54 protein-coding genes (1 of these 54 running past the window's edge) are annotated in these 55,395 nt (G+C 72.3%); 37 read left to right on the top strand and 17 right to left on the bottom strand.

Annotated features, from left to right (window positions below; translation table 11 throughout):
- On the bottom strand, positions 1-868 hold the 5' portion of the coding sequence (gene dapA / locus ACZ5CW_RS25445) for a 4-hydroxy-tetrahydrodipicolinate synthase (protein WP_468605115.1). The gene continues 50 nt to the left of window position 1, outside the view; only the first 868 of its 918 coding nucleotides appear in the window; its start codon is at positions 866-868; the stop codon falls past the left edge of the window.
- A 168-nt stretch (positions 869-1,036) separates the two neighbouring features.
- Here dapA and ACZ5CW_RS25440 point away from each other — a divergent pair, with 168 nt between their 5' ends.
- The 6 genes from ACZ5CW_RS25440 to ACZ5CW_RS25415 all read left to right on the top strand — a co-directional run bounded on the left by ACZ5CW_RS25440 (position 1,037) and on the right by ACZ5CW_RS25415 (position 4,322).
- Complete coding sequence (locus ACZ5CW_RS25440) at positions 1,037-1,189, top strand: hypothetical protein (protein ID WP_468605113.1); 153 nt, start codon at positions 1,037-1,039, stop codon at positions 1,187-1,189.
- Complete coding sequence (locus tag ACZ5CW_RS25435) at positions 1,186-1,881, top strand: hypothetical protein (protein ID WP_468605111.1); 696 nt, start codon at positions 1,186-1,188, stop codon at positions 1,879-1,881. The genes ACZ5CW_RS25440 and ACZ5CW_RS25435 overlap by 4 nt, the downstream gene beginning before the upstream one ends.
- A gap of 53 nt (positions 1,882-1,934) precedes the next feature.
- Positions 1,935-2,354 (top strand): phage holin family protein, encoded by a 420-nt coding sequence (locus tag ACZ5CW_RS25430; RefSeq protein ID WP_468605109.1) that lies wholly within the window; start codon positions 1,935-1,937, stop codon positions 2,352-2,354.
- Complete coding sequence (locus ACZ5CW_RS25425; protein ID WP_468605107.1) at positions 2,351-2,875, top strand: DUF3618 domain-containing protein; 525 nt, start codon at positions 2,351-2,353, stop codon at positions 2,873-2,875. Before ACZ5CW_RS25430 ends, ACZ5CW_RS25425 begins: the two co-directional genes overlap by 4 nt.
- Positions 2,876-2,968: 93 nt before the next feature.
- A complete protein-coding gene (locus ACZ5CW_RS25420) occupies positions 2,969-3,571 on the top strand; it encodes an ArsR/SmtB family transcription factor (RefSeq protein ID WP_468605105.1) in 603 nt (200 codons plus the stop codon).
- A 13-nt stretch (positions 3,572-3,584) separates the two neighbouring features.
- The gene (locus tag ACZ5CW_RS25415) at positions 3,585-4,322 is read left to right on the top strand and encodes an SRPBCC family protein (protein WP_468605103.1); all 738 of its coding nucleotides are present in this window, start codon (positions 3,585-3,587) and stop codon (positions 4,320-4,322) included.
- Between the two features lie 19 nt (positions 4,323-4,341).
- Here the strand turns inward: ACZ5CW_RS25415 and ACZ5CW_RS25410 are convergent, their stop codons facing one another.
- Positions 4,342-6,168 (bottom strand): endonuclease/exonuclease/phosphatase family protein, encoded by a 1,827-nt coding sequence (locus ACZ5CW_RS25410; RefSeq protein WP_468605101.1) that lies wholly within the window; start codon positions 6,166-6,168, stop codon positions 4,342-4,344.
- 265 nt (positions 6,169-6,433) lie between these two features.
- Between ACZ5CW_RS25410 and ACZ5CW_RS25405 the strand changes: the two genes are divergently transcribed.
- From ACZ5CW_RS25405 to ACZ5CW_RS25385, 5 genes are all read left to right on the top strand, one after another.
- Positions 6,434-7,861 carry a hypothetical protein gene (locus ACZ5CW_RS25405; protein WP_468605099.1) on the top strand — a complete coding sequence of 476 codons (1,428 nt, stop codon included), beginning with the start codon at positions 6,434-6,436 and terminating at the stop codon, positions 7,859-7,861.
- Positions 7,862-8,425: 564 nt separating this feature from the next.
- Positions 8,426-9,877 carry an alkaline phosphatase PhoX gene (locus ACZ5CW_RS25400; protein WP_468605097.1) on the top strand — a complete coding sequence of 484 codons (1,452 nt, stop codon included), beginning with the start codon at positions 8,426-8,428 and terminating at the stop codon, positions 9,875-9,877.
- 483 nt (positions 9,878-10,360) lie between these two features.
- Positions 10,361-11,944, top strand: coding sequence for a TROVE domain-containing protein (locus ACZ5CW_RS25395; RefSeq protein WP_468605095.1), 1,584 nt, complete (start codon positions 10,361-10,363; stop codon positions 11,942-11,944).
- Positions 11,945-12,046: 102 nt separating this feature from the next.
- Positions 12,047-12,685 (top strand): 2'-5' RNA ligase family protein, encoded by a 639-nt coding sequence (locus tag ACZ5CW_RS25390; RefSeq protein WP_468605093.1) that lies wholly within the window; start codon positions 12,047-12,049, stop codon positions 12,683-12,685.
- Positions 12,686-12,769: 84 nt separating this feature from the next.
- A complete protein-coding gene (locus ACZ5CW_RS25385) occupies positions 12,770-13,348 on the top strand; it encodes a TetR/AcrR family transcriptional regulator (RefSeq protein ID WP_468605091.1) in 579 nt (192 codons plus the stop codon).
- 52 nt (positions 13,349-13,400) lie between these two features.
- Here the strand turns inward: ACZ5CW_RS25385 and ACZ5CW_RS25380 are convergent, their stop codons facing one another.
- The 7 genes from ACZ5CW_RS25380 to ACZ5CW_RS25350 all read right to left on the bottom strand — a co-directional run bounded on the left by ACZ5CW_RS25380 (position 13,401) and on the right by ACZ5CW_RS25350 (position 20,843).
- Entirely contained in the window at positions 13,401-14,600 is a 1,200-nt protein-coding gene (locus ACZ5CW_RS25380; RefSeq protein ID WP_468605089.1) for a TerD family protein, read from the bottom strand.
- Positions 14,601-14,672: 72 nt separating this feature from the next.
- Positions 14,673-15,662: a zinc-dependent alcohol dehydrogenase family protein gene (locus ACZ5CW_RS25375; protein ID WP_468605087.1), complete on the bottom strand. Its 990-nt coding sequence runs from the start codon at positions 15,660-15,662 to the stop codon at positions 14,673-14,675.
- On the bottom strand, positions 15,659-16,483 hold the full coding sequence (locus tag ACZ5CW_RS25370) for a carbohydrate ABC transporter permease (RefSeq protein WP_468605086.1): 825 nt from the start codon (positions 16,481-16,483) through the stop codon (positions 15,659-15,661). Before ACZ5CW_RS25370 ends, ACZ5CW_RS25375 begins: the two co-directional genes overlap by 4 nt.
- A complete protein-coding gene (locus ACZ5CW_RS25365; RefSeq protein ID WP_468605085.1) occupies positions 16,480-17,418 on the bottom strand; it encodes a carbohydrate ABC transporter permease in 939 nt (312 codons plus the stop codon). Before ACZ5CW_RS25365 ends, ACZ5CW_RS25370 begins: the two co-directional genes overlap by 4 nt.
- A complete protein-coding gene (locus tag ACZ5CW_RS25360; RefSeq protein WP_468605084.1) occupies positions 17,415-18,785 on the bottom strand; it encodes an ABC transporter substrate-binding protein in 1,371 nt (456 codons plus the stop codon). The genes ACZ5CW_RS25365 and ACZ5CW_RS25360 overlap by 4 nt, the downstream gene beginning before the upstream one ends.
- Positions 18,786-18,872: 87 nt before the next feature.
- Positions 18,873-19,643, bottom strand: coding sequence for a DeoR/GlpR family DNA-binding transcription regulator (locus tag ACZ5CW_RS25355; RefSeq protein WP_468605082.1), 771 nt, complete (start codon positions 19,641-19,643; stop codon positions 18,873-18,875).
- A 390-nt stretch (positions 19,644-20,033) separates the two neighbouring features.
- A complete protein-coding gene (locus ACZ5CW_RS25350) occupies positions 20,034-20,843 on the bottom strand; it encodes an NAD-dependent epimerase/dehydratase family protein (protein WP_468605080.1) in 810 nt (269 codons plus the stop codon).
- A 222-nt stretch (positions 20,844-21,065) separates the two neighbouring features.
- On the opposite strand from ACZ5CW_RS25350, the gene ACZ5CW_RS25345 reads away from it, so the two are divergent.
- Positions 21,066-22,007, top strand: coding sequence for a 5-dehydro-4-deoxyglucarate dehydratase (locus ACZ5CW_RS25345; protein ID WP_468605078.1), 942 nt, complete (start codon positions 21,066-21,068; stop codon positions 22,005-22,007).
- Entirely contained in the window at positions 22,004-23,167 is a 1,164-nt protein-coding gene (locus ACZ5CW_RS25340) for a hypothetical protein (RefSeq protein ID WP_468605076.1), read from the top strand. The genes ACZ5CW_RS25345 and ACZ5CW_RS25340 overlap by 4 nt, the downstream gene beginning before the upstream one ends.
- Here the strand turns inward: ACZ5CW_RS25340 and ACZ5CW_RS25335 are convergent.
- Entirely contained in the window at positions 23,104-24,336 is a 1,233-nt protein-coding gene (locus tag ACZ5CW_RS25335) for an MFS transporter (protein WP_468605074.1), read from the bottom strand. The two genes, ACZ5CW_RS25340 and ACZ5CW_RS25335, sit on opposite strands and share 64 nt — an antisense overlap.
- A 163-nt stretch (positions 24,337-24,499) precedes the next feature.
- Between ACZ5CW_RS25335 and ACZ5CW_RS25330 the strand changes: the two genes are divergently transcribed.
- From ACZ5CW_RS25330 to ACZ5CW_RS25245, 18 genes are all read left to right on the top strand, one after another.
- A complete protein-coding gene (locus ACZ5CW_RS25330) occupies positions 24,500-24,946 on the top strand; it encodes a DUF6010 family protein (RefSeq protein WP_468605072.1) in 447 nt (148 codons plus the stop codon).
- Positions 24,947-24,949: 3 nt separating this feature from the next.
- Positions 24,950-25,531, top strand: coding sequence for a TIGR03086 family metal-binding protein (locus ACZ5CW_RS25325; RefSeq protein WP_468605070.1), 582 nt, complete (start codon positions 24,950-24,952; stop codon positions 25,529-25,531).
- 137 nt (positions 25,532-25,668) lie between these two features.
- Complete coding sequence (locus tag ACZ5CW_RS25320; RefSeq protein ID WP_468605068.1) at positions 25,669-25,974, top strand: antibiotic biosynthesis monooxygenase; 306 nt, start codon at positions 25,669-25,671, stop codon at positions 25,972-25,974.
- A 97-nt stretch (positions 25,975-26,071) separates the two neighbouring features.
- A complete protein-coding gene (locus tag ACZ5CW_RS25315; RefSeq protein ID WP_468605066.1) occupies positions 26,072-26,353 on the top strand; it encodes a hypothetical protein in 282 nt (93 codons plus the stop codon).
- A 69-nt stretch (positions 26,354-26,422) separates the two neighbouring features.
- The gene (locus ACZ5CW_RS25310) at positions 26,423-27,184 is read left to right on the top strand and encodes an MBL fold metallo-hydrolase (RefSeq protein WP_468605064.1); all 762 of its coding nucleotides are present in this window, start codon (positions 26,423-26,425) and stop codon (positions 27,182-27,184) included.
- 132 nt (positions 27,185-27,316) lie between these two features.
- A complete protein-coding gene (locus tag ACZ5CW_RS25305; protein WP_468605062.1) occupies positions 27,317-27,982 on the top strand; it encodes a GntR family transcriptional regulator in 666 nt (221 codons plus the stop codon).
- The gene (locus tag ACZ5CW_RS25300; RefSeq protein WP_468605060.1) at positions 27,979-28,890 is read left to right on the top strand and encodes a dihydrodipicolinate synthase family protein; all 912 of its coding nucleotides are present in this window, start codon (positions 27,979-27,981) and stop codon (positions 28,888-28,890) included. The genes ACZ5CW_RS25305 and ACZ5CW_RS25300 overlap by 4 nt, the downstream gene beginning before the upstream one ends.
- Entirely contained in the window at positions 28,887-30,620 is a 1,734-nt protein-coding gene (gene araD / locus ACZ5CW_RS25295; protein WP_468605058.1) for an L-arabinonate dehydratase, read from the top strand. Before ACZ5CW_RS25300 ends, araD begins: the two co-directional genes overlap by 4 nt.
- An 82-nt stretch (positions 30,621-30,702) precedes the next feature.
- Positions 30,703-31,638, top strand: coding sequence for a carbohydrate ABC transporter permease (locus ACZ5CW_RS25290; protein WP_468605056.1), 936 nt, complete (start codon positions 30,703-30,705; stop codon positions 31,636-31,638).
- Positions 31,635-32,519: a carbohydrate ABC transporter permease gene (locus ACZ5CW_RS25285; RefSeq protein WP_468605054.1), complete on the top strand. Its 885-nt coding sequence runs from the start codon at positions 31,635-31,637 to the stop codon at positions 32,517-32,519. Before ACZ5CW_RS25290 ends, ACZ5CW_RS25285 begins: the two co-directional genes overlap by 4 nt.
- Positions 32,516-33,679, top strand: coding sequence for a Gfo/Idh/MocA family protein (locus ACZ5CW_RS25280; RefSeq protein ID WP_468605052.1), 1,164 nt, complete (start codon positions 32,516-32,518; stop codon positions 33,677-33,679). Before ACZ5CW_RS25285 ends, ACZ5CW_RS25280 begins: the two co-directional genes overlap by 4 nt.
- A complete protein-coding gene (locus tag ACZ5CW_RS25275; protein WP_468605050.1) occupies positions 33,676-34,527 on the top strand; it encodes a DUF6807 domain-containing protein in 852 nt (283 codons plus the stop codon). Before ACZ5CW_RS25280 ends, ACZ5CW_RS25275 begins: the two co-directional genes overlap by 4 nt.
- Positions 34,524-36,032 (top strand): glycoside hydrolase family 43 protein, encoded by a 1,509-nt coding sequence (locus ACZ5CW_RS25270; protein WP_468605048.1) that lies wholly within the window; start codon positions 34,524-34,526, stop codon positions 36,030-36,032. Before ACZ5CW_RS25275 ends, ACZ5CW_RS25270 begins: the two co-directional genes overlap by 4 nt.
- Before the next feature lie 45 nt (positions 36,033-36,077).
- Positions 36,078-37,415, top strand: coding sequence for an ABC transporter substrate-binding protein (locus ACZ5CW_RS25265; protein ID WP_468605046.1), 1,338 nt, complete (start codon positions 36,078-36,080; stop codon positions 37,413-37,415).
- Positions 37,416-37,516: 101 nt separating this feature from the next.
- A complete protein-coding gene (locus tag ACZ5CW_RS25260) occupies positions 37,517-38,296 on the top strand; it encodes a rhamnogalacturonan acetylesterase (RefSeq protein WP_468605044.1) in 780 nt (259 codons plus the stop codon).
- Between the two features lie 25 nt (positions 38,297-38,321).
- Positions 38,322-39,638: a pectate lyase family protein gene (locus ACZ5CW_RS25255; RefSeq protein WP_468605042.1), complete on the top strand. Its 1,317-nt coding sequence runs from the start codon at positions 38,322-38,324 to the stop codon at positions 39,636-39,638.
- Between the two features lie 98 nt (positions 39,639-39,736).
- Entirely contained in the window at positions 39,737-40,849 is a 1,113-nt protein-coding gene (locus ACZ5CW_RS25250) for a pectinesterase family protein (RefSeq protein WP_468605040.1), read from the top strand.
- 132 nt (positions 40,850-40,981) lie between these two features.
- Positions 40,982-41,779, top strand: a complete 798-nt coding sequence (locus ACZ5CW_RS25245; protein ID WP_468605038.1) for an HAD family acid phosphatase — start codon at positions 40,982-40,984, stop codon at positions 41,777-41,779.
- Between the two features lie 687 nt (positions 41,780-42,466).
- Here the strand turns inward: ACZ5CW_RS25245 and ACZ5CW_RS25240 are convergent.
- The 3 genes from ACZ5CW_RS25240 to ACZ5CW_RS25230 form a co-directional block, all read right to left on the bottom strand.
- Entirely contained in the window at positions 42,467-43,321 is an 855-nt protein-coding gene (locus tag ACZ5CW_RS25240) for a hypothetical protein (RefSeq protein WP_468605036.1), read from the bottom strand.
- Positions 43,318-43,923 carry a SigE family RNA polymerase sigma factor gene (locus tag ACZ5CW_RS25235; protein WP_468605034.1) on the bottom strand — a complete coding sequence of 202 codons (606 nt, stop codon included), beginning with the start codon at positions 43,921-43,923 and terminating at the stop codon, positions 43,318-43,320. Before ACZ5CW_RS25235 ends, ACZ5CW_RS25240 begins: the two co-directional genes overlap by 4 nt.
- A gap of 224 nt (positions 43,924-44,147) precedes the next feature.
- Positions 44,148-44,312, bottom strand: coding sequence for a hypothetical protein (locus ACZ5CW_RS25230; RefSeq protein WP_468605032.1), 165 nt, complete (start codon positions 44,310-44,312; stop codon positions 44,148-44,150).
- On the opposite strand from ACZ5CW_RS25230, the gene ACZ5CW_RS25225 reads away from it, so the two are divergent.
- On the top strand, positions 44,311-45,621 hold the full coding sequence (locus ACZ5CW_RS25225) for an NCS2 family permease (RefSeq protein ID WP_468605030.1): 1,311 nt from the start codon (positions 44,311-44,313) through the stop codon (positions 45,619-45,621). The genes ACZ5CW_RS25230 and ACZ5CW_RS25225 overlap by 2 nt on opposite strands.
- A gap of 108 nt (positions 45,622-45,729) precedes the next feature.
- On the opposite strand, the gene ACZ5CW_RS25220 is transcribed toward ACZ5CW_RS25225, so the two are convergent.
- From ACZ5CW_RS25220 to ACZ5CW_RS25210, 3 genes are all read right to left on the bottom strand, one after another.
- Complete coding sequence (locus tag ACZ5CW_RS25220; protein WP_468605028.1) at positions 45,730-47,184, bottom strand: peptidoglycan D,D-transpeptidase FtsI family protein; 1,455 nt, start codon at positions 47,182-47,184, stop codon at positions 45,730-45,732.
- Between the two features lie 86 nt (positions 47,185-47,270).
- Positions 47,271-47,741, bottom strand: coding sequence for a GNAT family N-acetyltransferase (locus tag ACZ5CW_RS25215; RefSeq protein WP_468605026.1), 471 nt, complete (start codon positions 47,739-47,741; stop codon positions 47,271-47,273).
- Between the two features lie 27 nt (positions 47,742-47,768).
- Complete coding sequence (locus tag ACZ5CW_RS25210; protein ID WP_468605024.1) at positions 47,769-48,542, bottom strand: IclR family transcriptional regulator; 774 nt, start codon at positions 48,540-48,542, stop codon at positions 47,769-47,771.
- A gap of 156 nt (positions 48,543-48,698) precedes the next feature.
- On the opposite strand from ACZ5CW_RS25210, the gene ACZ5CW_RS25205 reads away from it, so the two are divergent.
- Both ACZ5CW_RS25205 and ACZ5CW_RS25200 read left to right on the top strand, forming a co-directional pair.
- Positions 48,699-50,228 (top strand): aldehyde dehydrogenase (NADP(+)), encoded by a 1,530-nt coding sequence (locus tag ACZ5CW_RS25205; RefSeq protein WP_468605022.1) that lies wholly within the window; start codon positions 48,699-48,701, stop codon positions 50,226-50,228.
- Positions 50,229-50,304: 76 nt separating this feature from the next.
- Entirely contained in the window at positions 50,305-50,913 is a 609-nt protein-coding gene (locus ACZ5CW_RS25200; protein WP_468605020.1) for a DUF1349 domain-containing protein, read from the top strand.
- On the opposite strand, the gene ACZ5CW_RS25195 is transcribed toward ACZ5CW_RS25200, so the two are convergent.
- On the bottom strand, positions 50,873-52,258 hold the full coding sequence (locus ACZ5CW_RS25195; RefSeq protein ID WP_468605018.1) for an MFS transporter: 1,386 nt from the start codon (positions 52,256-52,258) through the stop codon (positions 50,873-50,875). The genes ACZ5CW_RS25200 and ACZ5CW_RS25195 overlap by 41 nt on opposite strands.
- A 49-nt stretch (positions 52,259-52,307) precedes the next feature.
- Between ACZ5CW_RS25195 and ACZ5CW_RS25190 the strand changes: the two genes are divergently transcribed.
- From ACZ5CW_RS25190 to ACZ5CW_RS25180, 3 genes are all read left to right on the top strand, one after another.
- A complete protein-coding gene (locus ACZ5CW_RS25190) occupies positions 52,308-53,294 on the top strand; it encodes a GlxA family transcriptional regulator (RefSeq protein WP_468605016.1) in 987 nt (328 codons plus the stop codon).
- 97 nt (positions 53,295-53,391) lie between these two features.
- Positions 53,392-54,111 carry a DsbA family oxidoreductase gene (locus ACZ5CW_RS25185; protein ID WP_468605014.1) on the top strand — a complete coding sequence of 240 codons (720 nt, stop codon included), beginning with the start codon at positions 53,392-53,394 and terminating at the stop codon, positions 54,109-54,111.
- A 96-nt stretch (positions 54,112-54,207) separates the two neighbouring features.
- Entirely contained in the window at positions 54,208-55,269 is a 1,062-nt protein-coding gene (locus tag ACZ5CW_RS25180) for an aminotransferase class V-fold PLP-dependent enzyme (RefSeq protein ID WP_468605012.1), read from the top strand.
- Positions 55,270-55,395 lie beyond the last annotated feature (126 nt).

The following is a 55,395-nucleotide window of genomic DNA, read 5'->3' as shown; positions in this document are numbered from 1 at the left end:
GTCCGTCGGCCGTATCCGGGCCGGCGGGCAGCAGGGGTGCGCGCACCGGGCCGGCGGGCAGGCCGAGGCGGGCCAGCAGGGCCTTCGCCGTGACCGTGCCCGGCAGCCCCGCGTCCATCATCGCCTCGATCAACGGCGTCATCCGCAGCTGGAGTTCCCTCGCCCGGGCGGTCTCGCCCGCGTCGAAGGCGTCCAGGATCGCCGCGACGTGGCCCGGTACGGCGTTGGCGACCGTGCTCACGCAGCCCGCCGCGCCGACCGCGTACAGCGCGAGCACATGCTCGTCACAGCCGGCGTAGTACGCCAACTCGGTGCGCTCCAGCACCTTCTGGGTGCCGAGGAAGTCGTAGGAGCAGTCCTTGACGGCCATGATCCGCGGGTGCTCCGCGAGGCGGATCATCGTGTCGGGTTCGATGCGGGTGCCGGTGCGGCCCGGGATGTCGTAGAGCATCACCGGAAGACCGCCCGCGTCGGCGACCTCCAGGAAGTGGGCGGCCACGGCCTCCTGGGGCGGCCGGCTGTAGTACGGCGTCACCACCAGGACGCCGTCGGCGCCCGCCTTCCGCGCCGCGAGGGCCAACTCGGCCGTGTGGCGGGTGTCGGACGTGCCCACGCCCGCGACCAGCGTGGCCCGGTCGCCGACGGCCTCCCTGACGGCCGCGACCAGCTCCGCCTTCTCCGTGTCCGAGGTGGTGGGCGACTCGCCCGTCGTGCCGTTGAGGACCAGGCCGTCGCAGCCCTCCGCCACCAGCCGCGCGGCCAGCCGCCCGGCACCGTCCAGGTCGAGGGTGCCCGCCTCGGTGAACGGCGTGATCATCGCGCAGAGGACGCGGCCGAAGGGCGGGGCGGGTGTGTGTGGGCTCGTCATGGGAGTAGTCTCGGCACAGCCCAGGTGAAGCTCTACTTAATTTTACTGCATGGTATTGCTAAGCATCCCTAATGCGAGAGGGGGGTGGCCGGAGTTCCTGTGTCCAATTCGGTCCCTCATGGGTCACTATGGCCGGAGGGTCACCGACGTCAGGTCATGGGAGGCGCCATGAAGCTGGGCAAGGCACTGGCCACCGGGGTCGCCGAGGAGCGGCCGCTCGTCCACGAAGAGGAGGCGCGGCTCGCCGGCCGGCTCCCCGAGGACACCGCCCGCACCGCACCGGCCGAAGGGGCCCGTGAAGAGGTCCCGGCCACCCGATGAGACTGCGGCTCCCGGCGGAACACCCGGCGGAGCCGCCGACCGGATACAAGATCGCCCACCCGCTGCTGTCCCAGGACGGCACCCGGACCGGGTTCACCGGCGTGTCGCTGGGCGGGGCACGGCCCTACGGGGTGCTGGACGACGCCTCCTGCGTCTACGGCCGAAGGCACCGCCCGCCCGCGCGGCTGTGCGACTGCGGCTTCCACTGCGTCCACGACCGCACGGCCGCCGAGGCCCTGCTGTGCGTCGCCGAGCACCGGGCCGCGGTGCTCCTCGAGGTCTCCGTGCTCGGCGCGTACATCCGCTTCGAGCGCGGTTTCCGCTACGCCCGGCAGCGGGTGCGCACGGCGACCGTGGGCGCCTGCGGCTGTGGAGCCGGTGCGGTCGGGCTGGCCGACGCCGGCTGGGGCAGACCCGCTTGGCGGGCCCTCGCGCCCGTCTGCGCGGGCTGTGTCCGCGGGCGCGTGTCCGTCTCCCTCGCGGGGTTCGCCCGGCTGGCCGGGGGAGGGCTGCGGGTGGTCGCGGGAGGCGGCGGCACGGCGGACCCGTCCGCGGAGTTGACGCCCGGCACCGATCTGGGCGTTCCCGAACTCGTCGCCGAGGCGGCCCTGTTGCAGGCACGTCTCGACTGCTTCCAGGCTCAACTCGCCCGCCTCGGCGAACGCGGGGGCGGGGGAGTGGAGCAGGGCTAAGGGTCTCCGGGCCGGGTACCCGGATGGTCCGTACAGAGAGGAGGCGGAACACCGTGACCGTGACCCCCCAGGCACGGCCCGCGGCCGACGGGCACCCCTCCACGGGCGAACTCGTCGGCCGGGCCACCGAGCAGTTCTCCCGGCTCCTGCGGCAGGAGGTCGCCCTCGCCAAGGAGGAGCTGACCGAGAAGGGGCGTCGTGCCGGACGCGGCGGCGGGCTGCTCGGTACCGCGGGCGCCGTCGGATACGTCGGGCTGATCGTCCTGGCCGGCGCCGCCACCGCTGCCCTCTCCCTGGCGCTGCCCGTGTGGGCGGCGGCACTGATCGTGGCCGCGGTCTTCTTCGCTGTGGCCGGCCTGCTGGCCGCGACCGGCCGCGCTCAGCTGCGCCGTGCCGCTCCACCCGCACCCGAGGAGGCCCTCGGCAGCGTCAGGGCGGACGTCGACGCGATCAGGGAAAGGGCACACCGATGAAGCACAGGACCCCGCACGGCTCGGGAGCCAAGGGCCCCGACGAGCTGCGGCAGCAGATCGAACACACCAGGAACCAACTCGGCGAGACCGTCGCGCAGTTGGTGGACAGGGCCGATGTGAAGGGCCGCGCCCGCGCCCGGGCCGCCGACCTGCGGGACAAGGCCGGCGCCATGACCGTCCAGCTGCGCGCGAGCGCCGCCCACGCGGGGCACACCGTGCAGGACCGGGCGGTCAAGACGGGACATGTCGTGCAGGACCGGGCGGTCAAGACGGGACATGTCGTGCAGGACCGGGCGGTCAGGACCGGACATGTCGTGCAGGACCGGGCGGCCCATGCCGGGCACGCCGTCCAGCACGGGGCCGCACGCGCGGGCCACGCCGTGGAGGGCGGCGTCCCGCAGCCGCTGCGCGGCGCGCTGCACAAGGGCATGCGCCACCCAGGGGTGATCATGGCCGTGGGTGTGCTGGGCGCGGCCGCCGTGACGGCCGGCATCGCCTGGCGCAGGCGGCGCCACCACTGACCGCGGGCACTCGGGACAAGGGCTCCGCATCACCCTCCCACCGAAAACTTCGTCCTCCTGGACAAGAAAAGTTTTCGGTGGGAGGGTGGACGCATGCTGGACGTGACCGTGATCGAGGACCCCGAGGCCGCGGCCGTATCGCTCGACCCGATACGCGCCCGGCTGCTCGCCGAGCTGGCCGCCGAACCGGCGTCGGCGGCGATGCTGGCCGGCAAGGTGGGACTGCCTCGGCAGAAGGTGAACTACCACCTGAAGGCGCTGGAGCGGCACGGCCTGGTCGAGCTGGCCGGGGAGCGCCGCAAGGGCAATGTCACCGAGCGGCTGATGCGCGCGACCGCCGCGTCGTACGTCATCTCACCGGCCGCCCTCCCCGCCGTGCAGCCGGACCCGGACCGCTTCCGCGACCAGCTCTCCGCGCGCTGGCTGCTCGCGCTCGGCGCCCGCCTGGTGCGGGACGTCGGGGCACTGATCACCGGCGCCACGAAGGCCCGGAAGCGGCTGGCGACCTACGCCCTGGACGGCGAGGTCCGCTTCGCCTCCGCCGCCGACCGCGCCGCCTTCGTGCAGGAGCTGACGGCGGGCGTGAGCGCGCTGATCCGCAAGTACGACGCACCCGGCGCCGAGGACGGCCGCGACCACCGGATCGTGGTCGCGCTGCATCCCACCGTCGAGGACCGGCCCACCATCGAGAGCTGACCAGGAGCCCGCCATGCCCGAGGAATTCGAGATCGTCCGCGAGTTCGAGGTCGACGTCCCGCCCGAGGAGGTGTGGGACGCGGTCACCACCGGCACCGGCGGCTATCTGTGGCCGATGGACCCGCCCGAGCCCCGGGAGGGCGGCAAGGGACCCTTCGGGTCGACCGTCGTCGCCTGGGACCCGCCCCACCGCTACACCAACCGCAGTGAGGACGTCGGCTTCCCGACCCAGTCGCTCAACCAGCTCGACTACACCATCGAGCCCCGCGACGAGGGCCGCCGTGCCTGGGTGCGCTACGTCCACAGCGGCATCTTCACCGACGACTGGAACAACCAGTACGACGGCGCGAGCAAGCACACCAACTTCTACCTGCACACCCTGTGCGAGTACCTCACGCACTTCGCGCCCCGCCCCGTCACCTTCGCTCAGCTGGAGGGGCCCGCGGCCTCGCGGAACACGCGGGCGCTCGCCGCCGTCGGCCGCGCGCTCGGCCTGGCCGACGACACGGCCGCGGGCACGAAGGTCAGCGCCCAGGGGCCCGGCGGGCGGACCCTGGACGCCGTACTCGACTACCGCAACCCGTACTTCATCGGGCTGCGCACCGACAGCGCCCTCATCCGGTTCTTCGGACGCGGCCACTGGGGCGCCCCGCTCGGCATCAGCGTGCACGACTTCGCGCCGGACGCCGATGCCCGGGCCGCGGAGACCGCCTGGCAGGACTGGCTGAACGGCGTGTTCGGCCAGTCCTGAGTCCGTCGGACGCCCGGACCTACGGGCGGAACCGCAGCACCTGCGGGTCGTGGTCGCTGACCTGGTCGTGGAACTCCGAGTTGATGTGCACGCTGTCGTACTCGAAGTCGCAGCCGCGCCGGATCGCCGGGCTGACCAGGATCTGGTCCAGGACCTGCTGGTTGCCCTGGTAGTCGTAGGTGTAACGCTCGCTCCTGGGCAGCGACTTGATCGCCGACCACAGCTCGCCGTCACCCTCGAGGATCTTCGCGGTCCCGGAGAACTCGAAGTCGTTCATGTCGCCGAGCGCGATGACGTCCGCGTTCTTCTGGACGTCCAGGACGTCCTCGACGAACGCGTGCACCGCGGTCGCCTGCGCGTGGCGCTGGATCTCGGAGCTGCGCACCGGCGGCTGGTACTGCGAGGTCAGGCCCTGGTCGCCGCCCTTGGAGTTGAGGTGGTTGGCGATCACGATGACCGTCTTCCCGCGGAAGACGAACTCACCGGCCAGCGGCTTGCGGCTGTTCGCCCAGGCCGCGTTCGCCGGGTCGATCCGGCCCGGGGAGGCCGTCAGCTGCGCCTTGCCGTGCACCTTGGTGACGCCGACGGCGGTGGTCGAGTCGCCGCCCGCGCGGTCCGTGAAGGACACCCGCTCCGGGTTGAACAGGAACACCTGGCGGATGTTGCCGCCCGGCTCGCCGCCGTCCTGGTCGTTGACCGGGTCGATCGACCGCCAGTCGTACTTCGGGCCGCCCGCCGCGACGATCGCGTCGATCAGCTTGGTCACGGTCCGGCTCGCGCCGACGGTGCCGTCGTCCTTGGCGCCGTTGTCGTCCTGGATCTCCTCCAGGGACACGATGTCCGGCGACTGCAGGTTGTTCACGATCGCGGCGGCGTGCCGGTCGAAGGTGGCGTCCGCCGGGTCGAGGTTCTCGACGTTGTAGGTCGCCACCGCCAGCTCGCGACTCGACTGCTTCTGCGTCGTCTCGCGCTCCAGGCCGCCGCTCTTCAGCGTGCCGAGCGTGCTCGCGACCAGCGTGTAGCCGCCGAACTGGTTGAAGTCCAGCGGGCCGGTGGTGGCTCCGGTGAGCGTGTCACCCACGTTCGCCTTCGGGAAGTCGGCGGTCGAGCCCAGCGACTGGATCTGCAGCCGGCCGGTGTTCTGGGAGTCGTAGGCGCCGTAGACCGTGCCGCCGCGGCGGTTGCGGTGCTCCCACGGCTTCACCGTGACCCACAGCTCGCTGTACGGGTCGGTCGCGGTGACCACGCGGGCGTCGGCGACCTGGACGTTCATGCCCTCCAGGGACTCGTAGCGGTCCAGGGCGTAGGCCGACGGGTCCAGGGCGAGGCCGTTGACCGAGCCGTTCGCGGCCGCGTCGCCGGCGGGGGCGTACGCGTCCGGGACCGAGTCCTCGTCGACGACGACCGGGGCCGGGACCGGGTTGCCGGCGGACACGGTGGTGACCGTCGGCTTGGTGATCTCGGTCAGCGACTGGTTGCCGGAGGACGCGCCGCCCGGCACGTACTCGGAGACCGTGCCGGTGACCGTGACCGAGTCGCCCACCGCGACCTTCGGCGTGGAGCTGGTGAAGACGAACACGCCTTCACTGGTGGCCGGGTTGTCGTCCGGGGTCGGGTCCTGCAGCCAGAACCCCTTGGAGGAGCCGTAGGTGCGCGTGGCCGTGACGATGCCCGGCACGTCCGTCACCTTCTGGCCGGCGAACGGCGATATGCGGGTGGTGCCCTGGACATCGTGGACGCGCACCGAGTCGGCGTGCGCGGGGGACGTGAGGACGACGGCGGACGCCGCGCTGCAGGCGGCGGCGACGGTGAGCGCGGCGAGGCGCGCGGAAGACCTGCTCGGCAAGGGTTCCCTCCGGGGACGTGCGTGAGCGCCGGGACGAGGGTGGAACGGGAGCGTGTGGGGCTCGTGGCCCTCTGTGACACGCGTAGAGCCGAGTGAACAGTTGTCCCCCCAACTTCTACGCGCGTCAATCTCCTGCCTGGTGCCGGGAGTTGTCAAGGTTTCGGCCATGTACGGCGGCCGGCCGGGAGATGAACCGGGCGGCATGGGTGGAAATCCGTCTAGGCTGAGCGGCTGAGTCCGTTCACGGTCCTAGGAGAACCAGCCGATGTCAGACAGCTCCCCCCTGCCGCCCGTACGGCTGCACCCCGAAGCGGAGCTGGCGCGCGCCGCGCTGTCCACGCCGTTGCTCTCCCGCGCCGCCCGCCTCGCCCGCTGGGCCGGACCCGAGACCCGCGTGGACGCCGGCGGCGGACTCGTCGAGGAACAGCTGCCGGCCGCCGCCGAACTGCTCGGCCTGAGCGGTGACGACGCGGCCGCCTACGCCGCCGAGGCCTGGCGGGTCGCCCTGGACGCCGGCCTGGTCGAGATCGTGGACGAGGAGGCCGGGACCGTCGCGGCCGGCGCGGACCTGGCGCGGCTCACCGGCGGCTCACCGCACGAGGTGCTCACCGTGTGGCTCGCCGCCCTGGAGACCGTCATCGCGGACGCGGGCGTGCCCGACCTGGACGGACTGGTCGACGCGCTGGACGAGGGCGGCGAGGTCGATTTCTCGTCACTCGACTGGGACCCGGAGGCCGAGGCGGAGTTCCTCGACGGCGTCCTCGGCAACCTCTACCTCCTCACCGTGAGTGAGGACGGCCCCGGCGCGGGCCCCGTCCCGCTGCCCGCCCTGGCCGCGTCGATGATCGTGCCCGACGACATGGGCGAACCCACCAACGACGTCCTGGAGCAGGTCTCCGACGCCATGATGCGGCTCGACGACCAGTTCCGGACGCTGGAGCCGATCGGCCTGGTGGAGTACCGGCCGGTGGACGAGGCGCTCATGGCGGACGCCGAGGAGGAGCCCGCCGCACCGGTCGACGACACCGACGTCTCGCGCTACGGCATGGTCCGGCTCACCCCGCTCGGCGCCTACGGGCTGCGGGCGCGACTGCTGGAGGCCGGCTTCGAGGCACCTGCCGTCGGCGAACTCGTCGACAAGGGCGCGGACGCGCTGCTCGACGGCACCGCCTCCTTCGGGCAGTCCGCCGCGCGTGCCGAGACCGAGCAGTGGCTCGCCCGGCGCGAACCCCTCACCTCGGCACAGGAGTTGCTCGCGGCGGCACGGGGCACGGACCCGGGGGCACCGCTGCGCAGGCTGCGCTGCCAGCAGGCGCTGTCGCTGGTGGGCCCGGAGGCCGAGCCCGCGCTGCGGGAGGTCCTCGAGGACCCTGAGCTGGGCGGCCTGGCCCGGGTGTGGCTGAGCGAGCGGGGAGCCGCCGGTGTGCCGGCGCCCTCGCAGGAGCTGGTCTTCTGGCTGACCATCGACACGGTTGCCGCGCAGCTCCAGGCCGAGGGGAACTCCGAGGAACTCCAGGCGCTGGTGGAGGGGCTGGCCGAGCAGCACAGCGGGTTCTTCTCCGCGGCCTGGCGGGTGGACCATCCCGCGACGGCCGACGTGCTGGAGGCGATGGGGCGGCTGCACCCGGACAAGAAGGTGGCGAAGGAGGCCCGGAAGGCCGCGTTCAAGGCGCGCTCCCAGCAAGGGGGTTGAGCGCCGGGTTCGGGCTGCGCCGGTACCGGGCTGTGCCGGATCGGGGCTGTGCGGGGTTTGGGCTGCGCCGGTTCCGGGCTGTGCCGGATCGGGGCTGTGCGGGGTTTGGGCTGCGCCGGTTCCGGGCTGTGCCGGATCGGGGCTGCGCCGGGTTCGGGCTGTGCCGGATCGGGGCTGTGCGGGGTTTGGGCTGCGCCGGGTTCGGGCTGCGCCGGATCGGGGCTGTGCGGGGTTTGGGCTGCGCCGGGTTCGGGCTGCGCCGGGTTCGGGCTGCGCCGGGTTTGGGCTGCGCTGCGGCTGGGGCTGCGCCGAGTTCGGCGCCGCCGGCTTCGCCGCCGTGGCCGAGTGCGCCGCGGCGGCGGAAGAGCACGCTCCACTCGGCTGGCCCGCCGGAATGATCCTGGCCGGTGCTTTTGCTGCCCGTGGGCCGGTGCATACGGGTTCATGGAAGAGGGGACCCGGCGGCCTCCAGGCGTTCAGCCCCCGTTCACGGACCGGCGGGAACGTGTGCGCCGAAACGAGGCCGCCACCCTCCACGGCACGCCCACCGTCACAGGAGACACCATGTCGCTCACCCGCAGGGACTTCGCCAGAACATCCGCGATCACCGGTGCCGGGGTCGCACTGGCGGGCAGCGTCGGCGCGCTCGCCACCGCGCCGAACGCCCTCGCGTCCACGGAGACCGACACCGAGACCACGGACGGAGCGTCGGCGCACGGCCACCACGGCGTCGGCTACGGCCCGCTGGTCCCCGACCCGGACGGCATCCTCGCCCTGCCCGCGGGCTTCACCTACCGGATCGTCACCTACAGCGGAAAGACCAAGCTGGACTCCGGCGAGTTCACCCCGTCCAACCACGACGGCACCGTCACCTTCGACGGCCCCCGCGGCACCACCCTCCTCGTCAACAACCACGAGCTGGCCGGCGCCCGCGCCCAGTGGCCGCACCCGGTACCGCTGACCGAGGGCCTCGTCTACGACCCGGCGGCGGCCGGCGGCTGCACCGTCGTCGAGGTCCGCCGCGGCGGCGAGGTCGCCGAGTGGGTGGGCATCGCGGGCACCGCCACCAACTGCGCGGGCGGCCGCACCCCGTGGGGCACCTGGCTGACCTGCGAGGAGACCGAGGACAAGGCCGGCAAGAACGGCTTCACCAAGGACCACGGCTACGTCTTCGAGGTCGACCCGGAGGACCGCCGGGCCAACCGGGACCCCAAGCCCGTCAAGGCGCTCGGCCGCTACGCCCACGAGGCCGTCGTCGTCGACCCCCGGCGCGGCCACCTCTACCTCACCGAGGACGCCTCCGGCCCCAACGGCCTGCTGTACCGCTGGACCCCGCCGGAGGACTTCCGCCACGGCCGCGGCAAGCTGCGCACCCTCGCCGACGACGCGGGCGTCCTGCAGGCCTTCAAGTGCTTCGACTCCGGCGGCAAGTTCGTCGACGACCTCTCCCGTGCCACGAAGACCGGCACCGTCTACGGCGTCGACTGGGTGGACGTCCCGGACCGCGACGCCAAGGCCGTCTCCGTGCGCAAGCAGTTCACCGCCGGCCAGGTCACCCGCGCCCGCAAGCTGGAGGGCATGTGGTGGGCCGACGGGGGCACCTACATCGTCTCCTCCTACGCCCGCGACGAAAGCCCCGTCCAGCACGACGGCCAGGTCTGGTTCTACGACCCCAAGCGCCGCACCCTGACCCTCAAGGTGCTGCTCGGCGTGAACCCCGACCCGGCCGAGGACGGGAACTTCGACGGCCCGGACAACATCACCGTCTCCCCGTACGGCGGCCTGGTCATCGCCGAGGACGGCGAGGGCGTCCAGCACCTGTTCGGCGCCACCGACAGCGGCCGCACCTACCCCATCGCCCGCAACGAGCTGAACCTCGGCACCGAAGAGGAGCCCGAGTACAGCGAGTTCACCGGCGTCACCTTCTCGCCCGACGGACGCACCCTCTTCGCCAACATCCAGGACCCCGGCATCATGCTCGCCATCACGGGGCCGTGGAAGCGGCAGAAGCGGTAGTTAATTCACTGGCCCGGCCCGCGGCCGTCCTCCTAGAGTGATGCACGTCCAGGTGCGACAGGCAGGACCTACTTCCACTCTTCATGGGGAGGCCGCGGGTTCGAGTCCCGCCACCGGCACGACAGGCCGGTGTAGCTCAGGGGACAGAGCACCATCGTCGGTTCCGCCGGCCTCGATCTCTGGACACCGAAAACTTCACGCACCTCCCGGTGCGAGGGCAACGGCTACTTCTTTCGCAAAGAGATTCCGCGCCGTTGCCGACCTGATCTCGGGAGGCGTGGCACATGGTGGGTGTCCGGTGCGCAGGCAGCGGTTACTTCCTTCGATCGGACGGTTGCGGGTTCGAGTCCCGTCATCGACTTCGGGTCGGTGTAGCTCAATCGGAAGAGCATCCGGATAAGTCCGCCGCCGACTCCCGACCTCGGGCACCCTCCATTTGCCGCGCCTCCCTCCGAGACAAAGACGAATTCGGGGGAATTCATCATGGCGCGATTCAACACACGGGCCGCGAAGGCGCAGCCGAAGTCGGCGGTGACGTCGACCGGCCGGATCCTGCGGACCTACGAGGGCGGACGGGGCCAGGAGCGCGATCCGCGCTCGGAGCTGTTCCTGCTCGCCGTGTCCCACCTCGTCTCGCAGAACACCTTCTACGAGAAGGGCGCCGACCGCGACGACCGGTTCACCCGGCTCGTACGCGATCTCGCGGTGACCGACCCGGGTTGGACGGCCGGACTGCTCCGCTGGCTGCGCGGCGAGGGCAACATGCGGACGGCGTCGATCGTGGGCGCCGCCGAGTACGTCCACGCGCGACTGGCGGCCGGCGCGACCGACGGCCCGTCGAACCGGCAGGTCGTGGCCTCCGTGCTGCAGCGCCCGGACGAGCCCGGCGAGCTGCTGGCGTACTGGACGTCGACGTACGGCCGCGCCGTGCCCAAGCCCGTCAAGCGCGGTGTCGCCGACGCCGTACGACGGCTCTACCACGCCACCTCGCTGCTCAAGTACGACACCGCGTCCAGGGGTTACCGCTTCGGCGACATCCTCAACCTGGTGCACGCGGCGCCGGACCCGGACAAGCCGTGGCAGGGCGAGCTGTTCCGGTACGCCCTCGACCGGCGGCACCACCCGGACACCGCCGTGCCGCCCGACTCGCTCCCGGTGCTCACCGCGCACCGCGAGCTGATGGCCCTGCCCGTCGCCGAGCGGCGGGCGGTCGTCACCTCGCCCGGCGGCGCCGAGCGGCTGACCGCGGCCGGGATCACCTGGGAGGCGCTGGCCGGCTGGCTGCAGGGCCCGATGGACAAAGCGGCCTGGGAGGCCGTGATCCCGTCCATGGGCGCGATGGCGCTGGTCCGCAACCTGCGCAACTTCGACGAGGCCGGGGTGTCCGACGAGGTGGCGGCCCAGGTCGCCGCGCGCATCAGCGACCCGGAGCAGGTGGTGCGCTCGCGGCAGTTCCCGTTCCGCTACCTGGCGGCCCACCAGCACGCGCCGTCGCTGCGCTGGTCCTACCCGCTGGAGCGGGCGCTCGGCCACTCGCTGGCCAACGTGCCCGCACTGCCGGGCCGGACGCTGGTGCTGGTCGACCGGTCGGGCTCGATGTTCTGGTCGCAGGTGTCGGAGCGGTCGCAGCTCAACCGGGCCGACGCCGCTGCGATCTTCGGCACGGCCCTCGCGCTGCGGGCGGCCGACGCCGATCTCGTGCAGTTCGGCTCGACCAGCGAGCGGGTGAGGTTCCGCACCGGCGAGTCGGTGCTGAGGATCCTGGAGCGCTTCGGCGACCTGGGCGGTACCGACACCACCGCGGCGGTGCGCCGGCACTACAAGAAGCACGACCGGGTGCTGATCGTCACCGACGAGCAGTACGCGCCCGACCGGCACGGCGACCCGACCTCCCAGGTCCCGGACCGGATCCCGGTCTACACCTGGAACCTGGAGGGCTACCGGGCGGGCCACGGCCCCTCGGGCACGGGCAACCGGCACACCTTCGGAGGCCTCTCCGACGCGGCCTTCCGCATGGTGCCGCTGCTCGAAGCCGCCCGGGACGCCCGCTGGCCATGGCAGTCCTGACCACGGCCGTCCCTGAGCGTGGCCCGCACTTCTACGGGGGGTGCGGGCCACACCCCTGCCCGTCCCGGGGCGGCCGGCGGCGGGCGGGGCCATGATGGCGGTGTGCCCCGCCCCTCGACGCCCGGCCCGGCCGCGGTTCCCGGCCGCATCGAGTCGGCCCCTACACCCCGGACCGCCCTGGCATGGCTTCCGCCGGCCGGACTGTGGCCCGCCATCCAGCGCATCCGCGCCGAGCACGACCCGCAGATCCGCCGCTGGCCGCCCCATGTGAACCTGCTCTTCGGCTTCGTACCGGAGGACGACTTCACGGCGGCGCTCCCACTGCTGGCCGCCGCGGCCGCCGGGTGCGATCCCTTCGACATCCGGCTCGGCCCAGTCCGCGCCTTCCGCCACCGGTCCTACGCCACCGTGTGGCTCGACCCCGCGGCGGACGGCGTCGCACCCTGGACGGAGCTGCGGCGCGCGCTGGCGGAGCCCTTCCCGTACTGCACGGACCGCTTCCCGCGCTTCACACCGCACCTCTCGCTCGGGCGCACCCGCGCCCCGCGCGTCCTCACGGCCGAATGCGCCGCCCGGCTCGGTGTGCTGCATGCGCGCGTGGCCGAGGTCGTGCTGCTCTCCCGCCGCGGGGACGGCCCCATGCGGACGCGCGCCACGATCGACCTGGGCACCGGCGCGGTACGCCGGCACCTCGGACCGGACCCGGCCGACGGCGGGTACGAGCCACCGCGGCGGCACTGACCGGGCGGAACGGGACGGTGACCGTCCTTGGCCGGTGCTCGGTAAGGTGCGAGGAGGGTCTCCGCAGTGCGAAGGAGTATCTGGATGACGCAGGTCAGGCCCATGCGCGCGGACGCCCGGCGCAACTACGAGCGGTTGCTCGAGGTGGCGGCGGAGGCCTTCGCCGCACATGGGGAGAACGCGTCGCTGGACGACATCGCCAAGCGTGCCGGCGTCGGCCCCGGCACGCTCTACCGGCACTTTCCGACCCGGCAGGATCTGCTGGAGGCCGCCTACGTGGACCGGATCGAGGCCATGGCGGCCCGGGCCGACGCGTTCGCCGCGGAACTGCCGCCCGGCGAGGCGCTGGTGGAGTGGCTCCACGAGGTGTGCGTCGGGACGATCCAGGTGCGTGGCATGAAGGCGCTGATGGGGTCGGCCGTCACGGACGGCAGCTCCGTCGCCGGCACGGCCTGCGGCACCTGTATGCAGGACGCGGCACGGCGGTTGGTGGAGGCGGCGCAGCGGGAGGGCAGTCTGCGCGGGGACGTCGAGCCGATCGAGGTCCTGCGGCTGGCGCACGGCGTGGCGTCGGCGTCGGAGCTGGCGAACGGGCAGGGCGAGCAGATCCGCCGCTATCTGTCGCTGCTGACCGAGGGACTGCGGCCGGGCCGGGAGGGCTGAGAGCGGGGCGCCCCCTGACGGACGGGGGCGCCGATGCTGTCGTCCGAAGCCCCTAGAGGGCCCGCGCCCCCGGATCCACCATGTTGCGGACCGTGCGCGCCTTCACGAAGTCGCCCATGGCCGTCATGTCCCACTCGCCGGAGAACTGGCGGATGAGCTTGGCCATCATCACGCCGGTCTGCGGCTCGGCGCCGGTGAGGTCGAAGCGGACGAGTTCCTCGCCGGTCGCCGGGTCGACGAGGCGGCAGTACGCCTTGGCGACCTCCGTGAACTTCTGGCCGGAGAAGGAGTTCACCGTGAAGACCAGGCCGGTGACCTCCTGGGGGATGCGGCCGAGGTCGACCACGATGACCTCGTCGTCGCCTCCGCCCTCTCCGGTGAGGTTGTCGCCGGAGTGCTTGATCGCGCCGTTCAGGATCGTCAGCTTGCCGAAGTAGCAGCTGTCGATGTGGTTGCGCTGCGGGCCGTAGGCGATGACCGAGGCGTCCAGGTCGATGTCCTTGCCGCGGAAGGCGGGCTCCCAGCCGAGGCCCATCTGCACCCGGGAGAGCAGCGGGCGGCCGCCCTTGACCAGGGACACGGTCTGGTTCTTCTGCAGGCTGACCCGGCCCTTGTCCAGGTTGACCTTCCCGGCACCCGGCACGGGCGGAGCGGGCGGCGCCGGGGGAGCGGAGGGCATGGGCGGAGCCGCCGGGGTGGACAGCGGCGGGGCCGGCGGGGCGGCCGGCTGCTGCGGCGGGGCCGCGGGGGCGGCGGCCGGTTCCTCCACCGTCACCCCGAAGTCCGTCGCGATACCGGCCAGCCCGTTGGCGTACCCCTGGCCGACGGCGCGGGCCTTCCACTGGCCGCCCCGGCGGTAGATCTCCACGACGACCAGCGCGGTCTCGGTGCCGAGCTGCGGCGGCGTGAACGTGGCCAGCGCCGGGCCGCCGTCCGCGTCCCGGATCGTGGCCGTCGGCTCGATGCCCTGGAAGGTCTGGCCGGCGGCGTCCGGGCTGGCCGTGACCACGATCTTGTCGATGTCCGACGGCACGGCGGCGGTGTCGATCGTGATCGCGTCGGGGGCCGTACCGCCGCCGGAGCGGTAGCTCACGCCGGGTCCGGCAGGCTGGTTGTAGAAGATGAAGTCGTCGTCCGAGCGCACCTTGCCGTCGGCGGTGAGCAGCAGGCCCGACACGTCGAGCCGCACCGGGGCGGCGACGTCCACCGTCACGCGCGCGGTCGAGAGAGGGATGTTCGAGCCAGGGGTCATAGCTGTCATGGCTGGTGAACGAACGACACCGCTTTACCGTTCCCTTACCTGTTCCCCTGCCTGCCGAACGGGTCACGGCACCACGACGATCTTCCGTCCCACGCCCGCCGCGAACTGCTCCAGCGCCTGCGGGTAGCGCTCCAGCGGGATCCGGTCGCTGATGAACACCTCCGGGTCCAGCACCCCGCCCGCGAACAGTTCGGCCGCCCGCTCGAAGCTGTGCAGCACCGCCATGGACCCGGTGACGGTGATCTCCTGGTTGTAGATGCGGTAGGGGTCGATGGTCACGCGAGTCGCGTAGTCGGCCACCCCGAACTGCAGGAACGTGCCCGCCTTCGCCACCCGGTCCAGGCCGTCCTGGATCGCCGCCGCGTTGCCGGTCGCGTCCACGACCACGTCCCAGCCCTGTGGGCGGTCCAGCTCGTCCGCGCCCGCCGCCGCGCCCGAGACGCCGAGCCGGCGGGCCGTCTCCAGGCGGGCCGGGTTCAGGTCGACGACGTCGACGCTCGCCGCGCCGGTCCGCTTGGCCAGCTCCAGCATCATCAGGCCCATGGTTCCGGAGCCGTAGATCAGCACGTGGGCGCCGAGTCGGGAGCGCAGGACGTCGTAGCCGCGCACCGCGCAGGACAGTGGTTCCACCAGGGCCGCGTCCTCGGTGCGCACGTGCTCGGGCAGCTTCACGCAGTTGGCGACCGGGGCGAGCGCGTACCGCGCGGCGCCGCCCGCCGTCGTCACGCCGATCGCCGCCCACCGCTCGCACAGGTTGTTGTGGCCGGTGCGGCAGTACCGGCACTCGTAGCAGTAGAGGGAGGGGTCCACGGCCACCCGGTCGCCGACCGCGATCTCGGTGACCTGGGTGCCGACGCCGACGACCTCGCCCGCGAACTCGTGTCCGGGCACGATCGGCAGCTTGGGCGCGAACTCGCCCTGGAGGATGTGCAGGTCGGTGCCGCACAGGCCGCACGCGGCGACCTCGACGACGACCTCGCGGGGCCCTGGCGTCGGGTCGGGGACCTCGGTGACGACGGCGCGGCCCACGGACTCGATGACGGCGGCCTTCATTTCACGGCTCCCAACGACAGGCCCTGGACCAGTTTGTCCTGGGCGGCGAACCCCGCGGCGAGCACCGGCAGGGAGATGACGAGCGACGCGGCGCACACCTTGGCCAGGAACAGGCCCTGGCTGGTGATGAAGCCGGTCAGGAAGACGGGGGCGGTCTCGGCGACCACGCCCGTCAGGACCCGGGCGAACAGCAGCTCGTTCCAGCTGAAGATGAAGCAGATCAGGGCGGTGGCGGCGATGCCGGGCAGGGCGATGGGGGCCACCACGCGCACGAGGATCACCGGCAGCCGGGCGCCGTCCACCCGCGCCGCCTCGATGACGGCGACCGGGACCTCGGCGAGGAAGGACTGCATCATCCACACCGCGATCGGCAGGTTCATGGAGGTGTAGAGGATGACCAGGAGCCAGATGTTGTCCAGCATCCCGGCATTCTTGGCGAAGAGGTAGATCGGCAGCAGGCCCGCCACGGCCGGCAGCATCTTCGTGGACAGGAAGAAGAACAGCACGTCCGTCCACTTGCGCACCGGCCGGATCGACAGCGCGTAGGCCGCCGGGAGGGCCAGCAGGAGCACGCAGAGCGTCGAGGCCACCGACGCCACCGTGGAGTTGACCAGCGCGGGCCAGGGACTCGGCCCACCGCCGCTGCCGAAGAACTCGCGGTAGCCGTCGAGGGTCAGCGACGCGGCGAAGGAGGGCGGGTTGGTCGCCGCGTCGGATTCCGAGTGGAACGACGTCAGCGCCATCCACGCGACGGGCAGGAAGAACACGATCCCGGTCAGCCAGGCCAGCAGGCCCAGCCCGCCTCGTCGAACCACACTCATGCGCGGGACACCTCCTCGCGGAACAGGGACGACACCACGCGCAGGGCGAAGGTCGCGATGACGATGGAGCCGATGACCACCAGGACGCCCGCGGCGGAGGCGAGCCCGTTCTCGTGGGCCTGGTAGAAGCTCTGGTAGACGGTGTAGGGGAGGTTGGCGGTGCCGAGGCCGCCGGAGGTGAGGGTGAAGACCGCGTCGAAGTTCTGGACGATGTAGATCGAGCCCAGCAGGGCGCCCAGTTCCAGGTAGCGGCGCAGATGGGGCAGGGTCAGATGGCGGAAGATCTGCCAGCCGCTCGCGCCGTCGACGCGGGCGGCCTCGATCTGCTGCTGGTCCCGGCTCTGCAGTCCGGCCAGCAGGATCAGCATCATGAACGGGGTCCACTGCCACACCAGGGAGGCCTCGACCGCGAGCAGCGGGGTCCTCGAGATCCAGTCCGGCTGTGGGCCGCCCACGTAGTGCAACAGCCCGTTGAGCAGACCGTATTCGGGGTTGTAGAGCACGTGCTTCCAGAGCAGGGCCGCGGCCACCGGCACCACCAGGAAGGGCGCGATGAGCAGGGTGCGGACGATGCCCCGGCCGCGGAACCGCCGGTCCAGCAGCAGCGCCAGGACGAGTCCCAGCACCAGGCTGGCCAGCACCACCGCCGCCGTGAGGAGCACGGTCGTCCACACCGAGTGGCGCAGGTCGGTGTCGGTGAGCACCTGGCGGTAGTTGTCGAGGCCGGTGAAGCGGCGGGCCTTGGGGTAGAGGGCGTTCCAGTCGAAGAAGGAGATCACCAGCGTGGCCACGAAGGGCAGCTGGGTGACCACGATCATGAAGACGAGGGCCGGCAGCAGCGGGGCGCGGGTGGCCCAGGCGCGCAGCCGGGCCGAGGGCTGCCGTGTCGTGCGCGCGGGGGTGGCCGTGAGCGGGGCCGTGGTCGTCGCTGTCATCGTCCCTCGTACTCCTCGGAGATCTTCTCGGCCAGCTGCTGGGACTTCTTCAGGGCCGAGCCGGTGGACTGGCGTCCGGCGATGGCCGCGCTGATCTCCTGGGAGACCTTGGTGCCGAGGTCGGTGAACTCGGGGATGCCGACGAACTGGATGCCGGGGGCGGGGCGCGGCTGCACGCCGGGGTCGTTCGGCCGGGCGCCCTCGATCGCCTCCCTGGTCATGTCCTGGAAGGCGGCGGCCTCCTTGCGGTAGGCGGCGTTGGTGTACGTCGAGGCGCGCTTGCCCGCCGGGACGTTCGACCAGCCGCTGGTGTCGCCGACCAGCTGCTCGTAGCCCTTGCCCGACGCCCAGGAGACGAACTTCCAGGCCTTGTCCGGGTTGTGTGAGGCCTTCTGGATGCCCCAGGCCCAGGTGTACAGCCAGCCGGAGGACTCCGTCCGCTCCACCGGGGCGGGGGCGTAGCCGAGCCTCCCCTTGACCGGGGACTTCGCCGCCTCCAGCAGTCCGGCCGCGGAGGTGGCGTCGTACCACATGGCGACCTTGCCCTGGGTCATGTTGTTCAGGCACTCGGCGAAGCCGGACTGCGCGGCGCCGGACTCGCCGTGCTCACGGACGAGGTCGACATAGAACTTCGTCGCCTTTTCGAAGGCCGGGGAGTCGAGGCGGGCGTTCCAGTCCTTGTCGAACCAGGTGCCGCCGAAGGTGTTCACGACCGTCGTCAGTGGTGCCATCAGCTCGCCCCAGCCGGGCAGCCCGCGCAGACAGATGCCCTTCATGCCGGGACGGGCGCCGTCCGCCTTCGCGGCGAGGTCGGCGACCTGCTGCCAGGTGGGGTGGGCGGGCATCTTCAGGCCCTTCGCCGCGAAGACGTCCTTGCGGTACATCAGGAAGGACGACTCGCCGTAGAAGGGCTGCCCGTAGAGCCTGCCGTCGTCGCCGGTGAGGGACTGGCGCATGGGTGTGAGCACGTCCCGCTCGTCGTACGACGGGTCCTTCGCGAGGTACGCGTTCATCTCGTGCAGCCAGCCGTTGCGGGCGTAGATCGGTATCTCGTAGTTGGACAGGGTGGCCACGTCGTACTGGCCGGCCTGGTTGGCGAAGTCCTGGCTGATCTTGTCGCGGACGTCGTTCTCGGGCAGGACCGTGAAGTTGACCTTGATGCCGGTCTCCTTCGTGAAGTGCGCCGCGGTCAGCTTCTGCAGCTCGGTCATCTGGGGGTTGTTGACCATCAGGACGTTGATGGAGTCGCCGCCGGAACCGGTCCCGCCCGCACCGGCCCAGCAGCCGGAGAGCAGCGGGGCGAGCAGCGTCCCTGCGGCGGCCATGGCGAGCGTGGCTCGCGGCCTCCGTCGGCTCGGGGTGCGCATGGATCGCTCCTGGAGGTATGAGGACATAAGGGGCGCCCAGGGGTGTGGAACGCGTAGGGAACGCCCCCAAAGGGGTGAGGTGGAAGTTCAGACCCGGATGACCTGCGGGCCCAGCAGGGAGTAGCGGTGGGCCTCGGCGGCCGGGAGCAGGGTGCTCGTCACGATCGTCGCCAGCGCGCCGACCTCGGCGAACCGGCAGAAGCCGGCCGCTCCGAACTTGGTGTGCACGCCCGCGAACACGGTCCGCCGCGCGGCCCGGATCGCCTGCGCCTTGACCTCGCCGACCGCCGGATCGGGCGTGGTCAGGCCGTGCTCGCGGGAGATGCCGTTGGCCCCGATGTAGGCGAGGTCGACGACGAAGCCGGCCAGCATCTTCGTCGTCCAGTGGTCGACGGTGGCCAGCGTGCCCGGGCGGACCCGGCCGCCGAGCAGCAGCACCGAGATGTGCTCGGTCTCCGCGAGGGCGCCGGCGACCGGCAGGGACGCGGTGACCACGGTCAGCGGCCGGTCCCGTGGCAGCGCCTCGGCGATGAGCTGAGGGGTGAAGCCCTCGTCGACGAAGACGGTCTCGGCGTCGCCGAGCAGCTCGGCCGCGGCGGCGGCGATCCTGCGTTTCTCGGGCACGTGGCTGGTGGCGCGGAAGGCGAGGGTCGTCTCGAAGCCGGCGCTCTCCACCGGACAGGCGCCGCCGTGGGTGCGGCGGACCAGGCCGTGGTCCTCCAGGGCGCGCAGATCGCGCCGGATGGTCTCCTTGGCCACCCCCAGCTCGGCGGCGAGCGCGGTGACGTCCACCGAGCCGGTGGCGCGCGCGACCCGCACGATCTCGCGCTGGCGTTCTTCCGCCGTCCTTGTGCTCATGCCGTCACCCACTTCCCCGAGGAGCTGCCCGTTCGGGCCGATGAGGGAAGTTCTACAGCGGGTGCGCGGCGCTGACCAGGCTTGTTGCGGACCCGATACTGCCCGGGTGTGCCCGTTCGCCGCGCGGTGTGCCCGCCGCGGACCTGCGGGGCCGTGCGCCACGGGGTGGGATCGGGCGCCGTGGATGCCCGAATGCGGCGGGGGGGGGGGGGGGGGGGGGGGGGGGGGGGGGGGGGGGGGGGGGGGGGGGGGGGAGGGGGGGGGCCCCCCCCCCCCCCCCCCCCCCCCCCCCCCCCCGCCGTGAGCGATCGTTTTCCGCCGCCGGGACGTCCGCGGGGAGAGGAGGTCCGCCCGGACAGGAGGCCCGCCCGGAGGGGAGGTCCGCGAAGGTCAGTAGGGCCAGATCGGCGGGTCGCTGACGAAGTGCCCGCCCAGGTGACTCTGGGCCGGGTCCCGCGGGTCCAGCTCGCCCTGCTCGGCGATCAGCTTCTCGGCGTACGGCTCGGAGTCGTCCCGCGGCTCGTAGCCGAGCGCCCGCGCGGTCGTGAGGTCCCACCACAGGCGCGTGTTGGCGGAGGAGCCGTAGACCACGGTGTGGCCGACGTCCGCGGCGGTCAGGGCCGCGTGGAAGAGACGGGCGCCGTCGTCCGGGCTCATCCACACCGAGAGCATGCGCACGCTGGTCGGCTCCGGGAAGCAGGAGCCGATGCGCACCGAGACCGTCTCCAGGCCGTGCTTGTCCCAGTAGAGCTGGGCCAGGTCCTCGCCGAAGGACTTCGACAGGCCGTAGAAGGTGTCCGGGCGGCGCGGGGTGTCGACGGGGATGAGCGGATCGCCCGCGCCCGGGGCCGGGGTGAAACCGACGGCGTGGTTGGAGGAGGCGAAGACGATCCGCGGCACGCCTTCGAGGCGGGCGGCCTCGTACAGGTTGTAGGTGCCCTCGATGTTCGATGCCAGGATCTTCTCGAACGGCGCTTCCAGGGAGATGCCCGCGAGGTGGAGGATCGCGTCCACGCCCCGTACCGCCTCGCGCAGCGCCTCCTTGTCGGTCAGGTCCGCGGTGATCGCGTCGGGTTCGCCGTCGACGGGGCGCACGTCGAACAGGCGCAGCGTGTAGCCGTACTCCGGCAGCAGGGACCGCATCAGGGTGCCGAGCCCGCCGGCGGCGCCGGTGAGCAGAACGGTGCGGGGAGCGGGCATCCTCGGTCTCCTTGGCGTCAGCGGCCGTATGTATGGATGAAATTCACATGCATGGACACGCTAGAAAGTGGCGACACGCCTCGTCAAGTGTGCCGTGACACGGGGAAATCGGCCGGTCTCTTGCCCGTTCATGCGCTTGACCCGCTCCGATACGGGCCCGTAGCGTGAGATCGTTCAGAGATATAGACGACGATCAGAAGCATGCACCGATTGGGAGCGCTCGTGACGCCTGCCCCTCTCGCCGCCCGGCTCCACGATCCGAGCGGGCCGCTCTTCTTCCCCGTCACGGCCTACGGCCCCGACGGCTCACTCGACCTCGACGTCTACCGCACCCATGTGCGCCGGGGCGTCGCGGCCGGTGCCGCCGCCGTGTTCGCCTGCTGTGGCACCGGGGAGTTCCACGCGCTCCTGCCCGAGGAGTTCGAGGCCTGCGTCCGGGTGGCCGTGGAGGCGGCCGAGGGCCGCGTCCCGGTCGTCGCGGGCGCCGGCTACGGCACCGCGCTCGCCGTCCGCTACGCGCGTCTCGCCGAGGGCGCGGGCGCCGACGGCCTCCTCGCCATGCCGCCCTACCTGGTGCTCGCCGGCCAGGAGGGGCTGCTGCGGCACTACCGGGAGGTCGCCGCGGGCACCGCCCTGCCGGTCGTCGTCTACCAGCGCGACAACGCGGTCTTCACCCCGCGGACCGTGGTCGAACTCGCCCGCACCGACGGTGTCATCGGCCTCAAGGACGGGCTCGGCGACCTCGACCTCATGCAGCGGATCGTCAGCGCCGTCCGTACCGAGGTCCCCGGCGACTTCCTGTACTTCAACGGCCTGCCCACCGCCGAGCAGACCCAGCCGGCCTACCGCGCCCTCGGCATCACCCTGTACTCCTCGGCCGTGTTCTGCTTCGCCCCGGAGATCGCCCTCGCCTTCCACCGCGCCCTGGCCGCGGACGACCAGGACACCGTGCGCCGCCTCCTGGACGGCTTCTACCGCCCGTTCGTCGAACTGCGCGCCCAGGGCCGGGGCTACGCCGTCTCCCTCGTCAAGGCGGGCGTACGGCTGCGCGGCCTGGACGTCGGCGAGGTCCGGCCCCCGCTGCACGAGCCGGGCGAGGACCATGTCAAACAGCTCGCCCAACTGATCGAGCGCGGGTACGCGCTGCTGGAGGAGGACGCGTGAAGGCGTCGGCGTTCGTCTATCCGTGGGACGTCAACGGGGACCCCGAGGCCCCCGCGCGCATCGCCGGGCTCGGTGTCGAGCAGGTGACCCTCGCCGCCGCCTACCACTCCACCCGGGCCCTGACCCCCCGGCACCCCGTCCACCGCATCGTCACCGCCGAGTACGCGGCCGTCCTCTATCCGCCGGGCGACCGCTGGGCGGGCCGCGGCCTGCGCCCGTACCCCGCCGGCCGCTGGGCCCCCGGCGACGCCTACGGCGAGGCCGCCGAGGCCCTCGCCGGGGCCGGTCTGGAGGTGCACACCTGGGTCGTCCTCGCCCACAACTCCCGTCTCGGCGCCGAGCATCCGGACACCTCGGTGGTCAACGCCTACGGGGACCGCTACCCGTGGGCGCCCTGCATCGCCCAGCCCGCCACGCGCGCGTACCTGGTCGACCTGGCCGCCGAGGCCGCCGTACGTCCCGGTGCGCGCGGCACCGAGCTGGAGTCCCTCGGCTGGTACGGGCTCCAGCACCTGCACGCCCACGACAAGACCTCCGGAGTGGGTCTCGGCGACGCCGGGCAGTACCTGATGTCGCTGTGCTTCTGCCCGTCCTGCCGCGCGGGCTACGAAGGACAGGGCCTGGACGCCGACGAGCTGGCGGCGGCCGTGCGCACCGCCCTGGAGCCGCTGTGGCGGGGCGCGGCGGACGACGAGGGCTGGCCCACGGCCGGGAAGCTGCTCGGCGAGGACACGGCGGCCGCCACGCGCGCGTGGCGTGAGAACACCGCCCGCACCCTCCAGGAGGAGGCCGTCGCCGCCGTACGCGCCGCAGCGCCCGACGGCTTCCAGGTCCTGCTGCACGCCGACCCGGTCTCCTATCACTGCGGCGCCAACGTGGGTGCCGACCCCGCCCACATCCTGTCCGTGGCCGACGGCGTCGTGGTGCCCTGCACGGGCGGTACGGGACTGCTGGCGCCCTTCGCCGACCGGGCACGGGAGCGGACCGTGCTGGCCGCCAACCTCACCGTCGTCACCGGGATGGGCGGCAGCCCCGGCACCCTCGCCGCGGACGCGGCACGCGCGCGGGCCGACGGGGCCACCGAACTGCGGCTGTATCACGCCGGGTTGGCGTCGGACGGGGACCTCGCGGCGGTACGGGCGGCGCTGTCCGCGCGCTGAGCCAGCGGGACCGCGGTCAGCAGCAGCGCGAGGCCGTAGAGCGGCAACAGCAGTCCGGGGCCGGCCAGTTCGACCAGGCCGGCCCCGAGGGCGAGTCCCAGCACGTTGGGGGTGAAGACCAGCGTGTTGGCGGTGGCCGTCGCACGGCCGAGCAGCGGGCCGGGGGTCTCGCGCTGCACCGCGGTGAACGCGGCGATCAGCACGCAGGGCAGGCCCACGCCGCCGGCCGCCCCGGCCGCCAGGACCACCGGGTCCGACGGCACGGCCCGCGCGGCCACCGCCACCGCCGTCAGCGCGATCCCCGCCGCCGCGAACCGGCGCGCGCCCAGCCGGCGCAGCGCGGGTCCCGAGACGAGCCCGACCGCCACCGAACCGGCGCCCTGGAAGGCGTACAGCACGCCCGTGTAGGCGGGGGAGTGACCGAGACGGTCGACGACGGCGTACAGCGTGGTGCTGCCGAGCGCGGTCAGCAGCATGGTCGTCCCGCCCGCCCGGACCAGCGGGCGCAGCCCGGGGTGGCCCCACAGGTGCCGGACGCCCTCCACGGTCTGCTTCCGCCAGCCGTCACCGGACCGGGCGGGCCGCTCCTCGCGCACCCGCAGCAGGGCGCACAGCCCGGCGGCGAGGGCGAAGGTGACGGCGTCCAGGCAGGCCACGGCCGGACCGCCAAAGAGCGCGTAGAGGCCCGCCCCGGTCAGCGGGGCGACGAGCTTCATGCCCTCCGTGACGGTCATCCGCAGGCCGTTGAAATCACCGAGGAGATCCGGGGCGACGGCGGCGGCGACCAGGGCCGACTCGGCGGCGTCGTGGACGACGCCGGCGGCGCCGTACAGGAACAGGACGGTGAACAGCAGCCACAGGCGGCCGGGGGAGTCCACGACGAAGAGCGTGAGGAGCAGGACCGCCATGCCCAGGTTCAGTGTGATGAGCAGGGGCCTGCGCCGGAGGCGGTCGGCGAGCGTGCCCAGCGCCGGGCCCGCCGGAGTGGGCGCCCACATGGCGAGCATGCACAGGGCGGCCAGGCCGTCGGACCCCGTGAGGTCCTTGACCCACACACCCGACGCCAGCCACAGCGAGGAGGTGCCGAAGGCGGACACCACCAGGCCGACGAGGTACAGCCCCGCATTGCGGTCCCGCAGGACGCGGACCACGGTCCAGGAAGTCGTCATGCCTGGTCATCGTCGGCCTAAGGAGGGGGCCCCGGGATCGGCAAGGTGCCCTAGACCCGGGCGGGGCGCGGCCTCCCCGGGTGCGGCGCGGCGGCGACAATCCGTCGGAACCTGGCACCGACGCCCCTGGGACGCACCCGTCCGCGCTCCTACCGTCGAGCGCATGCGCTGTCTCGCCCCCCTCCTCATCGGACTCCTCTACGTCGTCCTCATGTCCCTCGTCCCGGAACCCCGCCGGCGCCGCCTCAACGCGGTCATGGTCGCCGGGGCGGGCGCCGCCTACCTGAGCGGCGGCGGCCTCGGCGGCTGGGAGTTCGCGTTCACCGCGGTGGTCACCTACGTCGCCTACCGGGGCCTGGAGTCCTGGACGTTCGTCGGCATCGGCTGGCTGCTGCACACCGCGTGGGACGTCGTGCACCACCTCAAGGGCCACCCGATCATCCCGTTCGCCCACGACTCCTCGTTCGGCTGCGCGCTGTGCGATCCGGTGATCGCGGTGTGGTGCCTGGGCGGCGGGCGTGCGCCGTGGGAGTGGCTGCGCGGCACCGATGATTTCCGGGTGTCCGGCCGGTCAACCCTTCGTACGGGCGGCACGACCCCGAAGGAGTAGGACATGACCATGGTGGACCTCGGCCCGCAGGCCCGGATCGTGGCGCGGCTCGCCGGGTCCGTGCCCGACGAGCGGCTCACGGCCCCCACGCCGTGCCCGGACTGCGCGGTGCGGAACCTGCTGGGCCACATCCTGATGCTCTCCGTGGCCTTCCGTGACGCGGCCCGCAAGGACCTCGGCGCGACGACCGACACCAGCCCGAACGCCGCCGTCCCGGACATCGGGCCCGGCTGGCGCGAGGAGCTGCCCGAGGTGCTGGAGGAGCTGGCGGACGCCTGGCGTGACCCGGCCGCCTGGACCGGCGACACACGGGCCGGCGGGGTGGACCTGCCGGGCGCGGTCGCGGGCGCCGTCGTCGCCGACGAACTGGTGATCCACGGCTGGGACCTGGCCCGTGCCACCGGCCAGGACTACGCCCCCGACCCGGCCGCCCTCCGGTCGGCCCACGGCTTCCTCCTCGCCGCCGCCGACGACCCGGACCGCGGCGGCGGCCTGTTCGGCCCGGTCGTCCCGGTCCCGGAGGGCGCGCCGCTGCTGGAGCGGGCGGTGGGGCTCAGCGGCCGGGACCCGGGGTGGCGGCCGTAGGGCTGCCGGCCGCCGGTCCGGGCGGGGCGTGCGGCCGGAGCCGGCCGGCACCCGCCGGGCGGCGGAAGCGGCGCATCGGACCTACGGTGACCAGAGAGAGGGGGGCAGGCCGAACGGGTACCACGGAGGGAACCGCGATGCAGGAGCACTACACGTGGGTGACGACGCGCCGCCTTCAGCCGGGCACGCTGGAGGAGTTCGAGAGGGCCTGGCGCCCGGAGCCCGCACCGCAGGGCCTGCGCCGCGCCTACGCGTACTGGTCCGAGGACGGACAGGAGGTCACCGGGGTGTCGTTCTGGGACTCCCAGGAGGCATGCGACGCATGGCGGACCTCCGAGTCGGAGGCGCAGCGGCGGGCGGCCATGGCCCCGTACGTCGTGGAGGAACACGAAGGGTTCTACCGCGGCCGTGAACTCACCCTCCCGAGCGCCGGCCGCGAGTGAACGCGGACGCTCCACGGCGCCCCGGACGTCGTGGCACCGTCGCCCGGCCGCCGGCACCGACCAGCGGACCAGCGGTGAAGGCGCCTACGGTGGAGTCATGAGCGAGATCGTCGTCGTGTACGAACTCGACCAGGAAGCGGCCACCCGCACCGGCCCGGACGGCCCGCCCGACACGGTACGGCCGCCCCACCGGGTGCACGCGGCGCCCGCCGCCCCCGGCAGGCCCGACGCCGCCGGCCCGCGGACCCTCTGCGGCAAGGACACCTTCGCCATGGAGAAGGCCCGGTGGACGCCCACGGAGGACCCTCGGGCGCCGTGGTACCCCGCCGAGCACGCGTCCGTGGTGTGCCCCGACTGCGATGCCGTGATGGAGACCTGACCCGGCCGCCGCCGGGCAGCCCCGGCCGCCGGCGGGCAGCGGCGAGCCGGGCGTCGTACCCTCCTGCCTATGCCGCTCACCCTCACCGTCCTCGGCACCGCCTCGCCGCACCCGGGCCCCGGCCGGCCCTGCTCGGGATATCTGGTCTCCGGCGGCGGTGCCGAGGTGTGGGTGGACGCCGGGCCCGGTTCGTTCGCCGCATTGCAGCAGCACACGGATCCCGCGCGGCTCACGGCGATCTGGATCTCGCACCTGCACGCCGACCACAGCGCCGACCTGCTCGCCGCCGCCTATGCCTTCGCCTTCGGCGGGATGACCCCGCACGCCCCGATCCCCGTGTACGCGCCCCGCGACTGCGCCCGCCGCCTGGCCGGCTTCCTCGGCCGCGCGGACGTCGACTTCCTCAAGGGCGTCCTCGACTTCCGGGGCCTGTACGACGGCCACGACGTCCGGCACTGGAACCTGAGGCTGACCGCCCGCGCCGTCGCGCACGACACCGAGGCGTACGGACTGCGCGCCGAGAGCCAGGGCAGCGTGCTGGCGTACTCGGGGGACAGCGGACCCTGCCCCGCGCTGACCGAACTCGCCTCCCGTGCCGACCTCTTCCTGTGCGAGGCGGACATCGACGAGCATCGCGACGGCGAACACCTCCCCCAGGTGCATCTGACGCCCGAGGACGCCGGCCGTATCGCCCGGGACGCGCGGGTGCGCGAGCTGCTCGTCACCCATGTGGGCCCCACACTCGGCCGTGCGGCGGCCACCGAACGGGCCGCCGCGGTCTCCGGCCGGCCCACGTACACCGCCGTCGAGGGTGACGTGCGCACCGTCTGAGCCGCCCCGACCCGGCAACCCGAACTTCCTTTGTCAGAAGCATTGACGAAACCCGGGCCCCCTCCTACCTTCAACGCGTCGTACTTCGTACGTCATATATGAGACGCGATATGTGAGATCCGAGAGGGCCGCATGACCTCTGTGCCCACCCCGATCCCGTCCCGTACGCAGTACGTGCTGGACGCGATCAAACACCGCATCCTGACGGGGCAGCTGACGCCCGGCCAGGCCCTGGTCGAGACGGAGCTGGCCGCGCAGTTCGGGGTGTCCAAGACCCCGGTGCGGGAGGCGCTCAAGACGCTCGCCGGGACCGGCCTGGTCGTGATGAACCAGTACAAGGGCGTCACGGTGCGCATGGTGGACGCGGACATGGCGCGCGAGGTCTACGACGTGCGGCTGCTGCTGGAACCGGAGGCGCTGCGCCGGGCGGTGCGGCGCGGAGCGTCCCTCGACGCCGCCCGCGACGCGCTGACCCGCGCCGACGACGCCACCGACACCGCCGAACGGTCGCTCGCCAACCGGGAGTTCCACCGCGCCCTGTACCTGCCCTGCGGCAACCCGCTGCTCGGCCGGATGCTGGACGAGGTCCGCGACCAGGCCGCCCTCGTCTCCGCCGTCGCCTGGGCGGCCGACCCCTCCTGGGAGCGGGAGGCCGCCGAGCACCGGCAGATCCTCCGGCTCGCGCTCGGCGGTGACGCGGACGGCGCCGCGAGCGCCCTGCACGCCCACATCGCCTCCTTCGTGCGGCGCGCTTTCCCCTCGGACACCGAGCCCCACCCAGAGGAAGGTCAGGAATGAGCAGCGTGACGTTCGAGACCCAGCGGGCGGCCCTGGCCGACGTGGTGGCCATCCCGGTGACCCCCTTCGCCGAGGACGGCTCCGTCGACACCGGCACCCACCGGGCCCTGCTGCGTCGCCTGCTCGACGGCGGGATCGGCACCCTCACCCCCAACGGCAACACCGGCGAGTTCTACGCCCTCACCCCCGAAGAGCGCCGTCTGGTCACCGAGTCGACCGTCGAGGAGGCGGGCGACCGCGCGGTGATCCTCGTCGGCGTCGGGCACGACGTGCCCACCGCGATCGCCTCCGCCCGGCACGCCCGCGACCTCGGCGCCCAGATGGTCATGGTCCACCAGCCCGTCCACCCGTACGTCTCCGCCGCCGGCTGGGTCGACTACCACCGCGCCATCGCCGAGGCCGTCCCCGAGCTGGGCGTGGTGCCGTACATCCGCAACGCCCAGCTGCCCGGCGCCCGCCTCGCCGAACTCGCCGACCACTGCCCGAACGTCATCGGCGTGAAGTACGCCGTCCCGGACGCCGCACGGTTCGCGGGCTTCGCGCGGGACGCGGGCCTCGACCGCTTCGTCTGGGTCGCGGGTCTCGCCGAGCCCTACGCCCCCTCCTACTTCTCCGCCGGCGCCACCGGCTTCACCTCGGGGCTCGTGAACGTCGCCCCGGCCGTTTCGCTGAACATGATCGAAGCGCTTCGATCCGGCGATTTCCCGGCCGCCATGAAGGTCTGGGAGCAGATCCGCCGCTTCGAGGAACTGCGCGCCGCCCACGGCTCCGCCAACAACGTCACCGTCGTCAAGGAGGCCCTCGCCGCACTGGGCCTGTGCCGCAGGGACGTCCGCCCGCCGAGCAAGCCGCTGCCCGAGGACGAGCGCGCCGAGGTCGCCGCCATCGCCGCCGGATGGTCGATATGAACGCGCCCCGCAAGAACCCGGAGGACCTCCGCAGCCACCGGTGGTACGGCACCGACGGCCTGCGCTCCTTCAGCCACCGCGCCCGCACCCGCCAGCTCGGCTACCTGCCCGAGGAACACCTCGGCAAGCCGGTCATCGCCGTCCTCAACACCTGGTCCGACATCAACCCCTGCCACGTCCACCTGCGCGACCGCGCCCAGGCCGTCAAGCGCGGGGTGTGGCAGGCGGGCGGCTTCCCGCTGGAGTTCCCGGTCTCCACCCTCAGCGAGACCTTCCAGAAGCCGACCCCGATGCTCTACCGCAACATGCTCGCGATGGAGACCGAGGAACTGCTGCGGTCGTACCCCGTCGACGGCGCCGTGCTGATGGGCGGCTGCGACAAGTCCACGCCCGCCCTGCTCATGGGCGCCGCCTCCGTGGACCTGCCCGCCGTCTTCGTGCCGGCCGGCCCCATGCTCCCGGGCCACTGGCGCAACGAGGTCCTCGGCTCCGGCACCGACATGTGGAAGTACTGGGACGACAAGCGGGCCGGCCTGATCGGCGACTGCGAGATGGCCGAGCTGGAGAGCGGTCTGGCCCGCTCTCCCGGCCACTGCATGACCATGGGTACGGCGTCCACGCTCACGGCCGCCGCCGAGGCGCTCGGCATGACCGTGCCCGGCGCGTCCAGCATCCCGGCGGTGGACTCCGGACACGACCGGATGGCCGCCAGGGCGGGCCTGACGATCGTCGACCTGGTCCACCGGGACCGGAAGCCGAGCGAGATCCTCACCCGCGAGGCCTTCGAGGACGCGGTCACCACCGTGCTCGGTCTCGGTGGCTCCACCAACGCCGTGATCCACCTGATCGCCATGGCGGGCCGGGCAGGGGTGAAGCTCACCCTGGACGACTTCGACCGCATCGCCCGCACGGTCCCGGTCCTCGCCGACGTCCGCCCCGGCGGACAGCGCCACCTCATGGAGGACTTCCACTTCGCGGGCGGCCTGCCCGGCTTCCTCTCCCGCATCCCCGACCTGCTCCACCTCGACCGGCCGACGGTGTCGCACGACACCCTGCGCGAGCAACTGCGCGGCGCGCGGGTGCACGACGACGACGTCATCCGCACCCGCGACAACCCGGTCGCGAGCGAGGGCGGGGTCGCCGTCCTGCGCGGCAACCTCTGCCCGGACGGCGCCGTCATCAAGCACATCGCCGCCGAGCCCCGTCTGCTCGCGCACACCGGCCCGGCCGTCGTCTTCGACGACTACCGGACCATGCAGCGGACCATCAACGACCCCGCCCTCGGCATCACCGCCGACAGTGTGCTGGTGCTCCGCAACGCCGGCCCCAAGGGCGGCCCCGGCATGCCCGAGTACGGCATGCTCCCGATCCCCGACCACCTGCTCAAGCAGGGCGTGCGGGACATGGTGCGGATCTCCGACGCCCGGATGAGCGGCACGAGTTACGGCGCCTGTGTGCTGCACGTCGCGCCCGAGTCGTACATCGGCGGACCGCTCGCCCTCGTACGGACCGGGGACCTGATCACCCTGGACGTCGAGGCCCGCACCCTCCGGCTCCACGTGGACGACGAGGAGCTCCAGCGGCGCAGGGCACGGTGGACGCCGCCGCCCGCCCGGTACGAGCGCGGCTACGGCGCGCTCTACAACGAGCAGATCACCCAGGCCGACACGGGCTGCGACTTCGAGTTCCTCGCGAGGCCGGGCAAGGTGCAGGACCCCTACGCGGGCTGACCCGCGAAGCAGCATCACCAGGCACACCCCTGTACAGGGAGAAAGCGCTTCCCGCACGACGTACCGAGAACGGAGAACAGTCATGGCCCAAGCCGCAGCCGTGGCGAAACCGCCCGCGCCACCCCGGCGGCGCCGTGCCTTTGCGACCCCGCGCAGGCTGCCGTACCTGCTGATCGCCCCGGCGGCCCTGCTGATGCTGGGCTTCATCGCCTACCCGGTGCTCAGCGTCTTCTACTACAGCCTGCAGAACTACAACCCCACCAAGCCGTGGCGGAACGGATTCGCGGGATTCGACAACTTCACACAGGCCTTCGCGCACGACCCCCAGTTCTGGGACACGCTGACCTTCAGCGCCAAGTGGGTCGTGGTCGAGGTGGGGCTCCAGCTGCTGTTCGGCCTGGCGCTGGCGCTCATCGTCAACCAGACCTTCGTGGGGCGGGCGCTCGGACGCGCCCTCGTCTTCTCCCCGTGGGCCGTCTCCGGCGTGCTGACCTCCGCGATCTGGGTGCTGCTCTACAACTCCCAGACGGGCATCACCCGTTACCTCGCCGACGCGGGAATGGGCTCCTACGGCACCAGCTGGCTGTCGGACACCTCGACGGTCTTCCCGGCGGCCGTGGTCGCCGACCTCTGGCGGGGCGTCCCCTTCTTCGCGATCCTCATCCTCGCCGACCTCCAGTCCGTCTCCAAGGACCTCTACGAGGCGGCCGAGGTCGACGGAGCCGGCCGCCTCAAGCAGTTCTGGCACATCACCCTGCCCCATCTGAAGGACGCGATCGTCCTGTCCACGCTGCTGCGCGCGGTGTGGGAGTTCAACAACGTCGACCTGCTCTACACCCTCACGGGCGGCGGACCGGCCGGCGAGACCACGACGCTCCCGCTCTACATCGCCAACACCAGCGTCGACGCCCACAACTTCGGCTACGCCTCCGCCCTGACCACGGTGGCGTTCGTGATCCTGCTCTTCTGCTCGATCGTCTATCTGCGGCTGAGCAAGTTCGGAGGTGAGACCAAGTGATCACCGAGATCGCTCCCGCGCCCGCGCGTGTGGCGTCCGAGCCCGCCCGACCGGGGAAGAAGGGACGCGCCTGGGACGAGGTCCCGCGCTGGCAGATCTACCTCCCCCTGGGGATCTACCTCCTGTTCACCCTGATCCCCTTCTACTGGATCCTGCTCTTCGCCCTCCGCCCGGCCGGCTCCACCTCGCTCGTGCCGTGGCCGATGACCTTCGACCACTTCGAGAAGGTGTGGACCGAGCGCAGCTTCGGCACCTACTTCGCCAACAGCGTCTACGTCGGCCTCGCCACCCTGTTGCTGACCACGCTCGTCGCCCTGGCCGGCGGCTACGCGCTCGCCCGCTTCGACTTCCGGGTCAAGCGCGGCTTCATGCTGGCCCTGCTGTGCTCCCAGTTCGTGCCGGGCGCGCTGCTGCTGGTGCCGCTCTTCCAGATCTTCGCCAAGCTGTCGATGATCAACTCCCTCGGCAGCGTGATCCTCGCCGAGACGGTCTTCCAGCTGCCGCTGTCGATGATCCTGATCAGCGGGTTCATCCGGAACGTGCCCTACTCCCTGGAGGAGGCCGCCTGGGTGGACGGCTGCGGCCGGCTCACCGCCTTCCGGATCGTCGTCCTGCCGCTGCTGCGGCCCGGTCTGATCGCCGTCGGCTCCTTCGCCTTCGTGCACGCCTGGAACCACTTCCTGTTCGCCCTGATGTTCCTCTCCGACCAGAGCAAGCAGACCATCCCGGTCGGCCTCAACACCCTGATGAGCGCGGACAGCGTCGACCTCGGGGCCCTGGCGGCGGGCGGCATCGTCGCGGCCGTACCGGTGGTGATCGTCTTCGCCTTCATCCAGAAGTGGCTGATCACCGGATTCAGCGCGGGGGCGGTGAAGGGATGAGCACGAACGGGGAAGGGACGGCCGTACCCGTCGTCCTGGCGGGCGCGCGCGGACACGGTCGCTGGCACCTCGACAACATCCGCCGGCTCCAGGCCCGCGGACTCGTCCGGCTCGCCGGGATCTGCGAGCTGACCCCACTGACCGCCCAGGAGATCCCGGACGGCCTCGGCACGCCCGAGCAGTCCGCCGACTTCGGAGCGCTGCTCGACCGCACGGGCGCCCGGCTCGCCGTGATCTGCACGCCGATCCCCACCCACACCGACCTCACCCTCACCGCCGCCGGGCGGGGCGTGCACGTCCTGCTGGAGAAGCCGCCCGCGCCGTCCTACGCCGAGTTCCGGCGCATGGCCGACGGGGTGGCGAAGGCCGGGGTGGTCTGCCAGGTCGGCTTCCAGTCGCTCGGCTCCCACGCCGTGCCGGCCATCCGGCGGCTGGTCGCCGAGGGCGCGATCGGCGAACTCCTCGGCGTCGGCGGAGCCGGCGCCTGGGCCCGCCCCGAGGCCTACTACCGGCGGGCGCCCTGGGCGGGCCGGCGACGCCTGAACGGCGTCGACGTGGTCGACGGGGTCCTCACCAACCCCCTCGCGCACGCCGTCGCCACCGCTCTCGCCCTGCTCGGCACGGCCCGCGCCGAGGACGTCACCGGCATCGAGACCGAGCTGCTGCGCGCCAACGGCATCGAGTCCGACGACACCTCCTGCGTCCGGGTCGGCACCCCGCGCGGCCCGGTCACGGTCGCCGCCACCCTGTGCGCCGAGGAGCCGGGGGAGCCGTACGTCGTGCTGCACGGCGAGAGCGGGCGGATCACGTTCTGGTACAAGCAGGACCGGGTGCTGCTCCAGCGGGCCGGGCACGGCCCGCAGGAGACCGAGTACGGCCGCACCGACCTGCTCGAGAACCTGGTCGAGCACGTGGAGAACGGCGCACCGCTCCTGGTCCCGCCGGAGGAGACCGGCGCCTTCATGAAGGTCGTCGAGGCCGTCCGGACCTCCCCCGACCCGATCCCGCTGCCGGAGCGCGCCCGGCGGCTGCTGCCCGCCGAACAGCGCTGGGTGGTGCCCGGCATCGACGGCCTGGTCGCGGCCGCCGCCGACACCCTCGCCCTCTACTCCGAACTGGACCCGGCCTGGGCCCCGACGAAGGAGGTGAGCAGCCGATGACGTCCCACGACAGTCTGGTCCTGCGGGTGGCCGGCCGCCCGGTCGGCCGGTACCTGACGCGGCCCGAGCTGCCCGTCCGTCTCTCCCCGCGCCCGTATCTGCACCCCGTCACCACCCTGGCCGGCACGGCTGTCACCGAGGTGAGCCCCACCGACCACGCCCACCACCTCGGCGTCGGTGTCGCCGTCCCCGACGTCGGGGGGCACAACTTCTGGGGCGGACGCACCTTCGTCGCGGGCCGGGGCCCGACCGAGCTGGACGACCACGGCACCCAGCGGCACACCTCCTTCCAGCTCCGGGACCCCGACGGCTTCGTGGAGGAGCTGCGCTGGATCGCCGCCGGGGCCGAGCTGCTGCGCGAGCGCCGTACGGTCGCGGCCACCGAACTGACCGGCACCGCCTGGGCGCTGGACTTCACGTTCTCCCTGACGAACGTCTCCGCCGGCCCGCTGTCCCTGGGCAGCCCCGCCACCAACGGGCGTCCCGGCGCGGCCTACGGCGGCTTCTTCTGGCGGGCCCCCAAGCAGGACGCGGTGCCGGACGTCTACACCGCCGACCGCGAGGGCGAGGCCGAGGTGCACGGCCGCCGCGCCGACTGGCTGGCGCTCGCCGGGGGCGGGGGAGGCTGGACGCTGGTGTTCACCGGGGCCACCGAGGAGACCCGGCGCGATCCGTGGTTCGTGCGGGCCGCCGAGTATCCCGGGGTCGGGTCGTCGCTGGCGTCCGCGGAACGCCTGCCGGTCGAGCCCGGCGGGACCGTCGTGCGCCGGGTGGTCACCGTGGTCGCCGACGGGCGCCTGGACCGGGGCGAGGCGGCGGTGCTGGCCCGCAGGGCGGTGAGCCGGTGAGCGGCGAGACGTACGCGAACCCGATCCTGAACGCCGACTGGTCCGACCCGGACGTGGTCCGCGTCGGCGACGACTTCTACCTCACCGCCTCCAGCTTCGGCCGCGTCCCCGGTCTGCCGCTGCTGCACTCGCGCGACCTCGTCGGTTGGACCCTCGTCGGTCACGCGCTCGAACGCCTGGAACCCGAGGAGGAGTTCAGCGCACCCCGGCACGACCGCGGGGTCTGGGCGCCGTCCATCCGGCACCACGACGACCGGTTCTGGATCTTCTGGGGCGACCCCGACCAGGGCATCTTCCAGATCAACGCCCCCGGGATCCGCGGCCCCTGGACCCGCCCGCACCTCCTCAAGGCGGGCAAGGGCCTGATCGACCCGTGTCCGCTGTGGGACGACGAGACCGGCGACGCCTACCTCGTGCACGCCTGGGCCAAGTCCCGTTCCGGGGTCAAGAACCGCCTCACCGGCCACCGGATGCACCCCGACGCCACCTCCCTGCTGGACGGGGGCGAGGTGATCGTCGACGGCGACCGCATCCCCGGCTGGTTCACGCTGGAAGGGCCCAAGCTCTACCGGCACGACGGCTGGTTCTGGATCCTCGCGCCCGCCGGGGGAGTGGAGACCGGCTGGCAGGGCGCGTTCCGCTCGCGTGGCTTCTTCGGGCCGTACGAGGAACGGATCGTCCTGGAGCAGAAGGACACCGAGGTCAACGGGCCGCACCAGGGCGGCTGGGTGCGCACGGCGGCCGGCGAGGACTGGTTCCTGCACTTCCAGCAGCGCGGCGCCTACGGCAGGGTCGTCCACCTCCAGCCGATGGGCTGGGGGGACGACGGCTGGCCCGTCCTCGGGGCCGAGGGCGCCCCCGTCGCCGTACACCGGCGGCCCGGCCTGCCGCCGCAGCCGCCCGCCGCTCCCGCCACCGACGACGACTTCCCCGGCGGCCGCCCCGGCCGCCAGTGGCAGTGGACCGCCAACCCGGGCGACGGCTGGGCCACCCAGCACTCCGGGGACGGACTGCGGCTGACCTGCCTGCGCTCGGCCGACGCCGACGACCCGAGGAAACTCTCGCACGTCCTCACCCAGCGGCTGCCCGGCCTGCCCTGCACGGTCGAGGTCGGGCTGCGGCTTCACGGCACCGAGCCGGGGGCGCGGGCAGGGCTCGTGGTGCTCGGGGACGCCTTCGGCTGGATCGGCCTCGAGTGCGCGGCCGACGGGACGGTCCACCTCGTGCACCGGTTCGCGGAGGCGGTGGCCGAGCACGAGCGGGACGCGGGTACGTCCTGTCCCGCGCCCGAGGGGCGGGCCCGGCTGCGGATCGAGGTGGGAGCCGGCGCACGCTGCCGGTTCTCGTACGACGTCGGGGACGGCCTGCGCACCTCCGGGCCGGTCTTCGCGGCCACCCCCTGGCGCTGGGTCGGCGCCCTGCTCGGTCTGTTCGCCGTCGCGCCCGAAGGACCGGGGCAGGCCGGGGCGGCGACCTTCACCCAGTTCCGGATCACGCCCCGGTAGTACCCCTCCATGTCTCCGCCCGATCCAGAAGAAGAGAGCCGACCAATGAAGAGCAGCATCCCGAGAAGCAGGCGCGCCCTCACGGCCGTCGCCCTGGGCTCCGTCCTCGCGCTGACCGCCACCGCCTGCGGCGACGACGGCAGCGGCAGCGCGGGGGACAAGGGCGACGAGGGCTCCGGCAAGGGCACGATCACCTTCTGGGACAACAACGGCGGTGTGCGCACCGACATCTGGAAGCAGATCATCGCCGACTTCGAGAAGAAGTACCCGGACATCAAGGTCGAGTACGTCGGTATCCCCGCGGCCGGCGCCCAGTCCAAGTACGACACCGCGATCCAGGGCGGCGGTCTGCCCGACGTGGGCGGCGTGGGCGCGGCGATGCTCGCCGAGGTCGCCGTGCAGGGTGCGCTGGAGCCGCTGGACTCCCGGCTGGCGAAGAGCCCGCTGCACGGCAGGCTGAGCCAGAACCTGCTCGACGTCAGCAAGTCGGCCGGCGGCGGGGACGCCCTGTACCAGGTGCCGACCTCCGCCAACAACGGCACCCTGTGGTACCGGACCGACCTGTTCAAGAACGCCGGGCTGGCGGCGCCGACCACCTGGCCGGCGTTCTACGAGGCCGCCGGGAAGCTCACGGACAAGGGCAAGAACGCGTTCGGCTTCACCATCCGCGGCGGCGAGGGGTCCATCGCGCCGGCCCTCGACGCGGTGTACGGCCAGACCGGCATCACCTCGTTCTGGAACGGCGACAAGACCACCGTCAACGACCCGAAGAACGTCGCCGCGCTGGAGAAGTACGTCGCCCTGTACAAGAAGGACACGCCGTCCGCGGACGTCAACAACGACTTCACCAAGATGGTCGCGCAGTGGGACAGCGGCACGATCGGCATGCTGAGCCACAACCTGGGCTCGTACCAGGACCATCTGAAGGCGCTGGGCAAGGAGAAGTTCCGCGGCATCCCCAACCCCACACTGGCGGACGGCACCCGGGTGCAGGTGTCCAACCCGGTGGACGGGCTGAGCCTGTTCAAGTCGAGCAAGAACAAGGCGGCCGCCTGGAAGTTCATCGAGTTCGCCGTCTCCGCCGCGGAGAACTCCAAGTTCAACGAGGCGGCGGGCCAGGTGCCGGCGAACACGGACGCCGCGAAGGACGCGTGGATCCAGCAGGCCGAGCCGACCAAGCTGGCGGCGGAGGCACTGAACGGCGGCAAGACGAAGATCGTGCAGCTGCCGTACTACCTGCCGGACTGGAACACGATCTCGAAGACCGACAACGAGCCGAACTTCCAGAAGCTGATGCTCGGGAAGCTGAGCGCGAAGGAATTCCTGGACACGCTCGCCGATCAGCTGAACGAGGCTCAGGCGGACTGGAAGAAGAACCACTGAGCGCTCGGGTGGTTCCGGTTGCGGGGGCTGCCGGCCGGTCGTCGCCGGCCGCGCAGTCCCGCGCCCCTGATTCCCTCTCCCCCTGTCGGAAAGGCACCGTAGTGTCGCTCACCCGCAGACAGGTCACCTCCGCCGCCTTCGCCGCCGTACCTCTCGGCGGCCGGTCTCCGAAGGGGCGTCGCACGCTCTACATCGCCGGTGACTCCACCGCCGCGCAGAAGTACGCCGACGCGGCTCCCGAGACCGGGTGGGGAACGGCGCTCCCCTTCTTTCTCCGGCACGGGCTGGACGTCGCCGATCACGCGGTGAACGGGCGCAGTTCGAAGAGCTTCCTGGACGAAGGACGGCTCGACGCCGTCCTCTCCGCGATCCGGCCCGGGGATCTCCTGCTCGTCCAGTTCGCGCACAACGACGAGAAGGCCACCGATCCCGCCCGCTACACCGAGCCCTGGACGACGTACCGGGACTGTCTGCGGGTGTACGTCGACGGTGCCCGGTCCCATGGCGCCCGGCCCGTCCTAGCCACCCCCGTCGAGCGCCGCAGGTTCGACGCCGGGGGCGACGCCGTGCCGACCCACGGCGACTACCCCGCCGCCATGCGGGCGCTCGCACAGGAGGAAGGGGTCGCGCTGCTCGACATCGAGGCGCTGTCGCTCGCGTTGTGGCAGCGGCTCGGGGCGGAGGAGACCAAGAGGTACTTCAACTGGACGGACACCGAGCAGGACAACACGCACTTCGATCCGCCGGGTGCCATCGCGGTGGCCCGGCTGGTCGCGCAGGAACTGCTGCGCACCCGGGTGCTGGCCCGGCACGACGTGGTACGGCTGCACGAGGACGTTCCGACGTCCTGGATCACCTGGCCGGCCGCCCCGCAATCCTGACCTTCCGCCTGAGGAGAGCCGCACAGTGCGTACACAGAAATGTCATGGCCGCGTCATTCAGGGGCTCGTGGGCAGTGCCGCCCTCGTCCTCGCCGTCACCGGCACCGCCTCCGCACAGCCCGCCCACCACGCGGGCCCCGACCGGCAGGTGCTGCCCGCGAACGACGGCTGGGCCGCCCACGGCACCGGGACGACCGGCGGTGCCGCCGCCGACTTTGCGCACGTCCGTACCGTCACCACCTGGGAGCAGTTCAAAGCCGCCCTCGCGGAGGGCGGCAGCGCCCCGAAGATCATCCGGGTGAAGGGCACGATCGACGCCGACGGGCCGGGCTGCGACTCCTTCGCCGTGCCCGGATACGACTTCGCCACCTACCTCGCGACCTACGACCCGGCGGTATGGGGCCGTACCAAGAACCTCGACGCCGAACCCGCCGACAGCCCCGAGGGCCTGCGCCGCGCCTCCGCCGCCGGCCAGGACGCCCACATCAAGGCCGACGTCCCCGCCAACACCACGATCGTCGGCGTCGGGAAGGACGCCGGCTTCAAGGGCGCCAGCCTCCAGATCAAGGGCGTCGACAACGTCATCGTCCGCAACCTGAGCTTCGAGAGCCCCCTCGACTGCTTCCCGCAGTGGGACCCGACCGACACCGCCGACGGCAACTGGAACTCCGAGTACGACAGCGCCGTCGTCTACGGGTCGACGCACGTGTGGATCGACCACGACACCTTCACCGACGGCGACCACCCCGACAGCACCCTGCCGTACCACTTCGGGCGCGTCTACGAGCAGCACGACGGCGAACTCGACATCGTCAAGGGCGCGGACTACGTCACCGCCTCCTGGAACGTCTTCGAGGACCACGACAAGACGATCCTGATCGGCAACAGCGACAGCGCGTCGACGGCCGCCGTGGACCGAGGGCATCTGAAGGTCACCTTCCACCACAACCTCTTCCGCGACCTGGTCGAGCGCGCGCCCCGCGTCCGCTTCGGACAGGTGGACTCCTACAACAACCACTTCGTCGCCGGCGAGGGCTACTCCTACAGCTACGGCATCGGCATGGAGTCCCAACTCGTCGCCGAACACAACGCGTTCACGCTGCCGGACGGGGTCGGTGCCGGTTCCGTCCTGAAGAAGTGGAAGGAGGCGCCGGTCACCGCCGCCGACAACTACGTCAACGGCGTGCCGACCGATCTGATCGCCGTGCACAACGCCGAGGTGCCGGGAGAGATCCTGCAGTCCGGCGCGGGCTGGACGCCGGCCCTGCGTACCAGGGTCGACCCCGCACGGGCCGTGCCGGGCCTCGTCGACCACCGCGCGGGCGCCGGCCGGCTGCGCTGAACGGCACGGGGCCGGGGCAAACGCATGCCCCGGCCCCCTCCTCTGCCGCGAGCCGTACCGCTCGCCACCCACGAGCCGCACCGTGAAGGAGTACTCCCATGGCCTCGTCCCACCTCCCCATGACCAGACGGCGTTTCCTCGCGGTGAGCGCCGGGGCCGCCACCGGGCTCGGCCTCGCCTCCGCCCCCGCCCGGGCCGCCGGGCGACCGCGCCCGTTCGGCCGCTACGGGTCACCGGACCGCCGCCGCACCCCGGGGACCCTGTACGTCGACCCGCACGGTCACGGCGACTTCGCGTCCGTGCAGGCCGCCGTGACCGCCGCCACCGGTACCGGCCGGACACTGGTCCTCGCCCCCGGTACCTACCGGGAGACGGTCGCCGTCGACGTCGGCCGGAAGGAGATGACCTGGATCGGCGCCTCTGAGGATCCCCGGGACGTCGTGATCGTGTACGACAACGCGGCCGGCACCCCCAAGCCCGGCGGCGGCACCTACGGCACCACCGGCTCGGCCACCACGACCGTGCAGGCCGACGGGTTCACCGCCCGCTGGATCACCTTCGCCAACGACTGGCTGCGCGCCGGCCATCCGGACATCACCGGCACCCAGGCCGTCGCCCTCAAGGCGCAGGGTGACCGCAGCGCCTTCCTGCACTGCCGCTTCCTCGGCCATCAGGACACCCTGTACGCCGACTCGACGGACCTCGGCACCTTCGCCCGCCAGTACTTCGCCCACTGCTACGTCGAAGGTGACGTCGACTTCGTCTTCGGGCGGGCGACAGCGGTGTACGAGCACTGCCACTTCCGCACGCTGAACCGGACGGACCTCACAGGGGCACCGTACGGCTTCGTCTTCGCGCCCTCCACGGCCGTCGCCAACCCGCGCGGCTACCTGGTCACCCACAGCCGCGTCACCAGCGAGGCCCCGGACGCCTTCTACAAGCTGGCCCGGCCCTGGGTGCCGGGCTCCGACCCCACCGCCCGCCCGATGCTCACCGTCCGCGACACCTGGCTCGGCCCGGGCATCGACGCGGTCGCGCCCTACACGAACATGCGGGACGCCTATCCCTGGCAGTCCATGCGCTTTCACGAGTACCGCAACACCGGACCCGGCGCGGTGATCACCGAACCCGCCGACCGGCCGCAGCTCACCGACGCCGAGGCCGCGCCGCACACCCCGCAGGCCTACCTCGGCGACTGGATCCCCCGGTAGCCGCTCCCCCCGGCGGCGAGGGATTTCCCTCGAATCCGGTATCGATCGGGTAACGAGGCTCGCGGAGCGGTGAGTTATGCGCGTAGACAGTGCGTGACCTGGTGCAATACTCCCCGAACATCCGGAGATTCCATGCGGAAGTCCCTCAGAGCGGCCGCGATCGCTGCCGCCTGTGCCGTCGCCGGTGGCGCCCTGTACGGCGCCGGCGCGGCCACCGCCGGCCAGTCGACGGCGAACTCCACCCACGAGCCCTACAACATCGGGCTCCTGGTGAAGGACATCGACACGTACTACGGCACCACCGCGGACAGCAACGGCGTCTACCAGGCGTCCCCGGACAGCCCGTACGCCAAGGACCTGGCGCGCATCGACGCCGACGCCAGGAAGTACATCGACAAGGCGGCCCGCAAGGCGCACCGTCACGGTGAGAAGCCGGCCGTCGTCTTCGACATCGACGACACCCTGCTGCTCAGCCTCGACTACGAGAAGCGCTACAACTACACGTACAACGGCACCACGTGGGCCGACTACGTGAACAAGGCGGACCGCCCCGCCGTCTTCGGCAGCCCCGAGCTGGTCCGGTACGCCGAGTCCAAGGGCGTCGAGGTCTTCTACAACTCCGGCCTCAGCGAGGCGCAGCGCGCCGCCGCCGTGGAGAACCTGAAGAAGGTCGGCGCCGATGTGAACCTCGACGCCGACCACATGTTCCTCAAGGACAAGGCCAACCCGCCGGCCTACCTGGGCGACTGTGCCACCCCGGGCACCTGGAACTGCACGACCGTGCAGTACAAGTCCGGTACCCGCAAGCACATCGAGGACGACCTGGGGTACGAGGTCATCGCCAACTTCGGCGACCAGTACTCGGACCTGGACGGCGGCTACGCCGACCGTACCTACAAGCTGCCGAACCCGACGTACTTCGTCAGCTGAGCCCTTCCGGGCGGGCGGCCGGCGGCCGCTGGTACGCGGCCTCCGTCACCGGCAGCACCGTGCCGGGGCGGGGGCCGTGGCCGCGCAGGCCGTACGCGGCGGTGAAGAGGTGTTCTGTCCGGTGCGGGCAGCGCCGCGGCCATGCACTTCCTCAACCGGGGCCCGAGCCGGGGTGCCATGACCGTCGTCGTACCCGTGAGCGCCGTCACGGGGGTGGCCCTGTCCGTCGTGTGCGGTGTGCTCATTCTCCACGGCCGGCCGAGCGTCCCGTCCTGGCTGGGCATCGCCCTCCCCGTCCCCGCCCTGTGGCTGGCCTCCGGCACGGCCCCGAAACACGACGCCCCGGACCCCTCGAAGCGGTGGCCGGCTGATGGCCGGCCGGCTCGCCGCGGTACTCCTGCTGCTGCCGAGCGCCGGGCGGTACACCGCCCGCTTCCGGCAGCCCGCCGGCCGCCTCGCCCTGGCCGTGGTGATCGGAGCGGGAGCGGCGCTCGGCCTGGTCCTCTACCGCTGGTCGACCCGGCGCAGATCCTCGCCGTGGCGGTCGTCCTGGCCTCCCTGTAACCGGCCGTGCCGACGGTCCTCGGGCTCGCGGCCCTGCACGAGAAGGTGACCCGGACGCAGGCGGCCGGACTGGCGGGCGCGGCGGTCGCCGTCGTCCTGCTCAGCCTCGGCTGAGGTCCCGGATCACGAGTCGCCGTCACCGCCGCCGTGCGCGGCGAAGCCGCCGGTGACCGCGTACCCGTGGCCGTCGGCCGTGCCCGTGAAGGTGTAGCTGTCGTCCTTGGCGTCCCGGCCGCCGCGCTCGTGGTTGTACTGCCCGGCGAAGACCCACCGGCCCGCGGGGACCGTACGGCCGTCCTTGAGCGTCCAGGTGTAGACGAGGAAGCCGCCCTGCGCCCGGACGGTCTGGGTGAAATCGGTCTCGGGCAGCGACCGCCAGGCCCCCGCCGAGGACACCCCGCCGGTCTGCGCGACCTTCAACCGGACGGTGAGCGCGGTCAGTGGCTCGGACGTCTTGAGGGTCAGGTCGCTCTGGGCCCAGAAGTCGTTGCTGTGCGGGTTCACGGAGCCGTCCGACCACAGCGGGCCGTCCTGCTCGGCACGCGCCACGGGCGGCGGGGCGGAGGTGCCGGCCTTCGGGCCGGGGGAGGCCGGAGAACTCGGGGTGCGGGACGGCTGCGTGGCGCCCGTGCGGGGTGCCGGTCCGGCCGTGCGGTCCGGCGGCCGTGTGGTCGCGTCGGGAGTGGGCCTGGGGGTCGGCGAGACGGCGGCCGTCCGCTCCTGTGCCGGGGGCGAGTCCTTCACCGCGGACGCCACCGCGTACCCGCCGACGGCGAGGACCCCGGCGACCGCCGCGGTGGCGCCGGCCACGCGCGCCCAGCCGAGGGCCGACGGACGCCTCGCCCGGTGGCCGGCGCCGGAGCGGGCGGCCATACCGCGTTCCACGCGGGCCAGGATGCGCGCGCGGTCGGGTTCGTGGGACTCGGCCGCCTCGTGCAGCCGGGCGCGCAGCTCGTCGTGCACGTCCTGCTGCCTCATCGGTTCCTTCCTCCGCTCTCGCCGCCCCGCTCGCCCCCGTGCTCACCCGTGTTCGAGCGGGGCGGTGCCCCCATCGCCGCGTGCATTCTCTGCGGAACGCCCTGGGAGCCGAGCAGCCGCTGCAGTTCGGCGACGCCCTTGGACGTCTGGCTCTTAACCGTACCGACCGAGACCCCGAGGGCGAGCGCGGTGTCCTTCTCCGACAGGTCGAACGCGTGCCGGAGCACCACACACGCCCGTTTCCGGAACGGCAGCCTGCGCAGCGCCTCCTGTACGTCCACCACACCCGCCACGTCCGGGTTCTCGGTCCTCTCCTCGCGGTGCGACCAGAACAGCGCGATCCGCCGGCGCTCGCGCACCGCGCTGCGGATCCGGGTGCGGGCCAGGTTGGCGACCACGCCCCGCGCGTACGCCAAGGGGCGGTCGGCCGCGCGCACCCGGTCCCAGCGGTGCCACAGCGCCAGCAGCGCGTCCGCCGCCAGGTCGTCGGCGGCATCCGCCTCGCCGGTCAACAGGTGTGCGAGACGGGCGAGTTCGGCGTAGTGCCGGTCGAAGAAGGCATGGAACTCCACGGAGGCGGCGTCGTCGAGGACCGTGCCCACGGGTGACCCCTTCTCGGTGCGACTCTGTGAGTGTCATGTAAATGACATGCGAACGTCCGGGGGAGCGCCCGGACGGGGTTCCGGAGCGTAGCAGTGATCATTCCGTGTCCGTCGTACGGGGTGTCGGACGCCGTATGGCAGACCGAACCCGATTCCGTAACACGCGGAAAACCTGAAACAGGTTCAACGAGGGAACAATCCAGCCAGCATCCGCGCACCGACCGTCAGTCACCGAGGAGTTGGCCCATGTCCGAGACGCAGAAGACGGAGAGGCGTCCGAGCGCCCCGCCGCCCGCCCGCCACAGCGTCGACCGGTACTTCAGGATCTCCGAGCGGGGCTCCACGTTCGGCCGGGAGATACGCGGCGGCTTCGCCACGTTCTTCACCATGGCCTACATCCTTGTCCTGAATCCGATCATCCTGGGCAGCGCCAAGGACAAGTTCGGCCACACCCTCGACACCGGCCAACTCGTCACCGCCACCGCGCTGGTGGCGTGCGTGATGACGGTCGTCATGGGCGTCGGCGGCAACCTCCCGCTCGCCATCGCCGCCGGCCTCGGCCTCAACGCCGTCGTCGCCTTCCAGCTCGCGCCGCTGATGAGCTGGTCCGACGCGATGGGCCTGGTCGTCCTCGAGGGCCTGGTCATCTGCCTCCTGGTCCTCACCGGACTCCGGAAGGCGATCATGAACGCGATCCCGCAGCAGCTGAAGCAGGCGATCGGCGTCGGCATCGGCCTGTTCATCGCCTTCATCGGCTTCGTCGACGCCGGGTTCGTCAGCCGTGTCCCGGACGCCGCGCACACCACCGTGCCCGTGCAACTCGGGGCCGTGGGGCGCCTCACCGGCTGGCCCGTCCTCGTCTTCTGTCTCGGCGTGCTGCTCACCATCGCGCTGCTCGCCCGCAAGGTGAAGGGCGCGATCCTCATCAGCATCGTGACGATGACCGTCGTCGCGATCGTCATCGACGCCCTCGCCGACATCAAGAGCTGGGGCCTGACCACCCCCGAGGTCCCGGACAAGGTCGTCGCGGCCCCGGACTTCGGGCTCGTCGGTCACTTCAGCCTGTTCGGCGGCTTCGCCGAGGCCGGCGTGCTCACCGCCGTCCTGCTGGTCTTCACCCTCGTCCTGTCGGACTTCTTCGACGCCATGGGCACCATCGTCGGCATCACCTCCGAGGCCGGACTGCTGGACGACGAGGGCCAGGTGCCCGGCATCGGCCGCGTCCTGTTCATCGACGGCGCCGCCGCCGTCACCGGCGGTCTCGGCTCCGCCTCCTCCAACACCGCCTACATCGAGTCCGCGGCCGGCGTCGGCGAGGGCGCCCGTACCGGCTTCGCCAACCTCGTCACCGGCGGCCTCTTCGGTCTCGCCCTCCTCCTCACCCCGCTGCTCACCATCGTCCCGCTGCAGGCGGCGGCGCCCGCGCTGATCGCGGTGGGCTTCCTGATGATGACCCACGTCAAGCACATCGACTGGGACAGGTACGAGATCGCCGTCCCGGCGTTCCTCACCATCGCCACGATGCCGTTCACCTACTCCATCACCGACGGCATCGGCGCGGGCTTCCTGTCCTACGTGACCGTCAAGACGGTCCTGGGCAAGGCGAAGGAGGTCAACTGGCTGCTGTGGGCGGTCTCGGCGCTGTTCCTCGTGTACTTCGCGATCGATCCGGTGGAGCAGGTGCTGGGGGTGAAGTGAGGGACGCCGCGCGATCAGCCACGGGCCGTCCGTGGCTGATCGCGTCCACGCGCCGGAGCCGCACATCGACGCGGCCCCGCGCCTGTACGGGGCGCCGCCCGGCCGGTGCTACCTCAGGGCCGCCTGCATCATCGCCCTGGCCACCGGCGCGGCCAGCCCGTTACCGCTGACCTCCGACCGCGCGGCACCCGACTGCTCGACCATCACCGCGACGGCGACCTCCTTGCCGTTGCTGTCGGACTTGCCGTACGAGGTGAACCAGGCGTACGGCGTCTTGCTGTTGTTCTCGCCGTGCTGGGCGGTACCGGTCTTGCCGCCGACGGTCACCCCGTCGATCTGCGCGTTCGTACCCGTACCGTCCTTGACCACCGTCTCCATGGCCGACTGCAGCTGCTCGGCGGTCGAGGAGCTGACGATCTCCTCGGTGTCCGCGCCGTCGTCGTAGTTCTTCAGCACCTCACCGCCGCTGTCGGTGATCTGCGAGACCATGTGCGGGGAGACCAGCTTGCCGCCGTTGGCGATGGCCGCGGACACCATGGCCATCTGGAGCGGGGTCGCGGTGACGTCGAACTGCCCGATGCCGGACAGGCCGGTCTGTGCCTCGTCCATGTCGGAGGGGTACACGCTCGCGTAGGCCCGCACCGGAACGTCCTGCTCCTGGTCGTTGAAGCCGAACTTCTCGGCCATGGCCTTCACCTTGTCCTGGCCGAGCTGGACGGCCATGTGACCGAAGACGTTGTTGCAGGAGTACTGCAGGCCGACCCGGATCGAGGCGTTCTTGCACGGCGCCGACTTGTTCTCGTTCGCCAGCACGCGGTCCGTGCCCGGCAGGGTGTACGGGTCGGGGCTGTCGGTGTGCTCGTCCACGTTCTTGTACAGCCCGTCCTCCAGCGCGGCCGCCGCCACGACCAGCTTGAACGTCGAGCCCGGCGGCAGCGGCTGACGCAGCGCGCGGTTGGTGAGCGGCTTGTCCTTGTCCGCGTTGAGCGCCTTCCAGGCCGTCCCGGCGGTGTTGGCGTCGGTCAGCGAGGAGGGGTCGTAGGACGGCGTCGACACGGCCGCGAGGATCTTGCCGGTCCTGGGGTCGATGGCGACCGCGCCGCCCTTCTTGTCGCCGAGCGCCTGGTACGCCGCCTTCTGCACGGCCGGGTCGATCGTCGTGAGCACGTTGCCCGGGTCGGCCCGCCGGCCCGTGATGGTGTCCAGCACGGTGTTCAGCTGGGGGTCCGTGCCGTTGAGCAGGTCCGTGTAGATGCCCTCCAGCTGGGTGGGCGCGTAGGCCTGCGAGGCGTAGCCGGTCACCGGCGCGTACAGCTTGCCGTTCCTGTACGTCCGCTTGTACGCGAGATCGCTGCCCTTCGTCCGTGCCGAGCCGGTGATCGAGTTCCCGGCCACGATGATGTTGCCGAGCGGGCGCGAGTACGTCTCGATCGCGTTCCGCCGGTTCTTGTTGTCGTCCGCGAGGGCCTTGCCGTCGTAGAACTGCACCCACGTCGCCCTCACCAGCAGAGTGAGCACGAGCAGCAGCGCGAAGACGGACGCCCGCCTGATCGTCTTGTTCATCCCGCTCGGAAGACGACCGGGACAGGGTCGATCGTTCCCGCACGCCCGGATTTCTCATCGAGCGCTCAGGAATCCCGTCCGGAGGTTCAGCCCTCCAGGATCAGGACGACCTCCTCGATCTCCCGGCCCCGCCCGCTCGCGTAGCCCCGGGCCCGGACCGTCTCGCGGAACCCGCACTTGCCCAGCACGCGCAGCGAGCCGGCGTTGTCGGCCGCCGCCCGCGCGTACAGGGGCCGTTCGGGCACCTCCGCGAGCAGGGCCCGCAAGGCCGCCGTGGCCACGCCCCGGCCCCAGTACGCGCGGTCGATCCAGTAGGTCACCTCGCGCTCGCCGGCCGTGCCGTACACCGCCGCGTTGCCGGCCACGGCTCCGTCGGCCAGGACCGTGCGCAGCACCTCGGAGGAGTCTCTGAGACGCTGCCAGTGGGCTGCGAAGGAGTCCCGGTCGTACGGCTTCTCCGGGCCGAACGCGGCCATCCGCACGGCCTCGGGGTCGGTCATCTGCCGGAAGAACACCGGCACGTCGTCGTCCTTCACGGCCCGCAGCGCGATCTGCATGGCACCGAGCCTACGACCCGGCGGGTCTCAAAGCCGTCTGGTCGCCAGCGTCAGCCGGTCCCGCGCGTCGAACAGCGCGTCCTTGATCAGCTGCTCGTGGGCGGGGGTCAGCCGGGCCACCGGGACCGAGCAGCTGATGGCGTCACGGGCGGGCGTGCGGTACGGGATCGCCACACCGAAGCAGCGCAGGCCCAGCGTGTTCTCCTCGCGGTCGACCGCGAAGCCCTGCTCCCGGACCTGGTGCAGCTCCTCGATGAGCTTCTCGCGGTCGGTGATGGTGTTCTCGGTGAGCGCGGGCAGCGTCTCCGGCAGCAGCTTGCGCACCTGCTCGTCGGTGTACGTGGCGAGGATCGCCTTGCCGAGCGAGGTGGAGTGGGCCGGGAGCCGGCGGCCGACCCGGGTGAAGGGGCGCAGGTAGTGCTGGGACTGGCGGGTGGCCAGGTAGACGACGTTGATGCCGTCGAGACGGGCCAGGTGGATGGTCTCCGTGGTGTCGTCGGAGAGCCGGTCCAGGGTCGGACGCGCGGCGGCCACCACCTCGTCGCCGTCGATGTACGACGTGCCCACGAGCAGCGCCCGCACCCCGATGCCGTACCGCGTGCCCGTCGCGTCCGTCTCCACCCAGCCCAGCTCCACGAGGGTGCGCAGCAGCATGTACAGGCTGGACTTGGGATACCCCACGGCCTCCTGCACGGCCGCGAGCGAGTGCATACCGGGCCGGCCGGCGAAGTATTCCAGCAGTTCAACGGTCCGTACCGCGGACTTGACCTGCGCCCCGCCGCCTGTGTCGCCTGCCGTCATCGCCCTTGACCCCTTCGTTCGCCGAGGACCTGGATATTGAGGACCCAGATATATAGTCTCCGAGCAGCGAATTCATCATCAGAGACAGTGTTCAGTATATCGAACGCGACTGATGGGTGACCGAGATAGTGCGGCCTTAACTGGGAGGGACCCGCGGTGGCAGCAGCACCAGTCTGGAGTGTCGACCCGCGCACCGGGAAGCAGCGTGAACAGGTTGCGGTGGAGGCCACAGCCCAGGAGGTGGACGCGGCGGTCCGGGCGGCCCACGCCGCCCGCGGCGCCCTCGCGGACCGCGCGGTCCGCTCCGCGTTCCTCCGCTCGGCCGCCGCGGGCCTGGAGGCGGCCGAGGACGGCCTGGTCGAGACCGCCGACGCCGAGACCGCGCTCGGTCCGGTCCGGCTGACCGGCGAACTGGCGCGCACCTGCTACCAGTTGCGGGCGTTCGCGGACCTCGTGGACGAGGGCGCCTTCCTCGACGTCATCATCAACCACCCCGACGACACCGCGACCCCGCCCGTCCCGGACCTGCGCCGTTACAAGGTGCCGCTCGGCGTGGTCGCCGTCTACTCCGCCTCCAACTTCCCCTTCGCCTTCTCCGTCGCCGGCGGTGACACCGCGAGCGCGCTGGCCGCGGGCTGCCCGGTCGTCGTCAAGGCCCACCCCGACCACCCCGCGCTGTCCGAGCTGGTCGCCCAGGTGCTGCGCCGGGCCGCCGCCGGGCACGGCCTGCCCGAGGCCGTCGTCGGGCTCGTGCACGGCTTCGAGGCGGGCGTCGAGCTGATCAAGCACCCGCTGGTCTCCGCCGCGGGCTTCACCGGTTCCGTACGGGGCGGCCGGGCCCTGTTCGACGCGGCCGCCGCGCGCCCCGTGCCGATCCCGTTCCACGGCGAGCTGGGCTCCCTGAACCCGGTGCTGGTCACCGAGGCGGCCGCGGCCGAGCGGGCGGAGGAGATCGGCGGCGGGCTCGCCGGATCGATGACCCTCGGCGTCGGCCAGTTCTGCGTCAAGCCGGGGCTGGTGCTCGTGCCGTCCGGCGCGGGCGGCGACCGGCTGGTGAAGTCCCTGGCCGACGCGGTCGGCGACACCGCCGCCGGGGTGCTGCTCGACCACCGGATGCGGGACAACTTCGTCGCCGGGGTGCGCGAGCGTGCCGGCCTGGAGGGTGTGGAGTCCCCGGTGACACCGGGCGCGGGCGGCGAGCACACGGTCAGCGCCGGGTTCCTGACGGTGCCGGCGAGCCGGGTGGCCGAGGAGGGCGCGTACGACCTGCTGCTGGAGGAGTGCTTCGGGCCGGTCACCGTGGTGGTCCGCTACGCGGACGAGGGGGAGGCGACGGCGGTGCTGTCGCGTCTGCCGGGCAACCTGACGGCGACGGTCCAGCTGTCCGCGGAGGAGGCCGCCGGCGGCGGCCGGGGCGCGGAGATCCTCGCCGAGCTGACTCCGCTGGCCGGGCGTGTGCTCGTGAACGGATGGCCGACGGGGGTGGCCGTGGCGCCGGCCCAGCATCACGGCGGGCCCTACCCGGCGACCACGTCCACGTCCACGTCCGTGGGCGGTACCGCCGTCGAGCGGTGGCTGCGGCCGGTCGTCTACCAGAACGCGCCCTCGGCCCTGCTGCCCAAGGAACTGCGTGACGAGAACCCGCTGGGACTTCCCCGGCGGTTCAACGGGGTCCTGGAGCGGTAGCGGGTTCCCCGCGTTCCCCGCGCCCCTGAGACGGCTGCCCCCCGAGGGGCCCCTGTTCTGCTGCGACAATCGGATGATGGACGTGGAACTTCCCGAACTGCCCTTCCCCCTGCGGACGTACGGACCCGACGGACACTGGGCCTACGAGGACGGTGTGCTGGCCGGATGGGCGGGCCCTCGGCAGGATCGATTCGTCACGCCGACCGGGGAGGCCCTGGAACCCGCCTCCGACGCGCCCCGGCTGCTCGGGGCGCCCGAAGGGGACTTCCAGCTGATCGCGCGGGTCACCGTGGGGTTCCGTGCCGCCTTCGACGCCGGAGTCCTCTACGTCCACGTCGGCGAGCGGGCCTGGGCCAAGCTCTGCCTGGAGTACTCCCCGGACGTGCCCACCGTCTGCACGGTGGTCACCCGGGGGCACTCCGACGACGCCAACTCCTTCACCGTGGACGGCAAGTCGGTGTGGCTGCGGGTCAGCCGGACCGGCCGGGCCTTCGCCTTCCACGCCTCCCGGGACGGCGTGCGCTGGACCTTCGTCCGGCTCTTCACCCTGGGGGAGGAGAAGGAGACCGGTGCCGCACTGGTCGGGTTCATGACCCAGTCGCCGCTGGGGGAGGGATGTGTGGTCACCTACGACCACATCGAGTTCAGGGCCGACTGGCCGAGCGACCTGCGAGACGGCAGCTGAGGGCGAAGGTCGGGACGAACAGGGCCGCGCCCAGCGCCAGGCTCGCCCGCATCCCGGTGTCGTAGCCGCCGTTCACCAGCGCGCCGAACACCGCGATCCCCAGCCCGCCGGCCACCTGCCGTGCCGCGTTGAGCACTCCGGCCGCCAGGCCCGCCCGCTCGGCCGGTACGGCGTCCATCATCACGGCCGTCAGCGGCGGGACGGTCAGCGCGCAGCCCAGCGCCATCGGGATGAGCAGGACCGCCACCACGGGGGCGGGCGTGCCGGAACCGACGGCGAGCAGGCCGAGCAGGCCGGCCACGGCCACGGCCTGGCCGATCAGCATCGGCAGCCGCGGGCCGTAGCGGCCGGCGAGCTTCCCGGACACCACGTTGGTCACCGCGATCAACCCGGACATCGGCAGGAACAGCAATCCGGTGTACAGCGCCGAACGGCCCTGGACCTGCTGGAAGAAGAGGGAGAAGAGGAACACCCCGCCGTAGAAGGCGAAGCTGCACGCCGCCCCGGTCGCCACGGCCACCCGCACCGTCCGGTCCCGGAACAACCCGATCGGGACGACCGGGTGCGACTGCCGTCCCTCGAACCGTACGAACAGGACGGCGGCCGCCACCGCCACGGCGAAGGCCACGACACCCGTCGTACCGCCCTCGATGACCGCGAACGTCAGGCCCGTCAGCGTGATCACGGCCGTCAGCTGGCCCGGCAGGTCCAGGGGCGCCGGCCGGGGCCGGGAGCGCGGTGCCCGCGAGCCCAGGGCCAGGGCGACCGCGCCCAGCGGCAGATTGATGAAGAAGATCCCCCGCCAGTCCCACGCCGTGGTCAGCGCGCCGCCCGCCACCGGGCCCAGCGCCACCGCGACCGAGCCGCCGGCCGCCCACAGCGCCACCGCCTTGGCCCGCTGGGCCGGATCGGTGTACGCCTGCCGCACCAGGGACAGCGAGGCGGGCAGCACGACGGCGGCCGCCACGCCCTGCACCACCCGTGCGCCGATCAGCGCCGGGAGGGTCGGGGCCAGACCGCAGGCCGCCGAGGCGAGGGTGAAGACGGTGATGCCGAGGGCGTACGCCCGGCTCGCCCCGGAGCGGTCCGAGAAGGCGCCCGTGGAGAGCATCAGGGCGGCGAAGGCGAGGGTGTAGGCGTCCACCACCCACTGCAGTCCGGACATCCCGCCGCCCAGCGAGGAGCCGATGGCCGGCAGGGCCACGTTCACCACGGACGCGTCGAGGGTGATCAGCGCGAAGCCGAGCAGGGCGGCCGTCAGGGTGCGGGCCGGCCGGTGCGGAACGTCCAACTCGCCTTCCAGGGAGTCGAGTCGGGCTTCGTCGAGGGTCTGGTCGGTTGGCATGTCCCCATGCTGCGGATCGTTCCCGGCATACAGTAGTGGCCTGAATGCCATGCATCCGGAGGTTCTGGCCATGCTCCGTGTCGCGGTCGTCGCGTCACCGCCCGTGTCGATGTTCAACCTCGCCATCCCCGAACTGCTCCTCGGCAAGGTCGAGGTCGGCGGCCGGCCCGGCTACGAGGTGGTGATCTGCGCCCCCGACCCCGGACCCGTGCCCACCACCGGCACCCTGGACCTGCATGTGCCGCACGGTCTGGAGGCGCTGCGGGGCGCGGAGACGGTGATCGTGGCGGGCACCGGCGAGCCCCTCTCACCGGACCGGCGGGTGCTGGACGCCCTGCGTGAGGCCGCCGACGCGGGGGTGCGCATCGCCTCCATCTGCACCGGTGCCTTCTCGCTCGCCGAGGCCGGTCTGCTCAAGGGCCGCAAGGCCACCACCTACTGGGCGCACGCCGAGGAACTGCGCCGCCGGCACCCCGACATCGAGGTGCAGGGCGATGTCCTCTACGCCCAGGACGGCCAGTTCCTGACCTCCTCCGGCTACGCGGCCGGCATCGACCTGTGCCTGCACCTCATCCGCACCGACTACGGCGCCGCCGTCGCCAACGAGGTCGCCCGGCTCGCCCTGGTCGCCCCGGTCCGCCCCGGTGGCCAGACCCAGTTCACCCAGACCCCGCTGCCGCCCGAGCGCGGCACCGCCTGCGCCGACACCCGCGGCTGGGCCATGCGCAACCTGGACAAGCCGCTCACCCTCACCGATCTGGCCCGGCACGCCGGAGTCTCGGTACGCACCCTCACCCGGCGCTTCCACGCCGAGAGCGGGGTCAGCCCGCTGCAGTGGCTGCTGCACCAGCGCATCGAGCGCGCCAAGGAACTCCTGGAGACCACCACCCTGCCCATGGACCAGGTGGCCGCCGCCTGCGGCCTCGGCACCGCCGACTCGCTCCGTGCCCACCTGGTCCGCCGCACCGGACTCACCCCGAGCGCCTACCGCGCCCAGTTCAGCCGGCGCGGCGGCGGGCCGCGGGCGGTGGCGTGATCCCGGTGACCGGGGAATGAGACGCGCTGATTGAATGTTCACGTATCGGGCGGCTGGGAGAGTCCCCGTGCCCGTACGACCTGGAGAGAGCCGAAGAATGCGCGTCGAGATCTGGAGCGACATCGCCTGCCCCTGGTGCTACGTGGGCAAGGCCCGCTTCGAGAAGGCGCTGGCTGCCTTCCCGCACCGCGACGAGGTCGAGGTGGTGCACCGCTCCTTCGAGCTGGACCCGGGCCGCGCCAAGGGCGACGTACAGCCGGTGATCACCATGCTGACCGGGAAGTACGGCATGAGCGCGGCGCAGGCCCAGGCCGGCGAGGACAACCTGGGCGCCCAGGCCGCCGCCGAGGGCCTGGACTACCGCACCCGGGACCGCGACCACGGCAACACCTTCGACATGCACCGCCTGCTGCACCTCGCCAAGGAGCACGGCAGGCAGGACGAGCTGCTCCAGGTCCTGTACCGGGCCAACTTCGCCGAGGAGCGGTCCGTCTTCACCGAGGGCGACGAGCGCCTGGTGGAGCTGGCCGCCGAGGCCGGACTGGACGCCGACGCGGCCCGCAAGGTGCTCGCCGACCCGGACGCGTACGCCGACGAGGTCCGCGCCGACGAGCGCGAGGCCGCCCAGCTCGGCGCGAACGGCGTGCCCTTCTTCGTCCTCGACCGCGCCTACGGCGTCTCCGGCGCCCAGCCCGCCGAGGTCTTCACCCAGGCGCTGAACCAGGCCTGGGGCGAGCGCTCCCCGCTGAAGCTGGTCGACCAGGGGGACGGGGCGGCCTGTGGGCCGGACGGGTGCGCGGTCCCGCAGCACGGCTGAAAGCCGCAGGTCGGCGCGGACCTATAAGGATCTCTAAGCGGATCCACGTAAAAATTCGCAATGGACGGGGACTTCCCGCGGCCGCAGAGTGGTCCCATGAACACCACGGAGACGTTCGAGAACCTCGTCCGCGCCGAGTTCACCCCGAAGAGCACCTACCTCAACACCGCCAGCAACGGCCTGCTGCCCGCCCGTACCGTAGCCGCCCTGCACGAGGCGGCACTGCTGCGGGCCGAGGGCCGGCCGCTGACCCCGCTGTACGAGGACGTGGAGAGGTGCCGGGCCGCGTACGCCCGGCTGGCCGGCGTCCCGGCCACCCGGGTGGCGGCAGGCGCCTCGGTCGCCGCGCACACCGGCGTGATCGCCGCCTCGCTGCCCGCCGGCGCCGAGGTCCTGACCGCCGACGAGGACTTCACCTCCGTACTCAACCCGTTCCACGTCCGGGGCGACCTCAAGGTCCGCACGGTCCCGCTGGAGCGGATCGCCGAGTCCGTCCGCCCGGGCACCGCGCTCGTCGCGGTCAGCGCGGCCCAGTCCGCCGACGGACGCGTCGCCGACCTGCCCGCCCTGCGCGAGGCCGCCCGCGCCCACGGCGCGCGCACGTATGTCGACTTCTCCCAGGCCGCGGGCTGGCTGCCGATGGACGCGGACGCGTACGACTTCACCGCCTCCGTCTCCTTCAAGTGGCTGCTCGGCCCGCACGGCGCGGCCTTCCTCACGGTCCCCGAGGACTTCGGCGGACTCGTGCCCGTCCTCGCCGGCTGGGTCGCGGCCGAGGCCCCGTGGGGCAGCTGTTACGGCCCGGTCGGGGAACTCGCCCACTCCGCGCGGCGGTTCGATCTCACCCACGCCCTGTTCACCTACGCCGGACTGCGCCGCTCCCTCGAACTGATCGAGGAACTCGGGATGACCGCCGTGCACGCGCACGCGGTGGGGCTCGCCGACCGGTTCCGCGCCGGCCTTGCGCACCTCGGCCACGAGCCGGTGCCCGCCCCCGGCTCGGCGATCGTCTCGGTGCCCGGACTCGGCTCCCGGCAGCCGGAGTTGAGCGAGGCGGGCATCGAGGTCTCCGACCGCGCGGGCAACCTGCGCGCGGCCTTCCACCTCTACAACACCGCCGCGGACGTCGACCGCCTGCTGGCGGCGCTGTCCGGCTGACATGACCGGGCCGGGGGGGTCCCCTCCCCCCAAAAAAGGACCCACCCAGTGTTTTCCCGTACCCCCCTCCCCCCCCGCTAAGCCCCCTCCCCCACCCCAACCCACCCACCCCCCCCACCCCCCCCC

Source organism: Streptomyces sp. NPDC031379 (assembly GCF_055569615.1).
This window is presented reverse-complemented; position numbering and strand designations above follow the sequence as displayed.

What these genes read in the sequence shown, in the direction of transcription:
- ACZ5CW_RS25440 (WP_468605113.1), top strand. Translation starts at nt 1,037, where the DNA reads ATGAAGCTGGGCAAGGCACTGGCCACCGGGGTCGCCGAGGAGCGGCCG.
- ACZ5CW_RS25435 (WP_468605111.1), top strand. Translation starts at nt 1,186, where the DNA reads ATGAGACTGCGGCTCCCGGCGGAACACCCGGCGGAGCCGCCGACCGGA.
- ACZ5CW_RS25425 (WP_468605107.1), top strand. Translation starts at nt 2,351, where the DNA reads ATGAAGCACAGGACCCCGCACGGCTCGGGAGCCAAGGGCCCCGACGAG.
- ACZ5CW_RS25420 (WP_468605105.1), top strand. Translation starts at nt 2,969, where the DNA reads ATGCTGGACGTGACCGTGATCGAGGACCCCGAGGCCGCGGCCGTATCG.
- ACZ5CW_RS25415 (WP_468605103.1), top strand. Translation starts at nt 3,585, where the DNA reads ATGCCCGAGGAATTCGAGATCGTCCGCGAGTTCGAGGTCGACGTCCCG.
- ACZ5CW_RS25405 (WP_468605099.1), top strand. Translation starts at nt 6,434, where the DNA reads ATGTCAGACAGCTCCCCCCTGCCGCCCGTACGGCTGCACCCCGAAGCG.
- ACZ5CW_RS25400 (WP_468605097.1), top strand. Translation starts at nt 8,426, where the DNA reads ATGTCGCTCACCCGCAGGGACTTCGCCAGAACATCCGCGATCACCGGT.
- ACZ5CW_RS25395 (WP_468605095.1), top strand. Translation starts at nt 10,361, where the DNA reads ATGGCGCGATTCAACACACGGGCCGCGAAGGCGCAGCCGAAGTCGGCG.
- ACZ5CW_RS25385 (WP_468605091.1), top strand. Translation starts at nt 12,770, where the DNA reads ATGACGCAGGTCAGGCCCATGCGCGCGGACGCCCGGCGCAACTACGAG.
- ACZ5CW_RS25380 (WP_468605089.1), bottom strand. Translation starts at nt 14,600, where the DNA reads ATGACCCCTGGCTCGAACATCCCTCTCTCGACCGCGCGCGTGACGGTG.
- ACZ5CW_RS25375 (WP_468605087.1), bottom strand. Translation starts at nt 15,662, where the DNA reads ATGAAGGCCGCCGTCATCGAGTCCGTGGGCCGCGCCGTCGTCACCGAG.
- ACZ5CW_RS25370 (WP_468605086.1), bottom strand. Translation starts at nt 16,483, where the DNA reads ATGAGTGTGGTTCGACGAGGCGGGCTGGGCCTGCTGGCCTGGCTGACC.
- ACZ5CW_RS25365 (WP_468605085.1), bottom strand. Translation starts at nt 17,418, where the DNA reads ATGACAGCGACGACCACGGCCCCGCTCACGGCCACCCCCGCGCGCACG.
- ACZ5CW_RS25360 (WP_468605084.1), bottom strand. Translation starts at nt 18,785, where the DNA reads ATGCGCACCCCGAGCCGACGGAGGCCGCGAGCCACGCTCGCCATGGCC.
- ACZ5CW_RS25355 (WP_468605082.1), bottom strand. Translation starts at nt 19,643, where the DNA reads ATGAGCACAAGGACGGCGGAAGAACGCCAGCGCGAGATCGTGCGGGTC.
- ACZ5CW_RS25350 (WP_468605080.1), bottom strand. Translation starts at nt 20,843, where the DNA reads ATGCCCGCTCCCCGCACCGTTCTGCTCACCGGCGCCGCCGGCGGGCTC.
- ACZ5CW_RS25335 (WP_468605074.1), bottom strand. Translation starts at nt 24,336, where the DNA reads ATGACGACTTCCTGGACCGTGGTCCGCGTCCTGCGGGACCGCAATGCG.
- ACZ5CW_RS25330 (WP_468605072.1), top strand. Translation starts at nt 24,500, where the DNA reads ATGCGCTGTCTCGCCCCCCTCCTCATCGGACTCCTCTACGTCGTCCTC.
- ACZ5CW_RS25325 (WP_468605070.1), top strand. Translation starts at nt 24,950, where the DNA reads ATGACCATGGTGGACCTCGGCCCGCAGGCCCGGATCGTGGCGCGGCTC.
- ACZ5CW_RS25320 (WP_468605068.1), top strand. Translation starts at nt 25,669, where the DNA reads ATGCAGGAGCACTACACGTGGGTGACGACGCGCCGCCTTCAGCCGGGC.
- ACZ5CW_RS25315 (WP_468605066.1), top strand. Translation starts at nt 26,072, where the DNA reads ATGAGCGAGATCGTCGTCGTGTACGAACTCGACCAGGAAGCGGCCACC.
- ACZ5CW_RS25310 (WP_468605064.1), top strand. Translation starts at nt 26,423, where the DNA reads ATGCCGCTCACCCTCACCGTCCTCGGCACCGCCTCGCCGCACCCGGGC.
- ACZ5CW_RS25305 (WP_468605062.1), top strand. Translation starts at nt 27,317, where the DNA reads ATGACCTCTGTGCCCACCCCGATCCCGTCCCGTACGCAGTACGTGCTG.
- ACZ5CW_RS25300 (WP_468605060.1), top strand. Translation starts at nt 27,979, where the DNA reads ATGAGCAGCGTGACGTTCGAGACCCAGCGGGCGGCCCTGGCCGACGTG.
- araD (WP_468605058.1), top strand. Translation starts at nt 28,887, where the DNA reads ATGAACGCGCCCCGCAAGAACCCGGAGGACCTCCGCAGCCACCGGTGG.
- ACZ5CW_RS25290 (WP_468605056.1), top strand. Translation starts at nt 30,703, where the DNA reads ATGGCCCAAGCCGCAGCCGTGGCGAAACCGCCCGCGCCACCCCGGCGG.
- ACZ5CW_RS25280 (WP_468605052.1), top strand. Translation starts at nt 32,516, where the DNA reads ATGAGCACGAACGGGGAAGGGACGGCCGTACCCGTCGTCCTGGCGGGC.
- ACZ5CW_RS25275 (WP_468605050.1), top strand. Translation starts at nt 33,676, where the DNA reads ATGACGTCCCACGACAGTCTGGTCCTGCGGGTGGCCGGCCGCCCGGTC.
- ACZ5CW_RS25265 (WP_468605046.1), top strand. Translation starts at nt 36,078, where the DNA reads ATGAAGAGCAGCATCCCGAGAAGCAGGCGCGCCCTCACGGCCGTCGCC.
- ACZ5CW_RS25250 (WP_468605040.1), top strand. Translation starts at nt 39,737, where the DNA reads ATGGCCTCGTCCCACCTCCCCATGACCAGACGGCGTTTCCTCGCGGTG.
- ACZ5CW_RS25245 (WP_468605038.1), top strand. Translation starts at nt 40,982, where the DNA reads ATGCGGAAGTCCCTCAGAGCGGCCGCGATCGCTGCCGCCTGTGCCGTC.
- ACZ5CW_RS25240 (WP_468605036.1), bottom strand. Translation starts at nt 43,321, where the DNA reads ATGAGGCAGCAGGACGTGCACGACGAGCTGCGCGCCCGGCTGCACGAG.
- ACZ5CW_RS25225 (WP_468605030.1), top strand. Translation starts at nt 44,311, where the DNA reads ATGGCCTACATCCTTGTCCTGAATCCGATCATCCTGGGCAGCGCCAAG.
- ACZ5CW_RS25230 (WP_468605032.1), bottom strand. Translation starts at nt 44,312, where the DNA reads ATGGTGAAGAACGTGGCGAAGCCGCCGCGTATCTCCCGGCCGAACGTG.
- ACZ5CW_RS25220 (WP_468605028.1), bottom strand. Translation starts at nt 47,184, where the DNA reads ATGAACAAGACGATCAGGCGGGCGTCCGTCTTCGCGCTGCTGCTCGTG.
- ACZ5CW_RS25215 (WP_468605026.1), bottom strand. Translation starts at nt 47,741, where the DNA reads ATGCAGATCGCGCTGCGGGCCGTGAAGGACGACGACGTGCCGGTGTTC.
- ACZ5CW_RS25210 (WP_468605024.1), bottom strand. Translation starts at nt 48,542, where the DNA reads ATGACGGCAGGCGACACAGGCGGCGGGGCGCAGGTCAAGTCCGCGGTA.
- ACZ5CW_RS25200 (WP_468605020.1), top strand. Translation starts at nt 50,305, where the DNA reads ATGGACGTGGAACTTCCCGAACTGCCCTTCCCCCTGCGGACGTACGGA.
- ACZ5CW_RS25195 (WP_468605018.1), bottom strand. Translation starts at nt 52,258, where the DNA reads ATGCCAACCGACCAGACCCTCGACGAAGCCCGACTCGACTCCCTGGAA.
- ACZ5CW_RS25190 (WP_468605016.1), top strand. Translation starts at nt 52,308, where the DNA reads ATGCATCCGGAGGTTCTGGCCATGCTCCGTGTCGCGGTCGTCGCGTCA.
- ACZ5CW_RS25185 (WP_468605014.1), top strand. Translation starts at nt 53,392, where the DNA reads ATGCGCGTCGAGATCTGGAGCGACATCGCCTGCCCCTGGTGCTACGTG.
- ACZ5CW_RS25180 (WP_468605012.1), top strand. Translation starts at nt 54,208, where the DNA reads ATGAACACCACGGAGACGTTCGAGAACCTCGTCCGCGCCGAGTTCACC.